Origin of the sequence: Exiguobacterium sp. SH3S1 (assembly GCF_004337105.1) — a bacterium.
In the GTDB taxonomy this organism is placed as follows: Bacteria; Bacillota; Bacilli; order Exiguobacteriales; family Exiguobacteriaceae; genus Exiguobacterium; species Exiguobacterium aurantiacum_A.
Genome location: NZ_SJUW01000006.1, coordinates 1 through 57,671, shown reverse-complemented (window position 1 = coordinate 57,671; position 57,671 = coordinate 1). Strand labels below are relative to the sequence as shown.

General features: G+C 53.2%; 54 protein-coding genes (1 of these 54 running past the window's edge). 28 read left to right on the top strand and 26 right to left on the bottom strand.

Annotated features, from left to right (window positions below; all coding sequences use genetic code 11):
- Both EVJ26_RS08205 and nagE read left to right on the top strand, forming a co-directional pair.
- Positions 1–379: the end of a PRD domain-containing protein gene (locus EVJ26_RS08205; protein WP_131470231.1), read on the top strand. Its footprint begins 470 nt before the window's first position; 379 of the gene's 849 nt are visible here — the last part of the coding sequence; its start codon lies off the left edge, out of view; its stop codon occupies positions 377–379.
- Positions 376–1,863: an N-acetylglucosamine-specific PTS transporter subunit IIBC gene (gene nagE / locus EVJ26_RS08200; RefSeq protein ID WP_131457842.1), complete on the top strand. Its 1,488-nt coding sequence runs from the start codon at positions 376–378 to the stop codon at positions 1,861–1,863. The genes EVJ26_RS08205 and nagE overlap by 4 nt, the downstream gene beginning before the upstream one ends.
- 36 nt (positions 1,864–1,899) lie before the next feature.
- Here nagE and htpX read toward each other — a convergent pair whose 3' ends face one another.
- Positions 1,900–2,781: a zinc metalloprotease HtpX gene (htpX, locus tag EVJ26_RS08195; protein ID WP_236634042.1), complete on the bottom strand. Its 882-nt coding sequence runs from the start codon at positions 2,779–2,781 to the stop codon at positions 1,900–1,902.
- 21 nt (positions 2,782–2,802) lie between these two features.
- On the bottom strand, positions 2,803–3,351 hold the full coding sequence (locus EVJ26_RS08190; protein ID WP_131470230.1) for a LemA family protein: 549 nt from the start codon (positions 3,349–3,351) through the stop codon (positions 2,803–2,805).
- Positions 3,352–3,554: 203 nt separating this feature from the next.
- On the opposite strand from EVJ26_RS08190, the gene EVJ26_RS08185 reads away from it, so the two are divergent.
- Complete coding sequence (locus EVJ26_RS08185) at positions 3,555–4,739, top strand: M20 metallopeptidase family protein (protein ID WP_131470229.1); 1,185 nt, start codon at positions 3,555–3,557, stop codon at positions 4,737–4,739.
- 12 nt (positions 4,740–4,751) lie between these two features.
- Here the strand turns inward: EVJ26_RS08185 and EVJ26_RS08180 are convergent, their stop codons facing one another.
- The 5 genes from EVJ26_RS08180 to EVJ26_RS08160 all read right to left on the bottom strand — a co-directional run bounded on the left by EVJ26_RS08180 (position 4,752) and on the right by EVJ26_RS08160 (position 8,533).
- Positions 4,752–6,041 (bottom strand): hemolysin family protein, encoded by a 1,290-nt coding sequence (locus tag EVJ26_RS08180; RefSeq protein WP_236635534.1) that lies wholly within the window; start codon positions 6,039–6,041, stop codon positions 4,752–4,754.
- 126 nt (positions 6,042–6,167) lie between these two features.
- Positions 6,168–6,644: a DMT family transporter gene (locus EVJ26_RS08175; protein WP_131470227.1), complete on the bottom strand. Its 477-nt coding sequence runs from the start codon at positions 6,642–6,644 to the stop codon at positions 6,168–6,170.
- An 11-nt stretch (positions 6,645–6,655) separates the two neighbouring features.
- Positions 6,656–7,327, bottom strand: coding sequence for a Crp/Fnr family transcriptional regulator (locus EVJ26_RS08170; protein WP_083274036.1), 672 nt, complete (start codon positions 7,325–7,327; stop codon positions 6,656–6,658).
- Positions 7,328–7,338: 11 nt separating this feature from the next.
- Positions 7,339–7,764 carry a DMT family transporter gene (locus EVJ26_RS08165; RefSeq protein WP_070328066.1) on the bottom strand — a complete coding sequence of 142 codons (426 nt, stop codon included), beginning with the start codon at positions 7,762–7,764 and terminating at the stop codon, positions 7,339–7,341.
- A gap of 109 nt (positions 7,765–7,873) precedes the next feature.
- Positions 7,874–8,533: a type 1 glutamine amidotransferase domain-containing protein gene (locus EVJ26_RS08160; RefSeq protein WP_070328065.1), complete on the bottom strand. Its 660-nt coding sequence runs from the start codon at positions 8,531–8,533 to the stop codon at positions 7,874–7,876.
- 382 nt (positions 8,534–8,915) lie between these two features.
- Between EVJ26_RS08160 and EVJ26_RS08155 the strand changes: the two genes are divergently transcribed.
- Positions 8,916–10,022, top strand: coding sequence for a glycerol dehydrogenase (locus EVJ26_RS08155; protein ID WP_131470226.1), 1,107 nt, complete (start codon positions 8,916–8,918; stop codon positions 10,020–10,022).
- Positions 10,023–10,037: 15 nt separating this feature from the next.
- Here EVJ26_RS08155 and EVJ26_RS08150 read toward each other — a convergent pair whose 3' ends face one another.
- Both EVJ26_RS08150 and EVJ26_RS08145 read right to left on the bottom strand, forming a co-directional pair.
- Positions 10,038–10,505, bottom strand: a complete 468-nt coding sequence (locus EVJ26_RS08150) for a hypothetical protein (protein ID WP_131457849.1) — start codon at positions 10,503–10,505, stop codon at positions 10,038–10,040.
- Between the two features lie 59 nt (positions 10,506–10,564).
- Entirely contained in the window at positions 10,565–10,783 is a 219-nt protein-coding gene (locus tag EVJ26_RS08145; RefSeq protein ID WP_131457850.1) for a hypothetical protein, read from the bottom strand.
- 206 nt (positions 10,784–10,989) lie between these two features.
- On the opposite strand from EVJ26_RS08145, the gene EVJ26_RS08140 reads away from it, so the two are divergent.
- Positions 10,990–11,829 carry a M15 family metallopeptidase gene (locus EVJ26_RS08140; RefSeq protein ID WP_070328062.1) on the top strand — a complete coding sequence of 280 codons (840 nt, stop codon included), beginning with the start codon at positions 10,990–10,992 and terminating at the stop codon, positions 11,827–11,829.
- Between the two features lie 79 nt (positions 11,830–11,908).
- The gene (locus EVJ26_RS08135) at positions 11,909–12,244 is read left to right on the top strand and encodes an antibiotic biosynthesis monooxygenase (protein WP_070328061.1); all 336 of its coding nucleotides are present in this window, start codon (positions 11,909–11,911) and stop codon (positions 12,242–12,244) included.
- On the opposite strand, the gene EVJ26_RS08130 is transcribed toward EVJ26_RS08135, so the two are convergent.
- Positions 12,227–12,928: a CBS domain-containing protein gene (locus EVJ26_RS08130; protein ID WP_131457851.1), complete on the bottom strand. Its 702-nt coding sequence runs from the start codon at positions 12,926–12,928 to the stop codon at positions 12,227–12,229. The two genes, EVJ26_RS08135 and EVJ26_RS08130, sit on opposite strands and share 18 nt — an antisense overlap.
- Positions 12,929–13,041: 113 nt before the next feature.
- Between EVJ26_RS08130 and EVJ26_RS08125 the strand changes: the two genes are divergently transcribed.
- Together EVJ26_RS08125 and EVJ26_RS08120 are read left to right on the top strand one after the other, a co-directional pair.
- Positions 13,042–13,773 (top strand): AzlC family ABC transporter permease, encoded by a 732-nt coding sequence (locus tag EVJ26_RS08125; RefSeq protein WP_131457852.1) that lies wholly within the window; start codon positions 13,042–13,044, stop codon positions 13,771–13,773.
- The gene (locus tag EVJ26_RS08120) at positions 13,770–14,072 is read left to right on the top strand and encodes an AzlD domain-containing protein (protein ID WP_131457853.1); all 303 of its coding nucleotides are present in this window, start codon (positions 13,770–13,772) and stop codon (positions 14,070–14,072) included. The genes EVJ26_RS08125 and EVJ26_RS08120 overlap by 4 nt, the downstream gene beginning before the upstream one ends.
- A gap of 39 nt (positions 14,073–14,111) precedes the next feature.
- Here the strand turns inward: EVJ26_RS08120 and EVJ26_RS08115 are convergent, their stop codons facing one another.
- Both EVJ26_RS08115 and EVJ26_RS08110 read right to left on the bottom strand, forming a co-directional pair.
- The gene (locus tag EVJ26_RS08115; protein WP_131470225.1) at positions 14,112–15,590 is read right to left on the bottom strand and encodes an HD domain-containing phosphohydrolase; all 1,479 of its coding nucleotides are present in this window, start codon (positions 15,588–15,590) and stop codon (positions 14,112–14,114) included.
- A 120-nt stretch (positions 15,591–15,710) separates the two neighbouring features.
- Complete coding sequence (locus EVJ26_RS08110) at positions 15,711–17,483, bottom strand: mechanosensitive ion channel (protein ID WP_131457855.1); 1,773 nt, start codon at positions 17,481–17,483, stop codon at positions 15,711–15,713.
- Positions 17,484–17,707: 224 nt separating this feature from the next.
- Between EVJ26_RS08110 and EVJ26_RS08105 the strand changes: the two genes are divergently transcribed.
- From EVJ26_RS08105 to EVJ26_RS08090, 4 genes are all read left to right on the top strand, one after another.
- Positions 17,708–18,121, top strand: a complete 414-nt coding sequence (locus tag EVJ26_RS08105; RefSeq protein WP_016507946.1) for a methylglyoxal synthase — start codon at positions 17,708–17,710, stop codon at positions 18,119–18,121.
- A gap of 79 nt (positions 18,122–18,200) precedes the next feature.
- Positions 18,201–19,022 carry a hypothetical protein gene (locus tag EVJ26_RS08100; protein WP_131470224.1) on the top strand — a complete coding sequence of 274 codons (822 nt, stop codon included), beginning with the start codon at positions 18,201–18,203 and terminating at the stop codon, positions 19,020–19,022.
- 114 nt (positions 19,023–19,136) lie between these two features.
- Entirely contained in the window at positions 19,137–19,652 is a 516-nt protein-coding gene (locus tag EVJ26_RS08095; protein ID WP_131457857.1) for a YflT domain-containing protein, read from the top strand.
- A 13-nt stretch (positions 19,653–19,665) separates the two neighbouring features.
- Positions 19,666–20,277 carry a YflT domain-containing protein gene (locus tag EVJ26_RS08090; RefSeq protein WP_131470223.1) on the top strand — a complete coding sequence of 204 codons (612 nt, stop codon included), beginning with the start codon at positions 19,666–19,668 and terminating at the stop codon, positions 20,275–20,277.
- Positions 20,278–20,324: 47 nt separating this feature from the next.
- On the opposite strand, the gene EVJ26_RS08085 is transcribed toward EVJ26_RS08090, so the two are convergent.
- Genes EVJ26_RS08085 through EVJ26_RS08075 form a run of 3 tightly spaced genes read right to left on the bottom strand, consistent with a single transcriptional unit; the run spans position 20,325 to position 23,602 of the window.
- Positions 20,325–21,287: a 2-hydroxyacid dehydrogenase gene (locus EVJ26_RS08085; protein ID WP_131457859.1), complete on the bottom strand. Its 963-nt coding sequence runs from the start codon at positions 21,285–21,287 to the stop codon at positions 20,325–20,327.
- Between the two features lie 41 nt (positions 21,288–21,328).
- Positions 21,329–22,471 carry a YcjF family protein gene (locus EVJ26_RS08080; RefSeq protein WP_070328051.1) on the bottom strand — a complete coding sequence of 381 codons (1,143 nt, stop codon included), beginning with the start codon at positions 22,469–22,471 and terminating at the stop codon, positions 21,329–21,331.
- A gap of 12 nt (positions 22,472–22,483) precedes the next feature.
- Positions 22,484–23,602, bottom strand: coding sequence for a GTPase (locus EVJ26_RS08075; protein WP_131470222.1), 1,119 nt, complete (start codon positions 23,600–23,602; stop codon positions 22,484–22,486).
- 80 nt (positions 23,603–23,682) lie between these two features.
- On the opposite strand from EVJ26_RS08075, the gene EVJ26_RS08070 reads away from it, so the two are divergent.
- Complete coding sequence (locus EVJ26_RS08070) at positions 23,683–24,069, top strand: VOC family protein (protein WP_131470221.1); 387 nt, start codon at positions 23,683–23,685, stop codon at positions 24,067–24,069.
- 96 nt (positions 24,070–24,165) lie between these two features.
- Positions 24,166–24,966, top strand: a complete 801-nt coding sequence (locus EVJ26_RS08065; protein WP_131470220.1) for a formate/nitrite transporter family protein — start codon at positions 24,166–24,168, stop codon at positions 24,964–24,966.
- A gap of 45 nt (positions 24,967–25,011) precedes the next feature.
- Here the strand turns inward: EVJ26_RS08065 and EVJ26_RS08060 are convergent, their stop codons facing one another.
- From EVJ26_RS08060 to EVJ26_RS08040, 6 genes are all read right to left on the bottom strand, one after another.
- On the bottom strand, positions 25,012–26,472 hold the full coding sequence (locus EVJ26_RS08060) for an alanine/glycine:cation symporter family protein (RefSeq protein ID WP_131470219.1): 1,461 nt from the start codon (positions 26,470–26,472) through the stop codon (positions 25,012–25,014).
- Between the two features lie 347 nt (positions 26,473–26,819).
- The gene (locus EVJ26_RS14475; RefSeq protein ID WP_016507944.1) at positions 26,820–26,987 is read right to left on the bottom strand and encodes a hypothetical protein; all 168 of its coding nucleotides are present in this window, start codon (positions 26,985–26,987) and stop codon (positions 26,820–26,822) included.
- 1 nt (position 26,988) lies between these two features.
- Positions 26,989–27,192, bottom strand: coding sequence for a YwbE family protein (locus tag EVJ26_RS08055; RefSeq protein WP_016508010.1), 204 nt, complete (start codon positions 27,190–27,192; stop codon positions 26,989–26,991).
- Between the two features lie 64 nt (positions 27,193–27,256).
- Entirely contained in the window at positions 27,257–27,589 is a 333-nt protein-coding gene (locus tag EVJ26_RS08050; protein ID WP_131470218.1) for a hypothetical protein, read from the bottom strand.
- A gap of 48 nt (positions 27,590–27,637) precedes the next feature.
- On the bottom strand, positions 27,638–29,293 hold the full coding sequence (locus EVJ26_RS08045; RefSeq protein ID WP_131470281.1) for a glycoside hydrolase family 13 protein: 1,656 nt from the start codon (positions 29,291–29,293) through the stop codon (positions 27,638–27,640).
- A gap of 168 nt (positions 29,294–29,461) precedes the next feature.
- Positions 29,462–30,217: an alpha/beta hydrolase gene (locus tag EVJ26_RS08040; RefSeq protein ID WP_131470217.1), complete on the bottom strand. Its 756-nt coding sequence runs from the start codon at positions 30,215–30,217 to the stop codon at positions 29,462–29,464.
- Positions 30,218–30,604: 387 nt separating this feature from the next.
- Here EVJ26_RS08040 and EVJ26_RS08035 point away from each other — a divergent pair, with 387 nt between their 5' ends.
- The 9 genes from EVJ26_RS08035 (at position 30,605) to guaC (ending at position 46,479) form a co-directional block, all read left to right on the top strand.
- Positions 30,605–34,111: a chitobiase/beta-hexosaminidase C-terminal domain-containing protein gene (locus EVJ26_RS08035; RefSeq protein ID WP_131470216.1), complete on the top strand. Its 3,507-nt coding sequence runs from the start codon at positions 30,605–30,607 to the stop codon at positions 34,109–34,111.
- A 98-nt stretch (positions 34,112–34,209) separates the two neighbouring features.
- Positions 34,210–35,415 carry an NAD(P)/FAD-dependent oxidoreductase gene (locus tag EVJ26_RS08030; protein ID WP_131470215.1) on the top strand — a complete coding sequence of 402 codons (1,206 nt, stop codon included), beginning with the start codon at positions 34,210–34,212 and terminating at the stop codon, positions 35,413–35,415.
- Between the two features lie 51 nt (positions 35,416–35,466).
- Positions 35,467–36,117, top strand: coding sequence for a hypothetical protein (locus tag EVJ26_RS08025; RefSeq protein ID WP_131457867.1), 651 nt, complete (start codon positions 35,467–35,469; stop codon positions 36,115–36,117).
- 102 nt (positions 36,118–36,219) lie between these two features.
- Entirely contained in the window at positions 36,220–38,304 is a 2,085-nt protein-coding gene (locus EVJ26_RS08020; protein WP_131457868.1) for a heparinase II/III family protein, read from the top strand.
- Positions 38,305–38,414: 110 nt separating this feature from the next.
- Entirely contained in the window at positions 38,415–40,424 is a 2,010-nt protein-coding gene (locus tag EVJ26_RS08015) for a catalase (RefSeq protein ID WP_131470214.1), read from the top strand.
- A 126-nt stretch (positions 40,425–40,550) separates the two neighbouring features.
- Positions 40,551–41,807, top strand: coding sequence for an MFS transporter (locus EVJ26_RS08010; protein WP_131470213.1), 1,257 nt, complete (start codon positions 40,551–40,553; stop codon positions 41,805–41,807).
- A 140-nt stretch (positions 41,808–41,947) separates the two neighbouring features.
- Positions 41,948–43,132, top strand: coding sequence for an MFS transporter (locus tag EVJ26_RS08005; protein WP_131470212.1), 1,185 nt, complete (start codon positions 41,948–41,950; stop codon positions 43,130–43,132).
- Positions 43,133–43,237: 105 nt separating this feature from the next.
- Entirely contained in the window at positions 43,238–45,292 is a 2,055-nt protein-coding gene (locus tag EVJ26_RS08000) for a PAS domain S-box protein (protein ID WP_131457871.1), read from the top strand.
- Between the two features lie 203 nt (positions 45,293–45,495).
- Positions 45,496–46,479, top strand: a complete 984-nt coding sequence (gene guaC / locus EVJ26_RS07995) for a GMP reductase (protein ID WP_131470211.1) — start codon at positions 45,496–45,498, stop codon at positions 46,477–46,479.
- A gap of 28 nt (positions 46,480–46,507) precedes the next feature.
- On the opposite strand, the gene EVJ26_RS07990 is transcribed toward guaC, so the two are convergent.
- The 4 genes from EVJ26_RS07990 to EVJ26_RS07975 form a co-directional block, all read right to left on the bottom strand.
- A complete protein-coding gene (locus tag EVJ26_RS07990) occupies positions 46,508–46,945 on the bottom strand; it encodes a GNAT family N-acetyltransferase (protein WP_236635533.1) in 438 nt (145 codons plus the stop codon).
- Positions 46,945–47,805: an MBL fold metallo-hydrolase gene (locus tag EVJ26_RS07985; protein WP_131470209.1), complete on the bottom strand. Its 861-nt coding sequence runs from the start codon at positions 47,803–47,805 to the stop codon at positions 46,945–46,947. The genes EVJ26_RS07990 and EVJ26_RS07985 overlap by 1 nt, the downstream gene beginning before the upstream one ends.
- Before the next feature lie 17 nt (positions 47,806–47,822).
- Entirely contained in the window at positions 47,823–51,014 is a 3,192-nt protein-coding gene (locus EVJ26_RS07980; protein ID WP_131470208.1) for an EAL domain-containing protein, read from the bottom strand.
- Between the two features lie 207 nt (positions 51,015–51,221).
- A complete protein-coding gene (locus tag EVJ26_RS07975) occupies positions 51,222–52,214 on the bottom strand; it encodes an MsnO8 family LLM class oxidoreductase (RefSeq protein WP_131470207.1) in 993 nt (330 codons plus the stop codon).
- A gap of 275 nt (positions 52,215–52,489) precedes the next feature.
- Between EVJ26_RS07975 and EVJ26_RS07970 the strand changes: the two genes are divergently transcribed.
- The 4 genes from EVJ26_RS07970 to EVJ26_RS07955 all read left to right on the top strand — a co-directional run bounded on the left by EVJ26_RS07970 (position 52,490) and on the right by EVJ26_RS07955 (position 55,854).
- Positions 52,490–53,866: a YjiH family protein gene (locus tag EVJ26_RS07970; protein ID WP_131470206.1), complete on the top strand. Its 1,377-nt coding sequence runs from the start codon at positions 52,490–52,492 to the stop codon at positions 53,864–53,866.
- 75 nt (positions 53,867–53,941) lie between these two features.
- A complete protein-coding gene (locus EVJ26_RS07965; RefSeq protein WP_131470205.1) occupies positions 53,942–54,589 on the top strand; it encodes a C39 family peptidase in 648 nt (215 codons plus the stop codon).
- 59 nt (positions 54,590–54,648) lie between these two features.
- Complete coding sequence (rluF, locus tag EVJ26_RS07960) at positions 54,649–55,359, top strand: 23S rRNA pseudouridine(2604) synthase RluF (protein WP_071398733.1); 711 nt, start codon at positions 54,649–54,651, stop codon at positions 55,357–55,359.
- Positions 55,360–55,539: 180 nt separating this feature from the next.
- Positions 55,540–55,854 carry a hypothetical protein gene (locus EVJ26_RS07955; RefSeq protein WP_131470204.1) on the top strand — a complete coding sequence of 105 codons (315 nt, stop codon included), beginning with the start codon at positions 55,540–55,542 and terminating at the stop codon, positions 55,852–55,854.
- Between the two features lie 33 nt (positions 55,855–55,887).
- Here the strand turns inward: EVJ26_RS07955 and EVJ26_RS07950 are convergent, their stop codons facing one another.
- Positions 55,888–56,637 (bottom strand): SDR family NAD(P)-dependent oxidoreductase, encoded by a 750-nt coding sequence (locus tag EVJ26_RS07950; RefSeq protein ID WP_131470203.1) that lies wholly within the window; start codon positions 56,635–56,637, stop codon positions 55,888–55,890.
- Between the two features lie 122 nt (positions 56,638–56,759).
- Between EVJ26_RS07950 and EVJ26_RS07945 the strand changes: the two genes are divergently transcribed.
- On the top strand, positions 56,760–57,386 hold the full coding sequence (locus EVJ26_RS07945; protein WP_131470202.1) for a TetR/AcrR family transcriptional regulator: 627 nt from the start codon (positions 56,760–56,762) through the stop codon (positions 57,384–57,386).
- The last annotated feature ends 285 nt before the right edge of the window (positions 57,387–57,671 follow it).

Sequence of the window (57,671 nt, the reverse complement as noted above, 5' to 3'; positions counted from 1 at the left end):
CCATACACTCAAAGTGAAAGGAGGTGATTTGCGCAAGACGGTCAAACAGACGACGATCGTAAGAGACATGATTCAATCGATTTCACGACGACTCGACCTATCTATCGAAGAAGATGACTTATCCTATCAACGCTTATTAACCCATTTACGATTCGTCATGGATCGGGTCAACCATTACGATCATCACACGATCGACGAGGACATGCTTCAGATGATTCAAACAAAATTCTCGTCCGCTTACGCGTGTGCGTCTGACGTCGCAACTGAAATGGAAAACTTATACGGCATCGTCTTGCCCGAGTCAGAGCTTGGTTACATCACGCTCCACATTCAACGCCTGCAAGATCAACACCATCAAAAAGGAGGACATTTACAATGATGAACTTTTTACAACGTCTCGGACGTTCGCTCATGTTGCCGGTTGCGGTACTTCCTGCAGCGGCCATCCTCATGGGCATCGGTTACTGGATCGACCCAGTCGGCTGGGGTTCTGAAAACATCGCCGCCGCCTTCCTCATTAAAGCCGGTGCAGCCATCATCGATAACATTCCAATTCTCTTCGCTGTCGGGGTCGCCCTCGGTATGGCGAAAAACCGTGACGGCTCGGCCGCTCTCAGTGGTCTCGTCGCTTTCCTCACGGTCACGACATTGTTGTCTTCCGCGACAGTCGCCCTGTTCCAAGGAATCGACGTCACTGAAGTCAACCCAGCATTCGGTCGGATCGCCAACGCGTTCGTCGGTATCTTGTCAGGTATCGTCGCTGCTCAAATGTATAACCGCTTCAGCCATGTGAAGCTCCCGGACGCGCTCGCCTTCTTCAGCGGCAAACGTCTCGTGCCAATCATGACGGCGTTCGCCATGATTGTCGTCTCGGTCGCACTTTACTTCGTCTGGCCGGTCGTCTACACAGGACTCGTCGGATTCGGTGAAACAATTTCGAAAATGGGGGCGATCGGGGCTGGACTTTACGGATTCTTCAACCGTCTATTGATCCCGACAGGTCTTCACCACGCCCTCAACTCGGTATTTTGGTTTGACGTTGCCGGCATCAACGATATCGGTAACTTCTGGTCCGGTGAAGGTGAGAAAGGGATCACTGGACGCTATCAAGCTGGATTCTTCCCGATCATGATGTTCGGTCTCCCGGCAGCAGCACTCGCGATGTATCACACTGCGAAAACGAAACGTAAAAAACAAGCGGCCTCGCTCCTTCTCGCCGCAGCGTTCGCTTCATTCTTCACAGGTGTCACGGAACCGCTCGAGTTCTCGTTCATGTTCCTCGCACCAGTTCTTTACCTTGTCCATGCTGTGTTGACAGGCGTGTCACTCTTTATCGCTGCCACGTTCCAATGGACGGCCGGGTTCGGCTTCAGTGCCGGTCTCGTCGACTTCGTCCTCAGCTCACGGCTACCGCTTGCGAACCAGCCGTACATGTTGCTCGTCCAAGGCCTCGTCTTCGGTGCCATCTACTACACGATCTTCCGCTTTATGATCGTCAAACTTAACTTGGCAACGCCAGGTCGCGAGTCGGACGAAGCAGTTGATGCGGTCGCGACAGAAACAGCGCCTGAAGGTGACACGAAAACGGCACCAGTCGCAGCAGGTGGTCAGTACTCTGCGATGGCAGCCATGATTTATGACGGTCTCGGTGGTGACCAAAACGTCACCGGTATCGAATCGTGTGTCACACGTCTCCGTGTCGACGTCAAAGACATGGAGACGGTCGATCAAACGCAAATTAAGAAAGCGGGCATCCCAGGAATTAAAGTCGTCAGCCCGAACCATATTCAAGTCATCGTCGGGACGAACGTTCAATTCGTCCTCGAAGAGATTGAAAAACTCCGGAGCAACCGCGCCGGATGACGAACGAAAGCCACCTCCATAGCGAGGTGGCTTTTTTTACATGCTTCGCAGTCTGGCAATCCGTTCAGCCGGATTCGGGTGTGTCGAGAACAGCCCACTCAGCTTTTTCTTCATAGGGTCCGAAAAATAAAGTGATGCCGACGCCCGTGACGCCTCTTTCACTGGCGTTTTGACGTTAGCGATTTTCTCGAGCGCCGAAGCGAGTGCGTCCGGGTTCCGCGTCAACTCGGCCCCGCTCGCATCAGCCAAAAACTCACGATTTCGCGAGATAGCAAGGTTGACGAGCGTCGCGATGATCGGGGCTAAAATCAACAGGACGAGCCCGACGATCATAAAGATCGGATTTTGGTTGTTGTCGCGCCGTCCACCGATACTTCGGAAAAACAGCATCCGTGAGCCGATGTCACTCATGATGGCGATGACGGAGACGAGGGCGAGCGTCACCGTCGCCAGGCGGACGTCATAATTTTTAATATGCGCAACTTCGTGGGCGATGACACCTTCGAGTTCTTCACGGGTCAACTGGTCCATTAAACCGGTTGTCACGGCGACCGCGGCCTTCTCGGGTTTGAGCCCGGTCGCGAACGCGTTCGGTGACGCGTCATTGATGATGAAGATCCGTGGCATCGGGACACGGGCGACCATCGCCATGTTCTCGACCGTGTGCCATAAGAAACGATGTTGTTCGACCGATGTGATCTCTTGGGCGTGATTCATCTTCATGACGATATTCGTGCTCGACATGATGACGATCCCGATGTAAAACAACGAGAACACCGGAGTAAAGATGAGCCCTGGGAGCGGATCGCCATAGTTCAAATACGAGATGACAACCCCGACGGCTAAGACGAGGAGGACGAATCCGGCCACGATGAACACGGTTTTAATCTTATTCTTGCGGATTTGTTCATACAGAATCATCGTCGCCACTCCAATCCATTAGAATGAGACGCGAACGTTCTCGCGTTCTTCTTCTCGCGCCTCGAGCATGTCGCGTTTTTCGAACTTATGGACGGAAGCGATGATGTTCGTCGGGACCGATTCGATTTTCGTATTGTATTTCATGACCGTATTGTTATACAGCTGTCGCGAGTAAGCGACTTTGTTCTCTGTCTGCGTCAGCTCTTCTTGAAGCATCATAAAGTTCTCGTTCGCTTTCAAGTCCGGATACGCCTCGCGCAGCGCGAACAAGTTTTTGAGCGCACCGCTCAGTTGATCGTTCACTTCCATCTGTTCTTGACGGCTCGTCTTCGAGCCAAGCTGGTTTCGTAGCTCGACGACTTTCGTGAGCGTCTCTTGTTCATGCTTCGCATACCCTTTCACCGTCTCGACCAAGTTCGGGATCAAGTCGTAGCGGCGTTTCAGCTGAACGTCGATCTGTGCCCACGACTCGTCGACCCAGTTTCGATATTTGACAAGTCCGTTGTACATCGAAAAATAGATGACCGCCAAGACGGCGATGATACCAATTGCGATAATCCAACCCATTTCAACACCTCATTTCATGATTTACTTCTGTATTAATTCCCTTTTGTCGTATACCATAAGCATAACTTAGAAAAATGTAACCAATGACTCATGGCGATCATGGGAAACACCGCTCAGGCGATTAGAAACTCTTACCTCTTAGATACGTATAATCTATGGAGCTGGTTTCAAACAAAAATGATTAACTGACAGGAGTGCAAATCATGCTTGTGACTGACCTCGATTCACGATTGGCGGAACTGTACGACGAGATGGTGTCGCTTCGACGCCATTTTCACCAATATCCCGAACTGTCGTTTGAAGAACAGGAGACACCAAAAACGATCGCCACTTATTTGCGCAAGCTCGGCCTCGAAGTCCGCGAAAGCGTCGGCGGCAACGGCGTCGTCGGACGCATTCGAGGCGGCAACGGACCAACCATCGCCTTCCGGGCCGACTTTGACGCTTTGCCGATCCAAGACTTGAAAGACGTGCCGTACCGCTCAAAAGTGAACGGTTCGATGCATGCGTGCGGCCATGACGCCCATACGGCGACACTGCTCGTGCTCGCCAAAGCCTTGAGTGAGACCGACCTGCCGGGAGACGTCGTTCTCATCCATCAGTTTGCGGAAGAACTCGCGCCCGGAGGAGCCAAGCCGATGATCGAAGACGGCTGCTTGGACGGCGTCGACTACATCTTCGGCGCTCACATCTGGACGCCGCTCCCGTACGGCACGATCGGAGTAAAAGCAGGTCCGATCATGGCCGCAGCCGACCGCTTCGAGCTGACGATCAAAGGGAAAGGCGGCCACGGCGCGATTCCGCAACATACGGTCGATGCCGTCATGGTCGGGGCGAACGTCGTCGGTCAGTTGCAACAAGTCATCAGCCGTCGCACCGATCCGCTCGAACCGGCCGTCTTAAGCGTCGGCACGTTCACCGCGGGCCAGGCGTTCAACGTGATCGCTGACGAAGCGAAGTTATCGGGGACAGTCCGAACGTTCACGCTAGAAACACAAGAACGGATCATCACAGAGATGGAGCGCACCATTTCCCACGTCTGCGCGGCGAGCGAGGCGACGTATGAGCTCGAATATATCCGCGGCTATCCTCCAGTCATCAATCATTACGCCGAGACGGAGCATGTTCGCCAAAGTGCAGCTCGCGTCGTCGGTGAAGCCGGCGTCATCGAGATGTCTCCGCTCATGGTCGGAGAAGATTTCGCCTACTACATGCAACATGTTCCCGGCAGCTTCTTTTTCGCCGGGGCCGGCAATCCTGAAGTCGGCGCCGTCTTCCCTCACCACCATCCTCGCTTTGATGTGGACGAACGGGCCATGCTAAACACCGCCCGCGTCCTCATGCGCGCAGCGTTCGAAACATGGAACACACAAAAAAACGAAGACTGACGCCCTGAGGCATCAGTCTTCGTTTGGCGTTTCTGACAACATCGACACGAGAACTTGGTCGACACGTTTCCCGTCCATATCGACGACTTCGAAACGTAACCCGTACGCCTCGACGATGTCTCCGCGTTTCGGGAAGTCACCGAGCGAGTAAATGACGAGCCCTGCTAGCGTGTGGTACAAATTACGGCCCTCATCGAAACGGTTATCTCGAATCCCGAACGTTCGTTTCAAATCTTCAATCCCGAGCAAGCCATCCGCCAAGTACGTCCCGTCCGCGCGGCGGACCACTTCCGGCGTCTCTTCTTCAATCATCACTTCCCCGACAATCTCTTCTAGTATGTCGAACAACGTGACCATACCGAGGAAGCCACCGTATTCATCGAGCACGAACGCAATCTCGACGCCGTTCTTTTGCATCATCTGCAGCACTTGGCTGGCCTCACGTTGCTTCGGCACGATGAGCGGCTGCTTGATGCGTTTTAAAATCTGTGACGGCTCACGCAACGTCGCGAGCGTTAAAATATCACGGACATCGATGTAGCCGACGAAGTCGTCGAGCGAATCGCGTCCGACTGGAAGCTTGTTGTGTTTACTCTCATAAATCGATTTTTTAATATCGTCCATGTCATCCTCGAGGTCGACCCATTCGAGCGTCGTTCGCGGCTGCATCAGTTCATAGATCAACTGGTCATGGAAAGCGAAGACGCGCTCGACTTGTTGCACTTCTTCATGGGCGAACGCCCCTTGCTGCGCCCCTTCGAACAACAACTGTTTAATTTCGAGTTCGGTCTCCCCACTCGACTGCTCTGCTTTCAAGCCGAGCAATTTGAACAAGAACAGTGTCGATTTCGATAAGATCCAAATGAACGGTCGCATGACTTTGCTGAACAAATCAAGCGCCGGAATGATCGACATCGTCACCTGTTCAGGTGACACGAGCGCAATCCGTTTCGGGACAAGTTCTCCGATGATGAGCGACAAATACGTGATGATCGTGACGACGACGACATAACCGACCGTCGGCGCGTACTGCGCGCTCATTCCGAGCTGTGCAAATAGTTCAGCGAGCGGTGTTGAAAAACGCGCGCCCCCGTAAGCCCCGTTGATGATCCCGATCAATGTGATCCCGACTTGGACGGTCGACAACAGGTCTGTCGGGTCTTTTGAATGTCTGAGCGCAATCTTGGCGCTGCGTTTGCCTCGATTCGCCTCAACTTCAAGTTTTGCCGGTTTCGACGAGATGAGCGCAATCTCAGTCATCGCGAACACCCCGTTCAACACGATCAAAAATATGACGATCATTAAATCAATTACTATGGAAGAATCCACTTGTTTCATCACCTCTACGTATATTTCGTACTACTCCATCTCATCATATCAGAGATTCATTATCTACCTGTACCCGTTTTGCTCACAAAAAAAGCCACTTCATTGTGAAGTAGCCTGTTCCGTCGCTTGATGTTCGATTGCTGCCGCCTGAGCTTGTTTGAATACAATCACGCCTAGTAGCAAGATCATCAACCCGATGACTTGGCCTGGTGACAGTGATAACCGCGGCATTCCGAACGCTCCGAAGAGATCGACGCCGAGTGCCCAAATCAACTGGGACACGAGAATGATCGAGACGGATAATGTCGGGCCGAGTAGTTGGATGCTGCGCATCACACAAAATACGACACCGACACCTAGCAAACCACCGAGCGCATAAATCGGTGAAATGTCGAACACGCCGCGGATGTTTCCGCCGAAAAGTGCAAGCGGGACGAGCGAGCCGATGAATCCGACGATAAAGACGAGCACGGTCGTCGCCCAAGCTCCTAAATACACGTTCATTTTGGCATTGACCGCCGCTTGTACACTGATGAACGCGCCAGCCACCGCTGAACAAATGATTCCTACTAACATGAACTGCCTCCTTATTCATACACCATGCCATTGGCACGTTCGTTTAATCGTTTCGCATCGAGAATCGTCACTTTCGTCCGACTCCGTTCGACGAGTCCCTCGTCCGCGAACGCTTGCAGCGTCCGATTCAAGTGGCGATAGCTCGTCCCGAGCCATTCGGCGACTTCCTTCCGTTTCAACTGACTCATCTCTTGTTGGAACAACTCATTTCCTGACGCACTGAGTGAGACGAGATAGCCTGCTAACCGCTCTTCAAGCGTCGACATCAGATGATTCGAGGAGGCGTTCGCCTCAATAAATAACTTTTCCGACACCCCGCGGAGCAGATGTTCCGTGAACTCGATCGTCCGGTTATGCGTCCGCAGCGCTTCAAACGGGATGCGCAGACACGTGACCGCCCCGACCGCTTCGACCGTATGCAGGACGTCCCGGCCGCTGGCGTACTCAATATCGCCAATCAAAGACGGCGCCGTCTTCAACCGCAAGAGTCTCAGTTTCCCTTCCTCGCTCAACGTATAAATTTTGACGCGTCCCTCTAAAACGACGAACAACGACTCAATCGTTTGATCGTTCGCGCACAACATCGCACCGGTGGGAAATGTCACGATCGACGACGCCGCGAGTGTCTCCGTCGAAAAAAGATGGTGCCAGTTAAGGCGTGTTAACGCAGCTTCAACCCCCATGTCACCCCTCCTCACGTGAATGTGTAAATCCCGATACCGACAACCATCAAGGCGAGTCCCATGATCTGACCTTGATTGACAGGCTTCTTCTTCACCCCGAACCAACCGTTCAAATCGATAAGGAACGCCCCGATCAATTGGGCGACGAGCAACACGCAGATTGCCCACGTCACACCGAGTCGCTGGATGGCCGTCAGCTCTCCAAAGACGACGAAGACGCCAAACAACCCACCTAAACTGTAATACCATGGCACACGCCGGAACGCCGTCATGTCTGCATCACGTTTGAACGCATAAATGCCCAAAGCGAGTATGAGTCCGACAAAGTGGACGATCGTGACGGACAACCAGGCCCCGACTGCGTAACCAAGCTTTGCGTTAAAGATGCCTTGTAACGCGATGAACGTGCCCGAGAGTACTGCAAAAATGATTCCCATACTTACCTCCTATTCTCCTCGTCTGACTGTACGCGAGAATAAAATGCTTGAAAAGGACATATGTCCAAAAAAAGAACAACCTAGGTCAAGACCTAGGTCGTTCGCATCATTATCCTAAAATTTTCACGATTTCTTCCGCGACTTGCTCAGAAGACTGCGGGTTTTGTCCCGTGACAAGGCGATCATCGACGGCGACGTTGACAGCCCAATTGTCGGCTTTATCAAAATCTCCGCCCTTCTCACGAAGTGCCGTCTCTAACAAGAACGGTACAGCTGAATCGAGTTGCATCTCGACTTCTTCAGCATCCGTGAATCCAGTCACGCGCTTACCTTTCACGAGTGGTTCGCCGTTGCTCAACTTGACGTTGACGAGGCCGATCGGGCCGTGACAGACAGCTGCAACGATATTGCCGCTCTCGTATACGTCTCGAACGACACGCTGTAACGTCTCGCTTCCTGGGAAGTCGACGACTGTCCCGTGTCCGCCTGGAAGGAAGACAGCATCATATGTCTCATCCGCTACTTGATCAAGACGGACCGTATCTTTCAACAAGGTTTTCGTATTTAAGATTTCTTCCGGTAATCCGTCTTCTAGACTGTTCGCATCGATTGGCACGTCTCCACCTTCGATACTAGCAATCGTTACTTTGTAGCCTTTCTTCTCGAACAAAAGGTACGGTTCAGCGAACTCCCCGAGCCATAACCCTGTTTCGTGGCCGTTCTCTAGTTTATTGGCAGATGTCGTGACGATCAGTACGTGTTTAGACATGTGATTTCCTCCTTCTGAAATAAGCATACGAATTAAATGTTCCCGTTGTGGTCTCATTCAAACCATCGAACGCTCGACACGACGAGACGTCATTCTTTTTTTGACCTGGTCATTTTTTTGAAACAGGAACGGCGCCTGAACTCGTTATACTCGGATTATCAGTCATCAGGAGGGAACCATCGTGACCAAATCGATACTTGAATGGGGATTTCTTGCCGTTGCCGCTTTAATTGTCGTCCTCGTATTGCTCGGCGGAATGTGGACGAACATGTGACCTCGCTTCGCTGAGATGTCACATGATTGTTCGTTTGAAACACGCCTTAAATTGGGAACAGACACATGTTGTCCTATCGCCACATTCATTTGAGAAAGGATGTTGAATATGTCAGAACGCGTTTTCATCAGTCCCGCAAAGTATGTGCAAGGCAAGAATACAATTGACCGGATCGGGGATTATGTCGGGCATTTCGGCTCACAGGCACTTCTCATCGCCGACGATATCGTCTGGCGCTTGATCGGGGAACGGGTGACCGCCTCGTTGACGTCGAGCGGTGTGAACGCCGAGAAAGCCGACTTTGTCGGGGAAGCGTCGCGCCACGAAATCGAGCGGATCACCAAGGCGGCAGAAGCGAACGAGACGTCGTTCGTCATCGGTATGGGCGGCGGGAAAACGCTCGACACGGCCAAAGCCGTCGCCGATGCGCTTAATGCCCGCATCGTCATCGTGCCGACCATCGCCTCGACTGACGCCCCGACGAGTGCCCTCTCGGTCATCTATACGGATGAAGGTAATTTTGAGAGTTACCGGTTTTATAAGAAGAATCCCGATTTGGTCCTCGTTGACACGAAACTGATCGCCGAGGCCCCGGCCCGCTTCCTCGCCTCAGGGATCGCCGACGCGCTCGCGACGTGGGTCGAGGTCCGGAGTGTCCTCGCGTTCGGTGGCAAGACGATGGCAGGCGGCGTCCCGACGATCGCCGCCGAAGCGATCGCCAAACGCTGTGAAGAAGTGTTGTTCGATTATGGGATTCCGGCCTATGAATCGGTAAAAGCAAAAGTCGTCACGCCAGCGCTTGAAGATGTCGTTGAAGCGAACACGCTATTGAGCGGTCTCGGTTTCGAGAGCGGTGGATTAGCGGCAGCCCACGCCATCCATAATGGCTTCACCGCCTTAGACGGGGAGATCCATCATTTGACGCACGGTGAGAAAGTCGCGTTCGGGACACTCGTCCAGCTCGCGCTTGAAGGACGGACGCAAGCCGAGTTCGAACGGTACGTCGCCCTTTACATGGCGCTCGATTTGCCGGTCACACTCGAAGACGTGAAACTAAAAGACGCGTCACGAGAAGATATCTTGAAAGTCGGTCAAGCAGCGACCGCTGAAGGGGAAACGATTCATAGCGGTTTCGACGTGTCGCCTGAAGATGTGGCCGACGCCATCATCGCCGCCGACCGTTACGCCCGCCTCTACCAAAGCAAACTGACCTAAAAAGACGAGGAACGGCTACTTGAGCTGTTCCTCGTCTTTAGTTGAAGTTACGAATGAGACGACGATGCCGAGCGCCATACAGCTGACTGTCAGCACGAAAAACGTCAGTTGATTCGCGTAAATGATGTTCGTGAACTGGTTCCAACCCGACGCGTACGCCGCATTTTCAGAAGCTCGTATCCCGTCCCGCAACGAACTTGCCTGCCCGAAGTTCACGTATAGCCCGATCCCCGCCATCAATATGCTCCCGGCGAAGAGACCGACCCGCGCGAGACCATTCACCGACGCGACCGTTCGTCTGGCGAGCCGGACGGTGATCCAAATGAACAACAAGACGAACGGCCAGCCGGAGAGCAAGACGAGTACGTACGGGTTTCCTTCGCCCGCTGGCTCCGTATAGGCGGACGTCATCGTCTCACCGAGCTTGAATAACATAAATGTGATGAGCGTGATGATGAACCACGCCTTGATCAATTTCTCCATGACAACACCTCGTCCCCAGTATACCAAAAACACCATGCGCTTTCGCACAAGGTGTCAAGTCACTCTTTCGGACGAACGGCGTAGTAGATCAAAATGACGAGCCATGTCCAAACCCCGGTAAAGATTCCGAGGATCGCGATGATGAAAAAACCGAGCGGGATCATCGATTTCGTCCGGTTGTAGTCTTTCCACATATTCGATAACCCTTTGATGTTGAAATACAAAAAGGCAAAGAATAGGACGAGCAATAACAACGGTAAGCCAAAAACAAGTTCCATATGCGTCCACTCCTCTCTTCTAGTTCACAGTTCTTCCCTATATAATCAGTTTACTTTGTCTTCGCCCCCGGCACATCGGGCTTGGGCTGTACATCTATCGGGTCACGAGACGGAGACTGTCGTTTGAGTATTCCCTAATCACTCGTCTTTTCATCATTTCAAAAAAAGGGAAAGGAAAACTATCCATGCATAAGGGGGTCGTCCTAATGAAACTCATCCGCCTGCTGCTCATCCTCGTACTCGTCTTCACCGCCTCGTCTACTTATGCCGCCACCCCGTCACCTCAGCCCGGCTACACGATCAAGACGACGAAACTATACTGGCGGGCCATGCAATCGTCCCCGGTCGCCAAGACACTCCTCACCAACACACCCGTCCGTTACACAACGTACAATCGAAGCTGGTCGAACGTCTACATCGGGAGCACCCGCTACTTCACACCATCGAGCAATCTAAAGGCCGGTATCCCGAAACTCACGTCAACGGAGCGGTTGCGGCTCGTCAACAAGCAACATGGCCTGTCCGCGTCCTATCGGTCCCGTCAACTCGTCACGCTCACCATCCCGACCGTCTATGCAAAAGGAAGCGAACGGACGCTCATGGCTGCCGAGGCGGCGCACGCGCTCGCTCGTCTCTACTATGACGGCCGAAAACAAGGACACACGCTTTACGCATTGAGCGCGTACCGGTCCTACGCCACGCAAAAATCACTCTACAATTATTGGGTCAACGCTCGCGGCACGGCCTATGCCTCGATGTATGTCGCTCGTCCCGGCCACAGTGAGCACCAAACCGGGCTTGCCGTCGATATGACGAGTCAACAGATGCGGATGGGACTATACGCCTCGTTCGATCAGACACCTGAAGGCAAATGGATGATCCAGAACGCGCACCGCTATGGTTACATCGTTCGCTATCCAAAAGGGAAAGAAAAGATCACCGGCTACAACTATGAGCCGTGGCATCTCCGCTACGTCGGTGTGAAGGAAGCGACGACGATGAAGCAAAACAACTGGACGTTCGAAGACTGGTGGGCCAAACGCTAAGTCCGAGCATCTAGTCGCTAGGAAGCGAGGTGCCCCATGTATACTAGACGTGTATGAATTTGCAGAGGAGGACATCTCGATGTGGATTGTGATGAACAAACTAGATGTTGAAAAAGGGAAAGTCGATGCGGTCAAAGCCCGGTTCCAAACGACAAAAGGAATCGAGACGATGGACGGATTTATCCGCATGCAAGTGTTGACCGATACGTCTGACGAAACGAAAGATCAAGTCGTGATCATGACGACGTGGCGCGACGCTGCGAGCTTTGAAAATTGGCGCGACAGCGGTGCCTATAAACACGCCCATAAAAAACGGGACGACGGCACGTCTGAAGTGAAGCCCGTCGTCCTCGGAAATACCGTCACCCAATACGAGGTCGCGATCGAGCACATGGCCTCAACCGATCACGTATAAAATATCTTGCGGTCGGATGATACCGAGAAGCGGTTCACTCTCTTCCCCGGTCTCGGTGATCAAGAGCGCGTCGAGGCGCACACCGTCTTTCATGTTGATGAAATGTTGATGCGCCTCGATGACAGACGTCTCCTTCGCAACGAAACGGTAACGACGAAGATGCGGATCATGATGAAGTACGTCTTTAACTTGAACGCCCTCGAGTGACACGTGCGGGCCGTCGATTGTCTCGGCGAGCCAGCTGGTCACTCCTTTTTTTGTCAATAAACCGCGCCACGAGCCGTCAGTGTTATAGACCGGGAACTGGGAATAGTTTTTATCCCGAATCTCACCGAGCACCTCGACTAACGCGTCATCGGCATTAAACGTCGTCACGAGTTTACGAAACAGCGGGATGACTTGACGCGGGTGCAACAGCTCCCGCTCCACTTCGAGCATCAACTCGACGATCGAGTCGTGTGGTTCGGCGATAATGAAATCAGGCTCTCGCCGCTCGTGGACGATCGCGTTGCGCAACTGGCTCATTTGGTGCAAATCTTCTTTATACCGTTCGATGATCGGATTATGCTTGGCGAGACGGTTGACCATGTTGCTGAAGCTGAAATGTTGTCCGTCCCCCATCTCACGGCTCAAATAATCTTCAATCCGATGGTACGATGCGATAAATTCTTCGGCTCGACTCATATGTTCACTCTCCTTATCGCCTATCTATACCCTATTTTTTAATCATGTGAGCAGGAAACCATTCCTTCGTCTCGAATGAATGGACATCACCTATTTTGAAAGGAGGAGAGCCGATGGCGACTCCGATCCAGCAAGCTACTCCCTTATCCAACCAAGACGCGTTCCGCTCCGGAATGCGCGCCGGTATCCCGGTCGCGGTCGGTTATATTCCGATCGCGATCGCGTTTGGTCTCCTCGCCAAATCGTTCGACATGCCAAACGTCATCACGTTGGCCATGTCGTTATTCATCTTTGCCGGTGCGAGCCAATTCATCGGTATTCAATTGATCATGGCCGGTTCGATGTATTGGGAGATCGTCTTGACGACGTTCATTTTGAACTTGCGCCATTTCCTCATGTCGGCCTCGCTGTCGCAACGGATCGAGACAACCTCGAACCGTTTCCTGGCTGCCATCGCGTTCGGGGTGACCGATGAGACGTTCAGTGTCGCCTCGACTCGGAACGAAGCGACACGTGGCCATTTTGTCCTCGGTTTGAACTTGATCGCCTTTTTCGCTTGGAACGTCGGGACATGGATCGGCGTATTTCTCGCTTTCGGCCTCCCCCAGTCAGTCCAGGCGAGCATGGGCATCGCCTTGTACGCCATGTTCATCGGATTGCTCGTCCCATCGCTTACGCGAAAACCGGTCATCGTCGTCGCGGCGCTTGCCGTCGTGACCCAAGTCGTGCTCTATTGGGGTGTCGCCCCGTTCATTCCGCTATCATCGGGTTTGAGTATCATCATCGCGACAATCGTCGCCGCCGGGGTCGGCGCCCTGCTTTATGAACAGGAGGGCGTAACATGATCAGTCTGTTCCTGCTCGTCCTCGCTATGGCGCTCGTCACGTACGTCCCGCGGCTCGTGCCGCTCCTTTGGCTGCGCGACTTGAAGTTACCGCCGCTCTTGAAGCGCTTCTTGTTGTTCACGCCGTATGCCGTGCTCGCGAGCTTGATTTTCCCGGGTATCCTCTATTCGACGAGCAGCCTGTCGTCAGCCTTGGCCGGAGGCGCCTTCGCGACCGTGCTCGCCTTGCTGCGCGTCAACTTGATGCTCGTCGTGCTCGGTGGCATCCTCGGGGTGTACGTCGTCGAAACGTTCATCTGACAAACAGGTCTGTCTCCGCGGAGACAGACCTGTTATCGTTTAGGCGGACAACGCCTCACGGCGCAGCTGAACGAACACATCGACGAACGCCGCGTCCCATTGGATGCCGCGCCCGCTCTCTAAAATCGACAGCGCCTTCTCGACAGGCATCCCTTGCCGATACGGACGGTCTGACGTCATCGCGTCGTAGGCGTCAGCGATTGCCATGATGCGGCCAAAGAGCGGGATGGCTTCACCGGACAATCCGTCTGGATAGCCGTTCCCGTCGATTCGTTCATGGTGTGACCGTACACCCGTCATGAGTGGCTGAAGTGAGACCGGCAACGTGATCTGATTCAAAATATGAATCCCGATTGTCGGATGCTCTTGAATTTGGGCGAACTCATGATCTGTCAACTTTCCTTCTTTCAACAAAACGTCGTCACGAATCCCGATCTTCCCGATATCATGAAGCAACGCCGATTTACGGAGCAACTCGATCTGCGCCTGCGGTAAACCTAACGCGTATGCCAGTTCGACAGAATAGGCGGCCACTCGTTCCGAATGGCCGGCTGTGTAGGAATCACGGGCGTCGAGTGTAGCCGCGAACAAGACGAACAAGCTGTTCAGCAGTTGCTCGTTTTCGTCCTCGCGTTCATTGACGTTCTTCACCAGCTGATTGAACCCGTTCACCAGCTGCGAAAACTCATCAGCATACGGGTTATCGATCGGTTTCAGCTCGCCGGCATCGAGCTGTTCGACCCCTTGTGTCAACGTGGCAAGCGGACGCTTGATGTTGTCGTATAGGAGCAGACTACTGAACGTCGCGACACCGATGATGACGACTAAAATCAAAGCCGCCCACTGCCAATATGCGTCGACTTGCTCGACGGTCGACAGTTGGACGCCCGAAGCGAGAATGAACAACATGACCGGAAACACCCCGATGACGAGCATACTGATCAAAAGCTTCGTCCGGACGCTAATTGACTGGTACGACGCCTGGAGTGGGGTATCGTACAGCTGCTCACTTTGATCTTGTAAATGAAGCAACAACGGCTCGACCGACCGATACGTCAAAAAGAACTCGATGAGCGCATGTAAAATCGCGATCAATACCGCCCCAAAAGCCGCCATTCCAATCAAACGATACGGCAAATCGATCCAGTTTTGTTGAATCGCCAATGCGGTCAAGCTCATGGACGAAACTGAAAGACCAAATAAATGAGGTCCTAGTATGCGCTTTACCGTCAACGTCGGAAAGTGACTCGTCTGATTGAACGCCTGTTGAAGCGCCTCATAACTAGGCGCCTCACTTCGAAAGACGCTCCGAATCGGCCGGATGTGACGCCGATACATCAGTAATTCGAGACTGATCATGACGACAACTGAGACCGCCATGATCGCAAACAAAGACATCACTTCAGCACGGGACAGTTCGAGCGTTTGGAAGATGAACAGACCCCCGACACCGAACACCGCGATTCCTGAACCGACGATATAATTCATGATTAACGTATTTTGAAAGCGTTCAAACACTTTGACCCCTCCTATTCTTCACCGACTTCTCTCATTCTGTTTATCGACCAAAAATCACCCTTTTTCACAGCGCAAAAAAAAAGCGAGCCTCTCACTAGAGAGACTCGCTCAGTTCACTGATTATGGACGACGTGGACCTTCGTTGTCGTCGGGTGAACGGTTATCTTCTGGCGTGATGTTTTCATGGAACGGGTTCGGCTCTGGACCGTCCACGTTCGTCACATCCGTTGTCCGATTCGTTTCACGTTTCAACTCTTGTTTCGTTTGATCCGCTTCACGTTTCGACTGATCGATACCTTGCTTCGCCTGTTGCTTCGCAGCTTCAGCTTCTTGATTCATTTGTGCTTTCTCTTGTTCGAGACCCTCTTTTGATACTTCCGTCTCATCGATGCTCTTCTCAGCTTTTTTCAAGTAGCGAGCTGCTGTTTCACGTCCACCGAGACCGAAGGCAAGGCCGAACGCAAGGGCGACAGCACCAAGGATAAGCAGGAACGCCGTATTGACGATCATCGGCGCGATGCCGAGCTGGCTGATGGCCATGAAGAAGGCGATCCCGAGAATCGCATACTTCGCGACGTGGCGTAGTACGCTCGGTTGACCTGACGCATCGACGAGCACGCTGCCGACGAGACGCTCTGCCATATTGGCGAGCCAGAAGCCGACCGCCAAGACGATGATGGCTGCAATGACCATCGGCAAGTAAGCAAAGATTGCAGTCGCGAGCGAGGCCATGAAGTCGAGGTTGGCGACTTGCAGAGCTTCCGACACGAACAACAAGATGATGATGATTTGAACGATCGTGCCGATTACTTGAGCAATCGACGTCGATGATGTCGAACGTCCACCGAGACCCATCTTGCTTGCGAGCGAGTTGACGCCCAAATTCTCAAGAAGTGATACGACCACCCCTTTGAGCCATTTGGCAACGAACACACCAGCGAGAATCAAGACGATTGCGACGATGATGTTCGGAATCATGGCCAAGACATTGTTCAACATGGAGATGGCAGGGTCTGAGATGCCTCGAATGTCGAGTGCCTCAAGTGCTGAAATTGTGACCGGGATCATGATCAAGATGAAGACGACCGTACCGACCGCTTTCGCAAGGCTTGACCCTTTCACATAATCTTCCAAGTGAAGTTTCTCGGCAAACTTGTTGAGTCCTGCCGCTTCCAAGAACTTCGTCAAAATATCGCGGACAATTTTCGCGACGATATAACCAATCGCAAAGATGAGTGCCGCTGCGACGAGTTTCGGAATGAAGGCGAGGAAGCTGTTCAACAAGTCTTCAAACGGTCCACTGATGCCTCGGAGACCGAGCGCGTCAAGGACGGCAGGAAGTGCTAGCAACAACACCAAGTAGAAGACGATGTTTGCGACCGTGTCGACCCATTTCGTCTGGTTGACACTTGTCGACTCCTGACCTGTCTTCTCCATCAACTTGCTCAAGTTGAGGCGATGACCAGCCATTTGAATCGCTTTTTTCAAGAGCGTCGCGATAATCCAGGCGACGAGTAGAATGAGACCTGCTTTGACGACTCCGGTAATTAAACCTGAGAAGCCCTCATAGATTTGGCTAAACGGCTGCGTGATCGCTGGCACGTTCATAAATTCGAAGATGATTAAGAATGCGAGAAGTAATACTCCAAAGAAGACGATTTTCGCGATGATCCGTTCAGGTGTCCACCGCTTTTCTTCTTTTCCGGCTTTTTCCGGCTCTCCTTCTTGCTTGACACCAACACGATCGTCGAGGCGCGCTTTACGTAGCGCTTTGCGCGTCACGTTTTCCAGAACTTTCGCCAAAATAAAACCGACGACAAGGACAAGAAGTGCAAGCAAGAGCTCTGGCAACCAAGACATGAACGTGTTGAAATTATACGTTGTATCGTTCATCCGACATCTTCCTCCAATCTCTTTTGAAATGATTATTATTTATTTGACTCCCTTTATAAATACCAACATTTTCATATGCCTAAACATAGACAATTCTTATCCCTGAATAAATATTAACTGGAAAAATATTTTTTAAGGAAAATTTTACCTTGATAAACAAGGCGTGTCTTTCTAGTTCAAATATGATACGAATTAAGAAGAAGTCTTTTTAAGGAGGAGTCAAGATGAACATCGCCCTGATTGCCCACGATAAGAAAAAAGATGATTTAATCGTACTCGTCAAAGCCTATTCTCACGTATTAGAGAAACATCATTTGTTCGCGACGGGAACGACCGGAAAACGTGTCGCCGAAGCGACGGGACTTCCGGTCCATTGCTTTAAGTCGGGACCGCTCGGCGGTGACCAAGAAATCGGCGCCTCGGTCGCCCGTGGAGAGATGGATATGATCATCTTCTTCCGCGACCCGTTGACCGCCCAACCCCACGAGCCGGACGTGAGTGCATTGATGCGCCTCTGTGACGTCTACTCGATCCCGCTCGCCACAAACATGGGCGGAAGTGAAATCTTGATTCGTAGCATCGAACAAGGCGACTTTGAATCGCTCAAACTTTCCCATAACGACGAACCGCCTGTATGACCATTTTATATAGAAGAGAGGAATTGTCCTGAACCCACATGTATCGAACGACCCGACCGTACAGCAATTTTACGAACAAGTGCGAACGCATCTGTCTGAACTGTTAGACGACAACTCAACAGCGGAGCGCTTGCTCAACAGTTTGGCCGGGTATATTCAACAAGCAGAAAGAAGCGGTCAATCCCTCGACGGCCTGACGAGTCAAGACCCACGCGCCTATGCGATGTTCTTGATCGAAAAACCAAAAACGAACGACGAGTATCGTCGCCGTTACCGCTCCATCATCGAGCAGTCAGGCGAACTTAAAATGCATGAGAAGGTGCAAGCGAACCGTGAGTTCGACTGGGCCGTCGAGCGGTTGAACGAGACGCAGCTCGAACTCCAAGACATCGAAAAGCGTGACGTCTCGTTTCTCGCCTACACAAAAATCGAGGCGATCAAATCGTCTCGCCGCATTTGGAACCAGTTCGGCTGGCTGCTCGGCATGATTCTCGCGTTCGCCTACGCCAACCTGCTGCTCGTCATGGACGACTTGTTCAGTCTGCGGCTGTTCAGTGCACCGACGGCCTCGTATCCGCTCGATTACTTCGCCTTCGTGCTGCCGGTCTTACTGACCGGTGCCGTCTTCGGTTTACTGACGCGCTTCCGTCACCACTTTCAGACGATCGGACGCCGCATCTTGTTCGCACTGCTCATCATTCTCGTGTATGTCGGCTTCGTGATCCTGATTCAACCGCTCCTGTTCACGCTCGGATGGTCGTTTTTGATTCAATTGACGCCCGTCTACGCGTTAGTGTTGTTAGCGATCAGCGGCTTCATGGCGCTGTGGACACTCGCCGAGTTTGTCTGGAAGAGCACGCGTTGCCATCTAGGGAACGATACGATGACCATTTACTATTAATGACGCCAGTCTCAGGTGAGATGGCGTTTTTTGTTTGAACATTCGCCAGAACGGAAATTACTAATACCGTGACGTCAATTTAATCGAAAGACGAGATGATAAAGGGGGCAGACCATGTCAGACCGTAAAATGATCGGGTTATTTCATAGCGAGCAAGAAGTGATGGACAAAGTGAACGAACTCAAAAAGGCCGGGGAAGCGGAGAAAAATATGCATGTCGTAGCCAAGCGGAACGGGGAAATTTCCGCATTGCGCGATCACACCGACGTGAACGCCGAGTCTGGGATTCGCGATGTCAATTGGTTAGACCGCGTCAAAGCATTCCTTCACGGCAGCGACCGGATTCGCGATGAGCTGCGTAATATGGGTCTTAGCGATGCCGAGGCAGAGGAATACTATTCAGCCATCGACGACGGTAAACTGTTGCTTTACGTCGATAAACATTCGTACGAGCGCTATCCGAATATGTATAAAAAAGACAGTGAACTCGACCACGATCAAGGGGAAAAGGCAGACGGGATTGCATTCGACGCCAAACCGTTCAATGATCATGATGAAAAACCACGCGGTACGAAAGAAGATCCGATTGTACGGGGACATTCCGGCTTAGAGGACCATCGCCGATTATAAGGAGGAGACAACCATGAGTGAGAAACGATTTATTAGCATGTACGACACGCAAGAATCGGCTCTAGGAAAGATCGAAGAGCTACGTGTCAAAGGATACAAAGACTCAGACATATACGTCGTCTCCAAACATGAGGACAGCGTCTCGATTTTGCGCCGTAAAACGGACGTGCACACCGAGGCCTCACACGATACAAGTTGGTTCGACAAAGTCCGTTCATTCTTGAGCGGCCACGAAGACGTTCACGCCGGGCTCCGCAACATGGGACTGAGCGAAGAAGAAGTCAACCGCCATTACAGCGACGTCGAGGCCGGCAAGATTTTGATCTATGTCGATGAAGACTACGAACGCCGTCACAATGAAAGTTTGACGATCGATTCGACGCCTTACAACGAGTCGAAGCACGATACAGGCCATCAAGGACATCATACCGCTGACGGTTTGGAAGTTGACTCAAAGCCGTTCAACAAATCCGCGCCAGACAACCCGAACCGGGCCGTCGATCAAGAACAAGACACACTTGATGAAAAAGCCAAACTGAACGATAAAGAAGCGAAGCTTCGCGGGCTCGATGACCGAGCGTTACGCAACGATGTCGAAGATCCAGACAACATTCGCCGCTTTTAATGGACAGAAAAGAGGAACCTGACACATGATGTCAGGTTCCTCTTTTTTTACGTCAATCGATTTTTTGGTTCTTTCCCTTCAAGTACGTTGACGATGGCTTCTCGGTTGAGCGCCATCATCGAGAGGCGCGTCTTGATCGTGGCGCTGCCGATATGCGGGAGCGTCGTGACGTTCGGAAGCGTCAAGAGCGGATGGTCCATCGCCACCGGTTCTTTCGCGAACACGTCGAGCCCCGCTGCCCAAATTTGCTTGGCTTTCAACGCCTCGTACAGTGCCGACTCATCAATGATCTCGCCGCGGGCGACATTGATGAAGACGGCCGTGTCTTTCATTTTGGCAAACTGGTCGGCGCCGATCATGCCACGCGTCTGTTCGGTGAGCGGTGCGAGCACGACGACGAAATCCGACTGCTCGAGCAAGTCATCGAGTTCGGCGTAGACGAATCCGTACATCGACTCCGATTCATGACGACGCGTCCGGTTATGGTACAAGACGTCCATGTCAAAGCCGCGGGCCCGGCGTGCGACCGCCTCGCCGATGCGTCCCATCCCGATAATCCCGAGCTTCGCCTGATACAGGTCCATCCCGACGTAGCCCATCGGTGTCCACGATTTCCATTCCCCCGCCCGCAAGTCACGTTCTGCCTCTCCGAGCCGGCGCCCGGTCATCATCATGAGTCCGAACGCGAGGTCCGCTGTCGTCTCGGTCAAGACGTCCGGTGTGTTCGTCACGACGATGCCGTGCTGTTTTGCCGCTTCGATGTCGATGTTGTTATAACCGACGGCCAAGTTCGAGATGACTGCGAGGTCAGGCGCCTGTTCGATCAACTCGCGGTCGATCGTGTCGCTGAGCATCGTCCATAGCGCATGAGCCGATGCTGCTTCTTTCAACAAGACGTCACGCGGTACGCTCACCGCCTCTTCGTCCCACATGCGGACGTCATACTTGTCTCGCAGCGGCGCCACTGCTTCTTCTGGCAGACGTCGTGTGATGTAAATTCGTTTCTTCATATCCATTCCCCCTGTTCTCTCTCATCGTAACAAACTTCGAATCACGATTTGTCTTTCGACATCGGATTCTCTTTTATGAACTGATCGAACAATGAACTAAAGTCACTGTTGAGCAGTTGCTCGATCGTCTTCGAAGAGTCCATCGCATTGCGATACGCGACTTCATTGATAGCAAGGCCGATTGCCCAGGTGATCCCGGATGCCACTGTCGCATTGATCACGCTCGCCGCCGCGTTCGCACCCGGGAAGAACTTCATGACGTTCAACAACAGCGTCTTCGAAAGCGTCCGTCCGATTTGCGGGATGATCGTGCTGCCAATCAACGTTTTCAACATGTCATCGCTCGCTTTGACGCCCCAATAACGGAACAAGTGGACGCTCATCGTCACTTGGATCGGTGTCAACGCGATGGCATCCGCGAACGGGAGTGGCACGGCAGCAGCCGTCCCAGCACTCGCGACATAGCCCGAGATGATCCGGTTCGCCTTCTTACGTTTCAGCTTGAGCATCGCTTCGCTCTCCGCGTGAATCTCCATGAGCAATCCTTCTTGAAGTGACTGGTCGAGCTGGTCGACCGACCATGTGACGAGACGTTCCCAGTCAAGGTGGTCCCGAAGTTCAGCATCGTTCAATAACTCACCGGCGACACTCACCTGAAAAATTGCGTCTTCGGGTACGACTCCAGCTAATTCGTTTCGCAGCGCCGTCAATTCATCCATGTCGACTTGATCGATTTGCGTCAATAAGACTGCGACAGAAGTGACGTCGTTCAACTGTTTGATCAGCGTCCGATCGAGCGGTGTGACCCGTTTCATCGAGGCGTTGATGGCGTACCAGACGAGGTGCATCTGCTCAGCCGCAGGTTTTGTCTGCGCCCGTTCGACGAAGCCGATGACTTCATCGGCATAAGCCTGTTGACGCTCACTTCCGATCTCATACCCTTCGCTATCGTAGAGGACGATCGCGATGTCATCACTCATGAACTGGTGGATTCCACGCGTCACCGGCTCGCCGGCCGCCACTTTCGTCAAATCACGACCGAACACATGGTTGACGACCGAGCTCTTCCCAGAACCGGTCGCACCGGCGATTAATATGTTTGGTTTTTTGACTTCGCCTCGCAGACGACCCAACTCTTCTTTCAAATCGTACGTATCTAAATTAAATGGCGCTTTTTTCTCCATATGACTTCCTCCTCATTGATTGAGCGTACGCCCAAGCTGCTTCATCTCGTTCTCGAATCCACGTTGCACGTCCTGAACGATCGCTTGCCTGACCGTCTCATACTGTTGGTCGATGGCTTTTTTGATGCCTCGCTCCGCCGTCCGACGCTTGAACGCCCAGTAAATGAAATGAATGCCAGGAATCATCCCGAGCACCATCTTTCGAATCGTCCGCTTAAATGAATAATCAAAGCCGAGTTCGACCCGGCGCGTCTTGAAGCCGACGTCCGCCTTTTTGCCGACGAGCGGATAGCGCTCCATCAGTTGAATATAATGCCGGACCCCCTGCGCCATCGCTTCTTCCGTCGTGAGCGCGGCCTGTTCGAGTGTGCTCTCCAAATCTTTTTCGATTTGACGCGCTTTCCAGCTGATCATCGCTTGCGGGGTGATCATCCGAATTTTTTCAGCCGAACGGTAACTGCGGTCGCGCCACGCTTCAAGCTCGTCTAATAAATGCCGGGTCAAGTTGAGCGGCAATTTCCGCTCGACATCCTGCCAGAGGTTCGTTCGGTTCCGCTGCCAGACCGCCTCATAACCGAGCGTCGGTACGACTTGTCCGCTCAATAACTTTTTCTCGACACTGTTCACCCGGATCATGGCGTCACGATTGATGCCAAGTTCACGCATCAAGACGTCTTCCATCGCCTCGGCTTTCTCCACGTTCATCTCGCTGTCCGGATTATAGTTCGTCAAGATGATGGTGACGTTGCTCTCTTTCGCGTAAAGCGGCTTTAAAATCGCTTCAAGCTCGTATGTTTCGACACGACCTGAATTGATCGATAACAAATAATAAATCGTGTGGAACCAGTCGGCGATGTCGATGGCACCTTCCCGCTTATTGACGACGGCGATGACCGCCTCATGCCATTCTTCAGACCGATCGGCTTCAAGCCCCCACGTATCAAAAAAGCGGAACAAGATCCCGCGTTCAAGATCGTAATACTCATATTCATGCAGGCCTTCTGCCGTCACCGGGCTGCCCGCCCGCGACTCGGCCACGTCACGTCCGTAGATGTAGTTCAAGAAGGCGCTCTTGCCGACGCCTGTTTTCCCCGCGATCAATATGTTCGAGACAAGCCCCGTGTTGTCCATATGGTTCCCCCTGCAGTCGTTGTATAATACCATTATACTAAACGGCCGCTTTTGAAACGTCCGACGGAAGGATGAGACGCATGCTTCACCACGTAGAGCTCTATGTTTCTGACTTGAACAAAAGTTTAATCGCTTGGGACTGGCTCCTCATAGAGCTTGGGTATACGGTATACCAACAATGGGAGCAAGGAAAAAGTTATCGCCATGGCGAGACGTACCTCGTCTTCGTTCAAACCGAACCAGCCTACCTCGAACCTCCGTACCATCGAAAGCGAACAGGACTGAACCACCTCGCCTTTCACGCTGGATCGGTGGAGCAACTCGAGTCGTTCCGCAGTCGCTTGTCCCGTTACGGCTTCAACGAGCTGTACGCCGACCGTTTTCCATATGCGGGCGGTCCGAACTACGTCGCGCTCTATTTCGAAGACCCGGACCGCATCAAAGTCGAACTCGTGGCAACGATGTGAACGGATACAAATCCTCTCATCAAAAGTTTGTGAAAACAATTGCAAACTTTTTTAAGACCTCCTAGACTTAAGTTGTCTAAAGGAGGTCTTATTCAAATGGAAAAACAAGTTATCGATTATATGGAAGAAGCCGCCCATAAAAAAGCGACGCTGCTTCGTCACTCGTTCGCTCAATACGCACTTCGTTCAATCGTCGCCGGTTTTTTGATCGGGATCGGGGTCGTCTTCGCATTTACGGTCGGAAACATGTTTATCGATGTACCAGGGACGATTCTGTTTGCCGGCATGAGTTTCTCGGTCGCACTCGTCTTTATCGTCTGGATGGGCGGAGAGCTGTTCACGAGCAACACGATGTACTTGTATACCGGTGCGAAGCGTGGACGTGTCGCATGGAGCGATCTCGTCAAAGTATGGGGCATCAGTTGGGTCGGCAACTTGGTTGGCGCATTGTTGCTCACTGTACTCGTCATCGGCGCCCACAGTATGGGTGAGGTCGGTAGCGACCATCTCTTATCCGTCGTCGCCGCGAAAAAGATGAGCGGTGACGCACTCGCTATTTTCTTAAAAGGAATCCTCTGTAACGTACTCGTCTGTATCGCCATCTTCATGCCGCTTAAGACGCAAAACGACGTCGCCAAAATCATGTTGACGATGCTACCGGTCGTCGTCTTCTTCGCCGCCGGTTTCGAGCACTCGATTGCCAACATGGGTATCTTCGGGCTCGCCCTCTATTATGCGCCGTCTGAAGCCATCAACATCGGGCTCGCACTCTATAATCTACTGTTTGCCACACTCGGCAACATCGTCGGGGGCGCCTTGTTCGTCGCCGGCACGTACCTCCATTTGAACGCAAAACCTGGGACGGCGAACGTGGAAACGCTCCGCCAGAACGCATAAAAAGACAGGGGCCCCGATGCAGGGCCCCTGTTGTTGCGTAAATGATTATTTTGACGAATCGGCAGCGGCGACTTGAACCGTACCTTCTGCGACTTCGTCCTCGTCGACGTCCCAACATTCTGTGTTCTCGATGCCGAGCTTACGGGCCGAGAAGCGTGGGTTGAGACCTTGGGCCCGTTGCTCTTCGTAGTCACGAAGTACTTTGAAGGCAACACCGCCGAGAAGCGAGATGGCGACTAAGTTGATGAGCGTCATACCGGCCATGAACAAGTCGGCGAGACTCCAAACGAAGCCGAGGCTCGCGACCGAACCGAGGAAGACAAAGCCCATTGTGAGAAGGCGGAAACCGAAGACAGCGCCTTTACTCTTCTTGATGAACTCGATGTTCGTCTCACCGTAGTAGTAACTACCGACGATCGAGCTGAATGCGAACAAGAGGACACTGATAGCGATGAAGCCAGGTGCCCAAGCACCGATTTGCTCAGCCAACGCGTTTTGAAGGAGTGCGATCCCTTCACCGTTACCAGCCGCGTAGCTGTCCGAAAGGAGGACGATAGCCGCTGTCGCCGTACAGACGATCAACGTATCCAAGAACACACCGAGTGTCTGCATGAAACCTTGTTTCGCCGGGTGTGACACTTCTGCCGTCGCTGCTGCGTTCGGTGCCGAACCCATACCAGCTTCGTTCGAGAAGAGACCACGACGGACACCCATCATGATGGCCGCTCCGACCGATCCGCCAAACGCTTGCTCGATTCCGAACGCGCTCTTGAAGATCATGCCGAGGACGGCTGGCATTTCTGTGATGTTTACGACGACGACATAAAGAGCGACGATCAAGTAAAGGACAGCCATGATCGGTACGACGATTGCCGAGAAGTTCGCGACACGTCGGACGCCACCGAAGATGACGAGACCTGTCAAGACGACGAGGATAGCGCCACCGACTGCAGCTTCGAGACCGAACGCGTTATCAAACGCTGCTGCGATCGTGTTCGATTGTACCGAGTTGAAGATAAGACCGAACGTGAATGCAATCAATACTGCAAAGATGATACCAAGGACGCGGTTGTTGAGCCCTTTTTCAATGTAGTAAGCTGGACCGCCGCGGTATGCGACGTCGTCTTTTACTTTATACACTTGAGCGAGCGTGCTCTCGATCATCGCGGTAGCGCCACCGACGAGGGCGACGATCCACATCCAGAACACTGCTCCCGGTCCACCGAGTGTGATCGCGACCGTGACCCCGGCCAAGTTACCAGTTCCGATTCGCGTTGCCGCTCCGATGAAGAACGACTTCGCCGAGCTGATGCTCTTACTATCTGTGGCATCTGATTTTTCTGTGACGACACGGAACATCTCTTTTAAGTAGCGGAACTGCATAAACCTTGTCTTGACCGTAAAGTAAATCCCGGCCCCAATCAATCCGACGATAAGCACGTACGACCATAAGATGTTGTTTAAAAAGTCGACGCTTCCTTGTAACAAGTTTTGTACAGCTTCCATGAATAAGTTCCTCCCTGTTGTGGAAATCTAAGTTGAAGATTTTTTTATGATGTCTTAGTTCTGAATTATACAAAGATTCTGACAATTAGCAACAATTTTTTTATAGGTGAGTTCACAAAAAATTCACATGATACACAACAAAAAGACTGAAAAACCAACACTTAAAGCGCTTACATACTATTTTGGAAGAATGAATAAATCATCATTTTTATTTTGTTATTTGATTTAAGGTTTCACTTTTTTAAAAGAAGATTCACCTGCGTAACTTCAACGATCGTCATTTCATTGATGCGTCGCCTGATTGACCCCAACAAAAAAACAGTCGCTCGCATGAGCAACTGCTTGGTTTATACGCCGGTCCGTTTCTTCTGGTTGTTCGGCTTTTTCGTCAACTGGTTCGTCAACGGTTTTTGCTTCGTCCCACGAAGTCCTGTCGGCACTTTCGTTTCGTTCTGTTTCTTCTCGGCGAGTTTTTGCTTCATCGCCTCTTGGAAACTCAATTTCTTTTCACTCATATTATTCACCTCCAGCTTCGATCACTTTTACCCGACCGACCTGTCCATCGTTTAAGCGTACTTTAATGCCGTGCGGGTGACTTGGCGAGTTCGTCAAAATGTCTTTGACGACGCCTTTCGTCAACTTCCCGCTCCGCTGATCTTGTTTCAGGACGATCTGGACGTGGAGTCCTGGGCGAATGTCCGCGCGTTTCTTACCATCCATACCCGACACCCCTTTCCGTATAGTCAACCTCTATCATATGCTCTTTTCCCGCATTTGTCACAGTCTATTCAAACGGACCGATCTGACCAAGCGTTTTCGTCAAATAACTTTGATCGGTCGCAAACGTCATCACGCCTTGTCCCCACGCGATTGAGACATCGACCCGTCCCCTGTTGAACGCAATCCTTAAAATCGTCCGGCCGCTCTCATTTTGAAGTTGGGCCTTACCACTCAATTGCTCATACGCCTCGGTAAGGTCTCGTCCAAACGAGACATAGTCAGCTGTCCGGACCATTTCTGCGTCTCGAGCGAGGACGAGTTTTAACGTCGTACGATTAGCCTCAGCAATGATGAATCGAACCGTGACGTCGTCGTTCCCGAGTTCGATCTGATGCATACTGATCCCCTCCTAAAAGACACCTCCCGAATGGAAGGTGTCTCGTCATTATAAGCGATATAACCGGGCTTCAAACGGCTTCAGCATGAACGTGTCTTGCTCGATCGGTTCCGGGTCCACCTCATTCGTCAAGACGAGTGTCGCCTCGTCAAGACCAGGAAGCGTCGTCTCGGCCGGATTCGCCGTCAAGTTGACGAGCACATAAAAGCATTGTTGCTCGAACTTGCGCTCATACGCGAATACTTGCAGATGTTCCGGCAAGAGATCGCGGTAACTTCCATACGTGAACGTCTCCTCGGCTCGGCGCAGTCGGATCATCGCCTTGTAGAACGACAGAATCGAGTTCACGTCTTTAGACTGTGCTTCCACGTTCAACGTCTCGTACTCGGCATGGATCGGCATCCACGGGGTGGCTGACGAGAAGCCGCCGTGCAGCGAGGCGTCCCATTGTAACGGCGTCCGGACGTTGTCGCGCGACGTCCCCCAAACGTGTTGCATCGAGTCGATTTCACTCATCCCGTTCGCGATCCGTTCGAAGTACTCGTTCTTTGTCGCGACGTCATCGTAGTCGTGAATCGATGGCAACGGCACGTTCTTCATACCGATTTCTTGCCCTTGATAGATGAACGGCGTCCCGTGCATGAAGAAGTACATCATCCCGAGCGCGGTCGCACTCTCACGCCAATAGTGGTTCTCATCCCCGACGAGCGAGACGGCACGCACCATGTCATGGTTCTCGATATAGAGGGCGTTCCACCCTGTTTCAAGCAACCCTTGTTGCCACTTGTCAAAAATACGCTTCAGTTCGACGACGTCAAGCGGGGCGAGCCGGGACTTGCGCATAATATCGACGTGGTCGAAATGGAACGCCATGTTCATCGCCCCGTTTCCAGGTCCCATCCACAGGTCGGCCGCTTTCGGCTCGATCCCGTTCGTCTCCCCGACCGTCATGATATCGTACTTGGCGAACGTCTCTCGCTTCATCTCTTGGAGATACTCGTGGATCCCCTCGATATTTGAATACATCGAGAACGCCGTGACGTGACGTTTGCCATCCGGGGAAGGCAACGTCGTCTCGGTCGGCATCTTTTTAATGTGGCTGATCGCATCGACCCGGAACCCATCGATTCCTTTATCGAGCCACCAGTTGATCATATCGTAGACTGCACCGCGCACTTCTTCATTCTCCCAATTCAAGTCAGGCTGTTTTTTAGAGAACACGTGAAGGTAGTGCTGCTCGGTCGCCGCGTCATATTCCCAGGCCGAGCCGCCGAAAATGCTGGCCCAGTTGTTCGGTGGCTCGTCTTCTGATCCGTCTCGCCATATATACCAATCCCGCTTCGGGTTGTCTTTCGAACTTTTCGATTCGACGAACCATGGATGTTCGTCTGACGTATGGTTGACGACGAGGTCTAGCAATAGCTTCATCCCTCGCGCATGGACCGCGCTCAGCAACGCATCGAAATCTTCCATCGTCCCGAACTCTTCCATAATGTCTTCGTAATCACTGATGTCATAGCCGTTGTCATCGTTCGGTGATTTATACATCGGACAGAGCCAGATCACATCGATGCCGAGGTCTTCCAAGTAATCAAGCTTTTCGATAATGCCACGGAGGTCGCCGATACCGTCCCCGTTCGAATCTTTGAAACTGCGTGGGTATATTTGATAGGCGATGGCTTCTTTCCACCATGCCCGGGCGATGCCTTGCTTCTCACTTTGTCTGAACGCCGTCTCCATACGCCAAATTCCTCCTAAGCCTACGATTAGTATCAATGAAGGTACATACCACTGTTTGGGTAAATCTAATCTTACAATATCATTAGTGCAAGCGTTTGCAAAGAAGTGCAAATAAAAATGCAGTCTTAGAGACTACATTTGTTCAACCGTCGTCACTTGTTCACAGAACGTACCGATCGCGTCGGCTAACCGACCGCGATCATGGTCCATCGTCGCCACATGGTACGATTGCTCCAAAACGATACGCTGCTTCGGCGCCTGAATCTTGTCATACAACCACATCGAATCTTCCGGCGGGACGACGTGGTCGACAGCGGAATGGATGACGCACGTCGGAACGTCCACGTCCGACGCACGAGGCCGAACTTCCTCGATTAAAGCGAGCAATTCGCGAATGGCCGACGTCGGTACTTTGTCGTAGACGATCTCATACACGTCATTTGCCTTGATATCCGGCTCGTCCTCGTCGATGAAGCGACAGACGTCGTCAGCCGCATGACACGCGTAGCCCGGTACAGACAACGCCGCGTTGATCGTGATGACGGCGTCGGCAAGGCCAGCGAGCGCGGCTTTCAAGGCGAGCGTCCCGCCCATCGATTGTCCGACGACGATGACGTGGCGACATCGCTCGCGCAAGAAGCGGATACCTGCTTCCATGCTCTCATACCAGCACTTGTTCGTCGAACATCTAAAGTCCTCGGGGTCGGTCCCGTGCCCCGTCAAGCGAGGTGCATACACCGTGAAGCCCTTTTCCATCAAGTCGATCCCGACATCGCGCACGCTTTGTGGCGTCCCATTAAAACCGTGACATAATAATATCCCGGTTTGATTCCCTTCATAATAAAAGGTCCCCGCTCCCGGGATGACCGGATAAGTAGTCGTCGTCATTCGTTTCCTCCCTATTAATTCACAGTTAACCGATACACTTAATTTGTATTAATGAATTGTAAGAGTTCATGGCCTTGTCGTCAACCTAAAAGGGAAAAATCCAAAAACTCATTACCTTGTCATTAAAATGTAATATGAACTTCGTGAAAAGAAGATTGAGTTCTGACGTCTGCTTGGTTATGTTTAACATGTAGTTGCAAAGTTGGTAAATGATAGTCAAATACACCAATCGATGGAGTCGTAACGAGCCATTTTCGTAGACACCAGTCGAATAATGTAAGCGCTATCATTTCTCGTATTGACTAGGAGGGGGCTAAACGCTCAACAAGTGACCAAACGAATCGGGAAATCGTATCGGCCATCTAAATACCAAAGGGAGACTACAACATGGGGAAACCAAAAGCACGTTCACTCAAACAAATGACCGGCCTCGCTTTATCAGCCGGACTGATCGTCAGCAGCATGACGCCGATCGCGGCAAACGTACAAGCCGAAACGTTGAACGCAGCAGACTTATTCATCTCGGAGTATATTGAAGGATCAAGCAACAACAAAGCGATTGAATTGTTCAACGGAACCGATTCAGCCATCGACCTCTCTGCCTACAAGCTCGAACTGTATTCAAACGGCGGGACGGCTCCTGGAACGACGCTCAACTTGACGGGGACCCTGCAACCGGGTGGCACGTATGTCATCGTCAACGGCAGTGCGAGTGAGGCGCTCAAGGCAAAATCAAATGCGACGAGCGGTGTGACGAATTTTAACGGTGATGACACGCTCGTCTTGAAAAAAGGTGACACTGTGCTCGACGTCTTCGGTCAAATCGGTGTCGACCCGGGCACAAAATGGGGAACAAGCGTCGCAACCGCTGACCAGACGTTGATTCGTAAAGATACGGTCACGACCGGAGATGCTAACGGTACGGATGCGTTCGATCCGGCCACCGAATGGACCTCGCTCCCGACCGATTCGTTCACGGATCTCGGTAAGCACACGTTCCAAGGTGTCGAGTATGGGGATGGCGGGTCGGAAGAACCACCGGCACCAGTGACACCAATCTCGATCAATGATGCCCGCACGAAAGCTGAAGGCGAGACGGTCACGATTAAAGGTGTCGTCACGGCAAAACTCGCCAATACGATTTCAATCCAAGACGCGACTGGCGGCCTATCGGTCCGACCGACTTCGCTCGCCGTCAACGTCGGTGACGAAGTCGTCGTCACGGGTGTCGTCGGTTCATATCGTGAACTCCTTCAATTGAACAGCGCCGTCGTCGTCTCGAAACAAACGTCAAACGTACCGACCGCACAAGTCGTCACGGGCGATCAAGTCAACGAAGACGTCGAGTCTGAACTCGTCACCGTGAACAACGTCACACTCTCAGGCAGCGGCCAAAACTTGACGGCGACAGACGGGACGAAAGAGTTTATCATCCGCGACGAGCGCGGCAGTCTCGACTTACAGACAGACGTCAATTACTCATCAATCACCGGGATCGTTCAACAGTTCGATGATGCCTATCAAATCATTCCGCGCGACACGTCTGACACGGTCATTGACGCATCTGTCCTCCGCCCTGCGACAGCGAAGCCAGGCGCCGGCACGTTCGTCGGACCTCAAGACGTGACGCTTTCGACGACGACTGCGGGCGCTGAGATCTATTACACGCTCGACGGGTCAGACCCGAAAGTGAACGGGACACGTTATACAAATCCAGTCCGTGTCGAAACGACGAAGACGCTCAAAGTCGCCGTCAAGTCAGGCGATGCGTTCAGCGCCGTGACGACGTACGACTATAAGATCACGGATAAGATCCGCATCCACGACATCCAAGGCGCGAGCCATACGTCACCGATGAACGGCCAAACGGTCGAAGGCGTCGAAGGAATCGTCACGTACACGTTCGTCTCGATGGGAACGACGTATTACTACATTCAAACACCGGACATGGAAGCAGACCAAGACGCACGCACGTCAGAAGGCATCATCTTGTATGGCGGCCGTTCGATCGCCGGCATTCAAGTCGGAGACCTCGTCAGCGTGAAAGGTGTCGTCAGCGAGTATGCGATCGAAGGCTATAGCGATCGCCAACGGACAGATATGTTGATGACACAAATCGATACACGCAACGGACAAGTCGATGTCGTGAAGAGTGGCGTCACACTCCCGACGCCAGTGAAGATTGACGAGTCGAACTTACCGAACGAGTTTATCGACAGCGACGCCCTCGCCGTCTTCAATCCAGACAAAGACGCCATCGATTTCTGGGAAAGCTTGGAAGGGATGCGCGTCGAGACCGGAAATCTCAAATCGGTGTCGCCGCAGCAGTACGGCGATCTCGTGACCGTTCTCGAAGGGACACCGACCGAGACGTTCAACGGCGGCGTGCTCCTCAAAAAAGACGACGCCAACCCGGAACGGATCCAGTTCCGTCTCGAACCGAACGCAGAAGCGCGTGAGTTCGATGTCGCGACCGGTGACCGTTTCAACGGACCGATCGTCGGTGTCGTCGGTTATTCATATGGAAACTACAAAATTCAAGCAGGTCTCGATGAGATGAAAGCTGCCTTCGTCAAAGGTGATGCCAAGCGTGAGACGACATTCATCGAGGCAGAAGAAGACAAGTTGACGATCGCTTCTTACAACCTCGAGAACTTCTCGAACAACGTGAAGGAGACGTCGGACGAGAAGGCGCTCAAACTGGCGAAAGCGTTCGTCGAAGAGTTGAACAACCCGGACATCATCGGCGTGACCGAAGTTCAAGACAACAACGGTCAAAGCACAGGAGATGCTGCAGCTGACCAAAGCTATCAACGCTTGATCGATGATATCGTCTCAATCGGAGGCAAGTCGTACAAGTACGTCAACATCGATCCGGAGAACAATCAAGATGGCGGCGCACCGAACGCCAACATTCGTGTCGGCTTCTTGTACAATCCGGAGCGCGTCTCGCTCACGGAAGGCATCCCTGCCGGTGACGCGACAACGGCTGTCGGTTACGAAAACGGAAAATTGACACATAACCCGGGCCGAATCGCGCCACTCGACCCAGCATTCAACAGCTCACGTAAGCCGCTCGCGGCCCAGTTCGACTTCCAAGGCGAGAACGTCGTCGTCATCGCCAACCACTGGAATTCAAAAGGCGGCGACACCGGCTTCTTCGGTTCACAACAGCCGGTCGTGCTCGGCAGTGAAGTGCAACGGAAAAAAATCGCACAACTCGTCCACAACTTCGTAGCGGACGTGAAAGCCGATAACCCGGATGCGAACGTCGTCGCCCTCGGTGACTTCAACGACTTCGAGTTCTCGGACGCGCTTCAAATCTTCAAAGGTGACTTGATGACGAACATGGTCGAGAAAGTCCCTGCCGTCGACCGTTACTCTTACGTCTACCAAGGGAACTCGCAAGTGCTCGACCACATCCTCGTGTCGAACCGTTTAGCGGCAACGACCGAGATCGATATGATCCACGTCAACGCCGACTTCACAGAGATGTCGGGCCGGGCCAGTGACCACGATCCGGTCCTCGCGCAAATCGACCTCACACCGGAACCCGTTGTCGACGTGAAACGCTACACGGTCGAGAACAATAAGGCTGCCCGTCTTGTCCTTCAAGACGACTTCATCGGCGTGACGATCGGTAAAGGGACGAACTTCAAGAACGGCATCTTCGTGCGTGGCGTTTACACGGAATTGACGGGTGACCCGCTCAAAAACGTCGTCGTTCAAGTGAAGCCGAAACAAGCCGGTGCCATCATCGACTTTAAAGGCGCGACCGTCAAAGAAGTCATCGTCGACGGGACGAACCTTGCAGAAATTCGTGGTGCCGAGAACGTCAAACGCATCACGTATACGAAAGGCGCGTCTACTAAAACAGTTGTCGTCAAAAAATAACGAACGCTACCGCAGACATCTCGTCTGCGGTTTTTTGCGTTTTCAATCTCAAAATTCGGGCATTAAGAAGAAGATGCTGATTATCGGAGGATGACGTCATGGAAATGCACAACGGGAACTTATATTGGCCGATCACTGAGTCGGAACAGATCGTCTTACAAAAGCCGATCCAAAAAGAACAGTACGACGTGCTCGTCATCGGAGCCGGCATGTCCGGCACATTGACGGCTTACACGCTTTATAAGGACGGCATCGACTTCGCCGTCCTCGACAAAGGGAAAGTCGGAGCCGGAAGTACGGCGGCGAACACTGGGCTCATCCAATATTCAAACGACATCATGTTGCATGAGCTCGCTGACCAGATCGGGGAAGTCGATGCCGTCCGCTTCTATAAATTATGTAGGAAGGCGGTCGATGCGCTCGACGAGGTCGCCGAGACCGTCGACGCAAAAGACGTCTACATCCGACGCGACAGTCTTTGCTTCGCGAGCGAGGAGGCAGATGTCCCCAAACTGAAACGTGAATATGAGATGCTCACCAAGCACGGGTTTGACGCTGAATGGCTTGATCAAACGGCACTCCAAGACCGGTTCCCATTCGATAAACCGGCCGCACTGATCACAAAAGGCGATGCTGAAGTCAACCCGCTCACGCTCAGCCGCCAAGTCGTTCGCCACCTATCGATGAACGACGTTCCGATTTTCGAGGAGACGGACGTGACGGAGGTCGTACCTGACGGAGACGTCTGGCTCGTCTTGACGCCAGACGGGACGTTCAAAGCTGGACACGTCATCTTCGCGACCGGTTACGGGCCGGCACCACTGCTCGACACCCATCGCATCGAGCTCAACCGTTCCTACGCCATCGCGACGAATCCAATCAAGGATTTCAAGGATTGGGACGGACAGGCGCTCATTTGGGAGACGAAGCGTCCTTACCTCTACTTGCGGACGACGGTCGATGGCCGGATCATCGCTGGTGGCCTCGACGAGGAAAAACCAGAGACACCTCATAGTGACGCGCTCATCCGTAATCGGGCCGAGCGGATTCGCCAAGAAGTCGCGGCGCTGTTCCCGATGTACGATTTGACAGTCGAATACGCTTGGGCAGCTCTGTTCGGTGAATCAATCGACCACCTGCCCTTCATCGGGGAACACCCGGACCGGAAAAACCTGTTCTACCTGCTCGGGTATGGCGGTAACGGTACGGTTTACAGCATGTTAGGTTCTAAAATCTTGAGTGATTTAGTGCGCGGCATCGACAATTCGGATGCACGGCTCGTACGATTAGATCGGACGCGTTAATCCCCTGGCGATCAGGGGATTTTTTCATACATAAGATTGGAAGTGATAACCATGAAATCGAAACGAAAACCGAAGTGGGTATATCGTCTGAGACGAGCGCTGCTGCTCGTCCCTGCCATCGCGTTCACCGCTTACGTGTGGCCGAATGACCCGCCGAAACAGAAAGACAAAACCGAGCAGATGTCTCAGCACGAAGCAACTTATACGATTGAAGCGAGCAAACCGATACATGAAGATGACGCGGTCCGCTATGAATACGATGTCGTCGTCCACGGACGTCCTGACGTCGAGACGCTCCAGTCCATCAGCCATGACGTCATGCGTGACGTGACCGAACGAGACACGTTCCAAGCCGCGTTGATCCGTTTTTATGATCACGAGGCGTATATTGGCACGGACTCTCCCCTCGGTCAGGCCGTCTACGCGCCAGGAGGCGACTGGTCGCTCGCCGAGACGGTCGAGGCCGGCGACTACGACGACATGGTGTTCGGTTGGCAACTTCGCGAGAAGGAATGGACCGGCCAACTATCTGAAGGCGAGGTACGTGTCTGGGAAGAGTGGAACAAGATTTACGAGGCGAAACAATCCAACGACCCTGATTTGAAAGCAAAAGTGACCCGGACCATCTCGACGAAATACGATCTCGAGCCTGAAAAAGTGCAGCATATCGTCTTGAAGCAGAGCGTTTGGGCAGCGTTGTGACACCTTTCGTTCACTAAACAAGCAGGACTTCCCTCCCCCAACGGCTAACTGTATGGGGCAGGGATTTTTTGCTGAATCGTGCTCCAGAAAGGACGACACTTTATGAGACGCTCCGTTATCGTCTTGGTTTTATTGCTCCTGATCAACATTAGTATTTCACCCGAAAACGTCGAAGCTGCGACGCCAGCCCCATATCAAGTAAGCGTCTCCGCCGGCACCATACTTTATCAATTTTCAGGCAAGACACTCATCCCGAAGACGACGCTAAAAAGCACGAAAATATTTCGAGCCGTCACGACATCGGGTGCCTACTATCGCCTCGTTGACGGAAGAACGACCTGGTACGTAAGGAAGCAAGATGGAAAACTGATTTCGACGAACCTATCGTTAACCGCGATTGCGGACTCGGCAAACACACGGCTTATTCACGAATACATGAGGACGCTGACGCGCGGACACATCCCCTACTATTACGACAAGCTGAAAGACTCGACTGCCATCGCCCGAGCCAACGCCGCCATAAAGGGGAATTGGTATATCCCATCACCACCCTATCAGTTGCGCGTCCCAAATATTGATACATATCGATTCGACAAGTACGTCCCAAACGTCGATTCAAACTCATTCAAGTTTCAAATTCACTATTTCACGACACTTAACCAACTGACGCAAGCTTACGCCGCCACCGGACAAGATGAGTATCTCCGTTACGGGAAGCGAATCATCTCGAGCTGGACGAAGCAATATCCGATTTCAGCCTATACGCGCCACCCATGGCCTTACCATGACCACGGTACCGCGATCCGTACGTTCCATTTGCTCAATTTTTGGAACGTATTCCGGACATCGCGTGTCAATACTGACCCAGCGTTCTCACAACTGTTTGCGAAAACACTTTATGAACACGCGACGCTCTTGGCGAAGACGAGCTTTTATAAACCGAATAACAACCACGGTATCTTTCAAGACATGGCGCTCTCGGCCGTTGCCGAGACGCATCGATCCTTTGACCGCTCTGCGGCTTGGCGAGGGCTTGCCACGACCCGACTGACGAGACAACTGAACCATAGTTTGAGTGCGGACGGCGTCCATCTCGAACACTCACCCTACTATCAAATCTATCTATATGACACACTCGCCCGCTTCAATGATTGGGCGTCGGCGAACCGCTTTGCGCTGTCGAGTCGAATGCGTGACGTGAAAGACATGCCGGTGGCGCTCACGTATATGCTCAAACCGAACGGCACGTTGCCGATGTTCGGCGACACACCGTCCATCACCCACCGAACGGACGCCATCCCTTACATTGAACGGTATCCCCACCTCCTCTATGCGATGACGGGAGGTAAGGCCGGAGTGCAGCCTACGGTCAAGGCAGGCCGACTGTCCAATCAATACGCATTCTTCAGGCAACATTGGGGAGGACGCTCCGGACCGTTCCAAGACGCCGTCCAAGTGACGATGACGGCTGGTTACCATAGCAACATCCATAAACATGCTGACGACCTGTCCATCGACTTGTACGGTTACGGCCGCGATTTCCTAGTCGAGAGCGGACGTTATGCGTACACGAAGCGTCCTGAACGGAACGTCGTGCTCCAAGCCGCTGCTCACAATACGGTTCACGTTGCCGGGCAAAGCTTCCGATTGATCCCGAGCAACTTGCGACGAAGCCAGATCACGTCGGTCGGGACCTCCTCGATTCAGTGGACGGCTTCCGCGACGAGCCAATTGATCGGGAACGGCATGTCGCACACTCGGCGTCTCGCCTATGACCGTGACGGGACGGTGCTCGTCTATGACCGGGTCACGAGTCCGGTGACCGAATCGTTCGTCCAGCGGTTCCATCTCGGTGTCGGATTGCACCGGGTGGCGAGTGGCAGTCGATACGCTTACTTCAAAGACGCGACTGGCCGCTCGCTCCATCTCCTGCAACTTGAGGTCGGCTCGATTCCAAAACTCGCCGTCGGGTCGAGTCACGTCTCGTACCGCGATTACGATTGGCAACAACGAAATCAAGTCGCGACAACAAAGCGCGGGAAAGGTGTGACGTACTTGACACTCCTTCACATCGGGGAAAAACCGACGAAAATCAGTTCCTACAAAATGGAGACGACCTCCCGCCACTATATCGTCCGATACACCTTATCAGATGGAACGACGAAGACGTTGTCGATGCTGCGCTAACCGACCCCCATTTTAAAATGGGGGTTTCTTCTCGTAGCGTTAGGGAAAAACCGTACAGTAGGTCAATCACGGCTTACGTCGGGAGAGCATACTTATGGGGAGGCAACATGATGGGGAATAAAAAAGAAGAACAGTTGAAACAACATACGATCGACAATGAACAAGCAGCAGGACTGACGACGAACCAAGGACTGAAGATGGCGGAGGATGAGTTCTCGCTCAAAGCGGGACTTCGGGGACCAACGCTCATCGAAGATTTCCACTTCCGTGAAAAAATGACGCACTTTGACCATGAACGGATTCCGGAACGGATCGTTCACGCGCGCGGCGTCGGTGCCCACGGTGAATTCCAAGTATACGAATCGCTCGCCGACTATACGAAAGCGGATTTCCTGAACGATCCTGCGAAAGTGACGCCTGTCTTCGTCCGCTTCTCGACGGTGCAAGGTTCGCGCGGATCCGGCGACACGGTCCGTGACGTCCGTGGATTTGCGACGAAGTTTTATACGGACGAAGGCAACTACGACCTCGTCGGGAACAACATTCCGGTCTTCTTCATCCAAGACGCGATCAAGTTCCCCGACCTCGTCCATGCCGTGAAACCGGAACCGCATACAGAAGTCCCGCAAGGCGGGAGTGCCCACGATACGTTTTGGGACTTCGTCGGGCAAAACCATGAGACGGCCCATATGGTCATGTGGGCGATGAGCGACCGCGGGATCCCGCGCAGCCTTCGCATGATGGAAGGGTTCGGCGTTCACACGTTCCGACTCGTCAACAAGGAAGGGAAAGCCCATTTCGTCAAGTTCCATTGGAAACCGAAGCTCGGTGTCCACTCGCAAGTGTGGGACGAGGCGCAAAAGGCCGTCGGGAAAAACGCCGACTTCCACCGCGTCGACTTGTATGAGGCGATCGATAAAGGCGACTACCCGGAATGGGAACTCGGTCTGCAGATGATCCCAGTCGAAGACGAGTTCAAGTTCGACTTCGACATCCTCGATCCGACCAAACTGTGGCCGGAAGAAGAGATCCCGGTCAAACTTGTCGGGAAGATGACGCTCAACCGGAACGTCGATAACTTCTTCGCCGAAACCGAACAGGTCGCATTCCATCCAGGGCATATCGTTCCCGGTATCGACTTCTCGAACGACCCGCTCCTGCAAGGGCGCTTGTTCTCCTACACAGATACACAGCTGTCACGTCTCGGCGGACCGAACTTCCATCAGATCCCGATCAACAAACCGGTCTGTCCGTTCCATAACAATCAACGCGACGGCATGCATCAAATGTCGGTCCATAAAGGCCAGACGAGCTACCATAAAAACGCGCTCAACAACAATCAGCCAGCACCGGTGCCGGTCGACCAAGGTGGATTTGAGCATTACCAAGAGAAAGTCGATGGTCACAAAGTCCGTGGCCGCAGCGACAGCTTCCTCGACTTCTACTCACAAGCCAAAATGTTCTACAACAGCATGACCCCGGTCGAACAGAAGCACATTCAAGACGCCTGCAGCTTTGAGCTCGGCAAGTGTGAATCGGACATGGTGAAAGAAAACGCCGTCGACTTGTTGAACCGGATCGACCGTCACCTCGCCTCGGTCGTCGCCGACAACTTAGGCGTCGCACTGCCTGCCGAGAACAACGAAGTCGTCTCGGACAAAACATCGCCTGCCCTCAGCATGGCGAACACGATCTCGAAACCGGATACGAAGAGCGTCGCCGTCCTTCTCGCCGGTGATGTCGATGCCGCGCAAGTGAAGGCGTGGGTCCAAGCGCTCGCCGACAAAAAAGTGAACTATAGCCTCGTCGGGAAGAAATCGTACACGCTCGGTGACCTCAAAGTGAAAGAGACGTACGATACGGTCGACTCGAGCCTGTTCGACGCCGCTTTCCTCATCAGCGCCGCGAGTTCGGTCGAAGACGACGTCCTCGAGTTTATCGAGAACACGTATAAACACTTCAAGCCGCTCGCTTTGCACTTACACGATGATTCAGTGCTCGATCAGTGCCGCGTCAAGACGGACCAACCTGGCGTCTACACGTTCAAACAGCACAGTCTCGACGGATTCGACACGTTCATCGACGGGATTGCCAAAGCCCGGTTCTGGGACCGCGCTTGACGATTCACGAACGGAAGGACTCAACTCGGTATTTTCGAGTCGAGTCCTTTTTTGTCCACCCTTCTTTTCCACGCCTGCAAACGTTATACTAGGTGGGGTATAAGTTGATGGAGGAGGAATCGTGTCATGCGAAATAAGATTGATTCATATGTGACCGACACCGAGCAACAACGCCGTCTGTATAAACGGACGTTGTTCGTCGTCGTGCTGTCTCAAATTTTCGGGGGTGCCGGCCTCGCCGCAGGCATAACCGTCGGGGCGCTCCTCGCCCGCGACCTGCTCGGGACCGATGCGTATGCGGGTGTCCCGACGGCGCTGTTCACGCTCGGCTCTGCCGGCGCCGCGTTTCTGATCGGGATGATATCGCAACGGGTCGGACGCCGGGTCGGACTCGCGACCGGGTTCTTGACGGGATCCCTCGGTGCGTTCGGTGTCATCTTTGCCGCCGCGTTCGAGAGCGTACCGCTCTTGTTCGTGTCGCTCCTTATTTACGGAGCCGGGACGGCGAGTAACCTCCAGGCCCGTTACGCCGGAACGGATTTGGCGAATGCGACCGAACGGGCGACCGCGGTCAGTATCGCCATGGTATCGACGACGTTCGGTGCCGTCGCCGGACCGAACTTGGTCGAACCGATGGGGCGGGTTGCTGACGCCATCGGCATCCCGACGCTTTCTGGTCCGTTTTTACTCGCGGGAGCCGCCTACTTCGTGGCCGGTCTCATCTTGATCGTGTTTTTGAACCCTGACCCGCTCCTCGTCGCCCGAGCCATCGAATCGAAACGGAAGCAATCGACAGACGCGACGCAACGTCAACCCGAAGAAGTCCACTCTCGTCTTGGCGTGTACGTCGGTGCTTTCGTCATGGTGCTCAGCCAAATCGTCATGGTCGCCATCATGACGATGACACCTGTCCACATGCGGCAGCACGGCCATGAACTGAGCGCGGTCGGTCTCGTCATCGGCTTCCATATCGGTGCGATGTATTTACCCTCGCTCGTGACCGGCGTGCTCGTCGACAAAGTCGGCCGTGAAATCATGGCCATCGCTTCCGGGGTGACGTTATTCTTCGCAGGCGTCGTCGCGGCGTTCGCACCGGCCGACTCGCTGTTCTTGTTGATCATCGGTCTCGTCTTGCTCGGTGTCGGTTGGAACTTTGGTCTCATCAGTGGGACGGCCATCTTGGTCGATGCGACGACACCCGAGACGAGAGCGAAGACGCAAGGATCGGTCGACGTCTGGATCGCCTTGTCCGGCGCCTCGGGCGGCATGCTGTCCGGTATCATCGCCTCCCAGTCGAGCTATTTGACGCTATCACTGCTCGGTGGGATCGTTTCACTCGTTCTCGTACCGATCGTCCTCTGGTACCGCCGCCACTTGATCTAATGAAAAACCGATCCGCTCACGCGAATCGGTTTTTCGTGCACAATGCGTCGTCTCTGACAAGCTCTCATCAATTTGCTATACTCCTTTAGTTATGTTTACTAACTATTTAGGTTCAAACAAATAAGGAGGCCTCATCGCCGATGCAATTGACCGCACAAAAATTATGGACGAAAGACTTCCTCATCATCTCGCTCGTCAACTTCTTCTTGACGCTCATCTTTTTCCTGCTCATGGTAACGATCGGTGTCCACGCCGTTTCGACGTACGGCGCGACGACAAGTGAGGCCGGTCTCGTGACCGGGATCTTCATCATCGGTACGCTCGTCGGCCGGCTGTTCATCGGACGATTGATCGATTCGATCGGACGGCGCAAGACGCTGTTGATCGGGCTGACCTTCTTCACGGCCACGATCCTGCTCTATTTCGTCGACCTCGGCGTCGGCTTCCTACTGTTCAGCCGCTTCGTGCACGGTCTCGGCATGGGTTTATCGAGCACAGCGACCGGCACGATCGTCGCACAGATCATTCCCGGAGCGAGAAAAGGTGAAGGTATCGGGTACTACAGCATGAGCTCGACGCTCGCCACCGCCATCGGCCCGTTCGTCGGCTTGCTGATGAGCCAATATACGAGTTTCTCGACCATCTTTATCGCTTGTCTCGTCGTCGGCGTCGTCAGTTTAGTGAGCGCCTTGTTCGTCACCGTTCCCGAGGCCGACAATCCGGAAATCGTTCGCGGGTTGTCACTTAAGGCGTTCGTCGAGCCGAAGGCGTTACCGATCGCGCTCATCATCGTGATCGCCGCGCTCAGCTTTTCGAGCGTCTTGTCTTACATCAACTTTTACGCGACCGAACTCGACCTCGTCGAAGCGGCGAGCGTCTTCTTCCTCGTCTATTCGATTTCCGTCCTGTTGTCGCGCCCGATCACGGGACGGCTCATGGACGCGCGTGGCGCCAACGTCGTCATGTATCCGGCCATCTTCATCTTCGCGGTCGGGCTGCTCGTCCTTAGCCAAGCGACGAGCGCTTTGGGCCTTTTACTCGCCGGCGCGTTGATCGGGCTCGGCTTCGGCAATATCCAGTCCGGTACACAGGCCATCGCCGTCAAGGCGGCCTCACCTGGACGGATGGGGATGGCGACGTCGACGTTCTTCATCGCCCTCGACGCCGGGCTCGGTTTCGGTCCCTACTTCATCGGGCTACTCATCCCGCTGACCGGTTTCTCTACCATCTATCTGTTGCTCGCCGGGGTCGTCGCCTTCACGATTTTCTTGTATTACGTGATGAACGGCCGCCAAGAACGGGACCGTCTCAAACAAGCTGCCTGACAGGACTTTCACAGTCCTGTCTTTTTTGGAATGTTCACACATCTTTTTATGAATGTTGTAATATAAGAATGACGTGTCAAAAATTCGACTGAAATGAGGGACATTATGCGCGCCGACCAGACGATCCAACACCATTCTTCCATCCTGCTCCAGACGTTCGACAAAATCTCGGATTTTGTGTTCTTCATGGAAGTGGACGGTTCCACCTATCGCTATGTATTTGTGAACGAGCCGGGGAAGCAGGCCATCGGTTGGACAGACGCTGACGTCGGAAAGTGTGTCGGCGACATGGTTCCGGCCGAGACAGCCGCACTCATCACCCACCATTATGACGAGGCGATTCGCGCACGAAAGAGCATCGTCTATGAAGACTGCCGCCTCGCTGATTCGTTCTACTCAGAAACACTCGAGTACCAAGATGTGATCTTGTTGCCGCTTCATTATTTCGAGTCGGAAGTGACGCCGGTATTTGACGAATCCGGTGCCTGCACCCACGTCATCTCGGTCGTTCGGGAAGTGACGGAGCGGAAACGGCGTGAGCTCGAGCTATCGATTTTACGTGACCAGCATGAGTCGTTGCGCCGCTACTCGCCCCACGGCATTTTCGTGCTCGACCCCGAACTTCGGGTCAAGTCGATCAATCCTGCCGTCACAAACATCACCGGCTATTGCGAGGCCGACTTCATCAACCGTTCGTTCCTCGACTGGCTGCCGGACTCGGAACAACCGCTCGTCTGCGAAGGACTCCAGTTCGCCTTATCCGGAAAGCCCCACAAGTACGGGGTCACGGCGCATCAAAAGACGGGTGAAGCGCTCGACCTCGCCGTCTTGAACATCCCGATCGAGATCGGCGGCAACATCACCGGCCTGTTCGCCATCATCATCGACCATACGCCGGAGAAGACCGCCGAACGAGCTTTACAAGAGAGCGAACGACGCTATCGCCAGCTCATCGAGACGATTCCAGAAGGGATCATCGTCCATAAAGACGGCCTGATTTTATATGCGAACGCCGTGGCGTTAGAGACGATCGGGGAGACGTATATCGAGAGCGAATCCATCTTTACATATATCGCTGCCGAATACCATGAGGCGACGAGGAAACGCCTTTCTGCCTTGCAGCTCGGTGATCCTGTCCAAGACACGGAAATCGTCCTTGTCACGCCGTCCGGTCAGCACTTACACATAGATATCGGCAGTCTATTGATTGATTATGAAGGGGCGACCGCTGTGATGACCGTCCTGCGTGATATGACCGAGAAACGAGAGATGGAACGGGCGTTACGCCAAAGTGAGACCCAGTACCGGCTGATCACGGAAAACATGAGTGACCTCGTCTGTATCCTCGAGCGCGACGGCCGTGTCCGCTACGCCTCGCCGTCCCACCAGAGCGTCCTCGGCTATGCGCCTGCGGTTTACGAAGGTAAGAATACGCTCGACTTCATCCACCCGGAAGACGTCACGCCGACGAGACAACAGCTCAAAGCGATGATGGCTGGCAGTGAGCCGCTCACTCTCGAGTTTCGTCACCTCCACCACGATGGCAGATGGATTTGGCTCGAGACGAAAATTCAGGCTATCTATGAAGAAGCGACGTTGCTGCACTATTTAACGGTCACCCGTGAGATCATGCAGCGTAAAGTACTCGAGAAACAACTAAAACACTTAGCCTACCACGATACGCTGACCGAGCTCCCGAACCGCCGTTACTTCTTGGCTTACTTAGAAGAGGCACTCTCGAGGGTCGAAGAGGACGGCGAGGAGCTGGCCATCCTCTCGCTCGATATCGATCATTTCAAACAGATCAACGACACGCTCGGACATGACGTCGGTGACGAGCTGCTGCGACAGTTCTCACTCCGTCTCACCCAGGCGCTACGGAAACAAGACGTGATCGCCCGCTTCGGCGGCGACGAGTTCTCTGTATTGATCCGCTATACCGATTTGTCAGCACCTGACCGGGTCGCCGACAAGCTGATCGCTTCGCTCCAGCACCCGTGGCAGATCGAAGGCCACACGTTCGTCACGACGTCGAGTGTCGGTGTCGCTCGTTACCAATCAGGCATGACAAAGAAACGATTGCTCAAGCAAGCCGATCTCGCACTTTATGAAGCCAAGTCGAACGGCCGCAACCGATATGTGATGTTTCAAGACCGCTGACTAGCGGTCTTTTTTCACGTGAAACATTAACACTCTTAACCTAAACACGAACATTAAGACTATAAATAACGTTATTGTATTGAAAATATACATTTTTTTCGCTACATCCCTTTGACTTTCATCAAAAAATGCGTTACATTACCGAATGGGCGAAGTATTTCTAGACAACTCAATTAAAATGTTCGTAAATAGGGGTGCAAACGATGGATAAAGTGTTTGATTATGAAGATATTCAATTGATTCCGGCAAAATGTGTCGTCGATAGTCGGTCAGAATGTGACGCGAGCGTCACGCTCGGCGGCCTCACGTTCCGCCTTCCGGTCGTCCCGGCGAACATGCAGACGATCATCGATGAGAAGGTGGCGCTCTCGCTCGCTGAGAACGGCTACTTCTACATCATGCATCGGTTCAATCCGGAAACGCGGCTACGATTCATCGAAGACATGCACGGACGTGGCCTGTACGCGTCAATCAGTGTCGGCGTGAAAGAAGACGAGTATCGGTTCGTCGAACAGCTCGCCGAAGCGGGACATACACCAGAATTCATCACGATCGACATCGCACACGGTCATTCGAACGCGGTCATCCGGATGATCCAACACATCAAACAGCATCTTCCGGGCTCGTTCGTCATCGCCGGGAACGTCGGGACACCGGAAGCGGTCCGTGAGCTCGAGCATGCCGGGGCGGACGCGACGAAAGTCGGCATCGGACCGGGCAAAGTGTGCATCACGAAAATCAAGACCGGCTTCGGGACAGGCGGTTGGCAACTCGCCGCGCTCCGCTGGTGTGCCAAGGCGGCGACGAAACCGACCATCGCGGATGGGGGCATCCGCACGCACGGCGACATCGCCAAATCGGTCCGTTTCGGGGCGTCGATGGTCATGATCGGCTCACTGTTCGCCGGTCACGACGAGTCTCCGGGGGAGACGTTCGAGCAGGACGGGAAACTGCTCAAAGAATACTTCGGGTCGGCTTCTGAATTCCAAAAAGGGGAACGGAAAAACGTCGAAGGCAAGAAAGTGTTCGTCGAGCACAAAGGGGCGCTTCAAGACACGTTGACCGAGATGGAGCAAGACCTCCAGTCGGCCATCTCATACTCGGGTGGGAACAATCTCGACGCGTTACGTACCGTCGATTACGTCATGGTGAAAAACTCAATCTTCAACGGGGATAAAGTGTACTGAAAAAGGCGACTCGCGCGAGTCGCCTTTTTCATGCATCGGTCAAACGTTTCGTCATCATGTAGTAGTCAGAGCCCGGGGGATAGTCGCGGAGGACACCGGCCACCTCGTAGCCGAAACGTTCATAAAACGCTTTCGCCTGAAACGAAAATGTCGTCAGCTTTACTTGCGTGGCTCCGAGTGCGCGGGCATGGCGCTCACCTTCCTCAAGGAGTCGTGTCCCAATCCGCTCACCGGCATGGTTGGAGTCGACCCATAACCGGTCAAGGTCGAACCAGCCCCAGTAGACGCTACCGAACAGTCCGGCTATCACTTGACCGTCACGCTCCACTTTCAACTGGACGACCGGGACGTCGGCATTGCGGATCGCCCGGTGATGCGCTGAATGAACATCGTTGAACGCACGCAACCGACTCGTCAAAAACTGTTGGAACGCCTCGTCGTCTTCACTGATGTGGATGATGTCCATCACGCTTCACCACCTGACCCGTTCACAAAAAACGTGATCAGTTCTTGCTCTTCTTCGTCAACCAGACGACCGGTCAATCGTTCGTATTGAGCCGTTATCAACTCTTTATTTCCCGGGAAATCGAGACTGATTTGCGCTAGAATCCGTAACGTATCACGGTCTTTCTCATACTCTGCCCGCGTCGCCACTTGACCGTGCGACCAGACGTACGCCCCGGCCTCGAACGTGTCGAGGACGCTCAACAACCGTAGCGTCTCCCCGGCCGTCATCCGCCAAGACGGGGCATACAAGTTCGCATATAGCGCGTCCCCTAAAAACAGCACTTTCTCTTCCGGGATATAGGCGACGACCGCGTCGGCCGTATGATCGCCCCCGACGTGTTTCAACAAGACGTGGACGCCACCGAGGTCGAGCGTCAATGTGTCGTCGAACGTCACGGTCGGTAGGACGACTTGCATCGAGCGAGTGTCCCCGAACTCGAGCCGGATCGCCTCCGCACAAAAGGCGATCTCGATGCCGCTCTCGACGCGTTCATCGAGCGACTCGTCGTCCCAGTTGTATGGCATGAGACGCTCCATCCGCGCTTTCGTCGCCCTACTTGCGACCGAGACGGTATCTGGTAACGCCGACAGACCGAAGATGTGGTCCCAGTGCCAGTGCGTCAACGCGACGAGCGAGGGACGGCTGATCCCCCGCTCGGCCAAGGCGTCTAAAAATAAGTTCGCGTGGGCCTCGGAATTGCCCGCATCGATCATGAGCGTATGGGTGTCCCCGACGACCGCGCCGATGATCGGCCGGTCCGTCTCACTAACGGGCGTCATATACCAAAAGCGTTCTGAGTAGCGTTTTAACGTCTGCATGAGCCCCCTCCTTTCTTTCACTTGTTTTCTTGATACGAATCATAAATATAGTAGCCGTCCCCGCCACCGTTTTTAGCGATATACATCGCCGCATCCGAGTGATGGATGAGCGTGTCGAGGGAAGACAAACTAGCATCAGAATATGCGACACCAATACTGGCCGAGAGATGTAGTGCCAATCCGTCCCCGACCATGATTTCCCGGGAAATCACGGTCGATAGTTGGTCAAAAACGGCTTCTTCAAGCGATTCCGGACCTGTCTCGATGACAATCAAAAACTCATCCCCGGCAAACCGGTACGCTTTCCCTGCATGCATGTGACTGAACGATCCGATACGTTTCGCCACTTCGACGAGCACTTCATCGCCGACGAGATGACCGTGCGTATCGTTGATTCGCTTGAAATCATCCAAATCGATGAACAGGAGCGCCACCGGCCGTTTCCGATTCATCGTCTGTCTCAAGTCCGTCATGAGCGAGTGACGGTTCGGCAATTTAGTCAGCCCGTCTTTTGTGATGAGCTCGATCACTTCCTGATGTTTACGTTCTCGGCGAATCTCGTTCTCCATCCAACGGGTCACGAGTAAGATCGTGTCCGTCATCTCGTGGATTGCCACCGCATCGGCGACATCGTTTAAACTGCCCTGCTCCGCCAGGAAGACGACCCATCCGAACGTCTTGCCTTCGTTTGATAACGGCAAGCTGATCATCGATGCGAATTCGACCCCTTCGAGGACGAGCTCCGAACGTTTCAATTTTTGATGCCCGACCGTCGTCAGCGCATGAACGTGCTGCAGGCGCTCGTCCGTCCAATCGATCCAGGCATCCCCATCGGCGGACAGGACGCGCTGGCGTGATTCTGTCGAGAAGATGACGGCATGCGAATAACCGATCCACTCCCTGAGCACTTCTTGGATTCGCTTCAGCTTGTCAGCAAACGGGGCTTGGATGGCCGTCACCTCGTACAGCGACTCGAGTGTCTGTTGACGCCGCTCTTGAGCACGTGCCTGTTCGGTCAATTCGATTTCGGCCATCACCCAACGCGCAAAATCTTCAAGCGTCTGCACCGCCTCATGCTCGAACGAGCGGGGCACTCCGTCGGTGACGCAGAGCGTTCCGATGACGTGTCCGCTTCTCGTCATAAGCGGCACACCCGCATAAAAGCCGATCCCTTCGAGCAACGGATTTTCACTCAACGCCTCCGCGGTTTTGACGTCTTCGATCACGAGTGGTCCCCGGCCGGTCACGACGCGGTCACATAGCGTCCATTTCCGATCGATGTGGGGACTTTCGAGATCGGTGCCTTGGCACGATTTGATCCACTGCCGGTCCGTTGTCAGGATCGAGATGAGCGCGATCGGCATCCCGAGCGTCTTCGCGACGAGTCGGCTGATGCGATCGTACCGTTCTTCCCGCGGGGTATCTAAAATTTCGAGCCGAAGGATTGTTTTCAATCGCTCGGCCTCCGTCTCATCGAACCGCACCTCTAACTTGGACCGGTCCGAGCCGTCTAACCGCAGCGCCTCGTATTGACAGACGAGTGTCTCAAGTGCCGGCTCGAGGTTAGAGAGCGAGAGCGGCCGGCTGAAGAAATAGCCTTGCACGTCGTCGCATCCGAGCCGCTGGATCGCGCGGTACTGCGCTTCCGTCTCGACGCCTTCCGCCGTGACTGCTAAGTTCAATTTTTTAGCGAGTGCGACGATCAGTTTGACGATCTCATATTCTTTTAATCCGTTGTCTTTATCGAGCTGACTGATGAACGACCGGTCGATCTTGATGCCGTCGATGTCGAACATCTTCAAATAGTTGAGTGACGAATAGCTGACGCCGAAGTCATCAATCAAGATGCGGAATCCCACCGCCTTCAAGTAGTCGACTGTCTGGATCCCGATGAGCGGTTCCTGCATGAGCGTATGTTCCGTGATCTCGAACTCGAACTGATCAGCTGAGAGACCATACGTTTTAAGAAGCGGGATCAGGTTGCTTTGGACGTAGTCTTGACGGAACAAGACCGGGGACAAGTTGACCGCGACACGGCGGCCGTTGAACAGCCCGGGTCGATCGCTCAAATCGCGGCAGACGCGTTCGAACACGAACTCAGTGATGTCCTCGATCAACAGTGACTGCTCCGCAATTTTGATGAATGTTTCAGGTGAAATGTTTCCGAGCACGGTGTTCTTCCAGCGGACGAGCGCCTCGAAATGGACGGCGCCATTCCGACAGTCTACTTTCGGCTGATAGACGACGCCGAGTTCGCCTGCCTTCAATCCTTTGTGAAGTTCCATCTCAATCGTCATCTCGTCGATGTAATGCTGCATATAATCGTCTTTCTCATACACTTTAATCATCTGTTTACCGGCTTGCCTTGCTTCGAGCAACGCCGTCGACGCGTTCATGATCACTTGGTCGGCGTCTTCACTGCCAGAACTGATACCGAGACAGCCGGACAGGGTGAACTCGGTCTCGGCGACATGGTATGTGTAATCCGCGATCGTCGCCAGTAAACGTTCCCCGTGCATGTATGCCGTCTCGATCGAGGTATGCGGCAGTACGGCGATGAAATCTTCCCCGTCGACGCGACCGATGATTGAGCCTTTCGGCAGCAAGTCAGATAAGTGACGGGTCATCTCTTTGATTAAACGTTGCGATCGCTCCACCCCTTGGAGCGACAGGATGATCTTAAAACGGTTGATATGGAAGCGCATGACGCTCGTCGCTTCCTCACGCTCTCGTTTGGCGAACAGTTTTTCAAGCTCGAGCTTCACTTTCATCAAGTTCGGCATGCCCGTCAAATAATCGATGTTCTCGATGCTGCTGAGTAGCTTCATCTCCGCATCTTCCGACAAATCGGTCGTCAAACCGAGAACGTAGCGCACTTCTCCAGTGTCGTCCTCGAGCGGCATGAGCATGGATGAGGCGAAGCGTGCGGTGTTGGCTTCTATGTTCATCTTTGACATGAAATAGACTGGCTCACGAGACGAAACGACCACATCATAGTGCAAAATCAACTCGTTCGCGACGTCCGGGGCATACATCTCGTGCAAATAGCGACCGCTCACATCGTCCGGAAGCGACGACGCGCGCTTCCCTTGCTCACTGACACGGACGTAACGATACCCTTTCGGCGTCACTTCCATCAAAAAGACCATTCGATACAAGCGAACGAATACATCAAACAAATAATGTGGATCGGCCTTCATCTGTTGCATACTTTACCTCCATACAATCTCCATTTCTTTTAGTTTAGAACTTTTACGCCGACTTGTTCATAAAACCGTTCAAAAAAAGGGAAAGTATTTTTGGAAATAGCTAAAAAAATCGGGTATAGGTAAATGAGTTTAGATGAAAAGTGAGGTGAACCGTACAGTTGCTTGGATCCCAACATGCTCCTTCCCGTCACGAGAAGGAGCATTTAGTCAGAGGAGTTCTTTCGCGAGCAGACGGTAGACGTTCAACCGCTGTGCTTGCGTATGTTGGATACTGCAAATCATCGCCTCGCCAAATCCGTACTGCACGGACTCGTCCTGCAATTGCGCCGCGATCTGTTTTGGCGTCCCGACGAGATGGATGGCACGGTTGTTGGCGATGTGGATCTTGTCGACTTCGGTGAGCGGGTAATCGTTGGCCGCTTCCGGGCTGAGCAATTGACGCAGCTGCCCTCTCATCAGGAATAGGCGTGACAAGTCGGACGGACGCGCCAAATATTCCGCCTCTTCCTCCGTTTCGGCCGTCGTCACGAGATACGTGACATTGATTTCAGGCTTCTCCATGAACGCGGACGGTGTGAAGTGATGCCGGTACGTGTCGAGCGTGTCTTTGCTCAGTTCCCCGTTAAAAAATTGGGCGAACGAGTAGCCGACGCCCATGCGCCCGGCTTGGACGGCGCTGTTGCCGCTCGAGCCGAGCAGCCAAGCCTCAGGGAGCGTCACCCCGGTCGGTGCGGCCGGCGTCGTTTTGTACCACCGTTCTTCCGGCGTCTCATCGTTGATCAACTGGAGTGTCGTCTGTAATTTCTCATACAGTCCGTCCATCATCGGCTTCTGTCCTTGCGACATCGCGTAAATGGCGTTGGCGTCGCCGCCCGGGGCCCGGCCGACCCCAAAGTCGATTCGACCTGGTGCAAGTGCGCTCAGCGTCTTGAACACTTCAGCCATCTTGAGCGGCGAATAGTGCATCATCATGATGCCACCCGACCCGAGACGAATTCGTTCCGTCTTCGCGGCGATATAGGCCGCGATGACTTCCGGGGCCGAACTCGCGAACGACATGCCGCCGTGATGTTCAGCCATCCACATCCGGTAATACCCTAGCTCCTCTGCCACTTGGGCGAGTTCGACGGCGCTCTGTAATGCATGTTCTGACGTATGACCGGACGTCACCGGCGCTTGATCGAGGACGCTTAATCTCATCGTTATCATCCACTCCTTATAGTATATATGTTGAACATCTCGAATTTGTAAGACTCGCCGTCATCATACTAAAGTCGACTTGACAATACGAATAGTCCGCTCATCGTGACGCTGTCTTTTTTCAGAAAATTACAACGGATTGTTGCTAGGCACGTAACCCCTTCTTTATAATGAACGAGAAGATGCGATTCCTTCATAGCAAATCACGAAACGCATGATGGGGACATGCGGGTGATATGCGCCAACTACTATTTCGGGGAAATGGGGTAACTAACATGAATCAAACACCAAACAAGCCTGGCCAAGACGGAACGTCGTTCACGACCAACGATTTTTTGAAGTTTTTGATTCCATCTTTAATCGGACTCATGTTTTTCATCGTGCCGATTCCGACCGATGACGGATTCACGATCCCAGTCGCCTTCTTGTCGAACCAATTGATCGGTTTGATCGGCGGTGTCGTCCCGACACTCGCCGTCATCATGATGGGCATCTCGGTGCTCGGGTCACTTTGGACATATCTAGCCAAACCGGCGTTCGTCCTTGAGCGGCCACACTTCAATTCACTGTTCAACGTCACACCGTTCTGGTTCGGGATGCGGGTCGTCGGTCTGATCGCCGGGGTGATGACGTTGCTCGTGATCGGGCCGGAGATGATCACATCCGAGTTTACGGGTGGCCTATTGCTGTATGATTTGATTCCGATTTTGTTCGCGACGTTCTTATTTGCCGGCATGTTGCTACCGCTCCTGTTGAACTTCGGACTGCTCGAGTTCGTCGGGACGATGCTCACCAAAGTGATGCGCCCGCTCTTCAAACTGCCGGGCCGGGCCTCGCTCGACTCGCTCGCATCTTGGGTCGGTGACGCGACGATCGGGATTCTGTTGACGACGAAACAATATGAGAACGGCTACTACACAAAACGAGAGGCCGCCGTCATCGCCACGACGTTCTCGGTCGTCTCGATCACGTTCACAATCGTCATCTTGTCGTATATGGAGCTCGATGCTTACTTCTTACAATATTATGGCGCCATCGTCGTGTCAGGTATCGTCGCAGCGCTCATCATGCCACGGATTTATCCGTTGTCGAAAAAAGCCGACACCCCATATGAAGAGACCGAGTTGAAACCGGAAGAGCCGGTACCGGCCAACGTCTCGATGCCGAAATGGGCACTCCGTCAAGCGTTGCTCAAGTCACGCTCAAGCAAGAGCTTCGTTGCCACGTTGAAAGACGGTTTCCAAAACGTGCTCGACATGTGGCTCGGTATTTTGCCGATCGTCATGGCCGTCGGGACGATCGCGCTCATCACTGCTGAGTACACGCCGCTATTTACGATTCTCGGTAAACCGTTTGAACCGATTTTGATGCTGTTGCAAGTGCCGGAGGCGGAAGCCGCCGCTCAGACGATGGTCGTCGGTTTCGCCGACATGTTCTTGCCGGCCGTGCTCGGCAGCGGTATCGAGAGCGAGATGACACGGTTCATCATCGCCACTGTATCGGTCACGCAGCTCATCTTCATGTCGGAAGTCGGGGGACTGCTCCTCGGGTCGAAACTTCCGATTTCATTCTTCGACCTCGTCCTCATCTTCTTGCTCCGGACGTTCATCACGCTCCCGATCGTCGTCGGGATCGCCCACTTGGTATTTTGACGACAGAACGCCTCTTCTCATATTTCCCTGAGAAGAGGCGTTGTTTGTATAATGGAGAAAAGGGAGGGGTGCGCCATGGAACATCATTACGAAGGACAGCTCGAGATTGCGAAAAAAAGCTATGCCGGCATCATCGACCCGGAAGCGTATGTGAACGACCGCTATCATGGACATTGGACGGTGAAATCTAAGCAACGGGTCGACGGGGTCCCGGCGTTGCTTCAAAAAGCGTTCAACGGTGGGAAGAATAATTGTACCCTCACATCGATGACGGCCATTTTCCGTTATTACCATGACCACGGCTATCCCAACATCCCTGACGACGTGTTTCAACTCCAACAAGACGCGCGCGAGATCGCCCTCGCCCATCAGTTCAAAGACGAGAAAGGGACACCGCCGACACGAATCAGTGCGATCATCACAAAACTCTGGTCCCGTTATGGCTATGCTGGGCACGGGAGTTCCCGCTATTTATGGAAGTGGTCGACGTTCGAACGGGAACTGGCCGCCGGTCGACCGTTCATTTTGAACATGGCGAACGGATTTTATAAAAATCATTCCGTTACGGGAATCGGCTATATGATCTTTAAAAAGCCCGGCTTCCCGGACGTCGTCTTGCTCGAGGTGCTCGATAATCGCTCACAGAATATCCGTTATATCGACTTCAACGAGTTCAACTTTTGGGGCAGCATCACCCGCGTCCTTCCTCCTAGCGGACAGTAATTGTGATCCCCCCTCTAAATGCGGTATAGTGAAGTATCATTTCATAAGGACGTGTAACCATGCGTATTAACAAATTTATTAGTGAATCCGGCAAGGCGTCCCGCCGCCAAGCCGATCGTCTCGTCGAAGAAGGGCGGGTCACGATCAACGGGAAGAAAGCGAAAATCGGGGACCAAGTAAACCCAGGTGACGAAGTACTCGTCAACGGTTCAGCCGCCCGCGTCGCCCGCAACAACGTCTACATCGCTGTTCACAAGCCGGTCGGCGTCACGAGCACGACGGAGAAGAAAGTCAAAGGCAACCTCGTCGACCTCGTCAACCACCCGCTCCGCATCTTCAACATCGGCCGGCTCGATAAAGACTCAGAAGGGCTCATCTTGATGACGAACGATGGCGACATCGTCAACGAAATTCTTCGCGCCGAGGGCGAGCACGAGAAGGAATACATTGTCTCGGTCGACAAGCCGATCACACCAGAGTTCGTCGAACAGATGGAAGCGGGCGTCAAAATCCTCGGCCAGAAGACGTTACCGTGTAAAGTTCATCCGCTGTCGAAGTTCGACTTCAACATCACGCTCACGCAAGGACTGAACCGCCAGATCCGCCGTATGTGTGAGACGCTCGGTTACGAGGTATACCGCCTTCAACGCGTGCGCGTCATGAACATCACGCTCGGCAAGCTCCCGCCCGGACAATGGCGCGACCTATCGAAAAAAGAGCGCGAGCAGTTGTTCCGCGAATTGAATTACGAACCGAAAGAGTGGTACTAAAACAAGCCCAGACGCTTTTGTCTGGGCTTGTAAGCGTTCATAGAGAAAGACAATCGTTTCTCTAGTTCCGACGATCTCATGTCGTTTAGGCGAAAAATAGTCAAACGTTCACCAAAACGGGAATAGTTCTATACAGATGATTTTGTAACGGAAAAGAGGTGAATCGTCATCAATGGCGCCTTGTTCCCCCGCACCTCGGTCGGCAAGTGGTCGATCATTCTCATTGGCTTGTTCCTCGCCATGTACGTGCCGTTCTTGTTGCTCGACAACTTCGACACGACGTTCACGTCAACGCTATGGAATGACAATGCCGCACACATGCTTCGGCTAAGCTACATGACCACGTTCTCCGCGCTTGGACTCGGGGCGTTCGTGACCGGCTGGTGGGCCATCTTGAAACAAAAAGAGTACGCCGTCCTCGTCTTCTTCGCGGCCGTTCTCGGTTCAGGATTGTTCGTCCTGCTCGTCATGGAACTTGTCGGGATTTTGGAGTAGCGAAAAAGTAGGGCCTCAGATGAGACCCTACTTTTATTTAGCCGTGACGCCCCCATCGACCGGGAGCTCGATGCCGGTGATATGGTTCGCCTCGTCTGACGCGAGGAACAAGACGGCTGCCGCCACCTCATGCGCCGTCCCTAAGTTCGGCAAGGCGACTTGATTCAAGAAATGCTGTTTATAGTCCGGATGCTCCATATGCGGCGCGCTCATCGGCGTGACGATATAGCCCGGGTGGACCGAGTTGACGCGAATGTTATGTTTGCCGTAATCGACGGCTGCTGCTTTCGTGAGCGAGCGGACCGCACCTTTCGATGCCGTATACGCTCCTGCTCCGGCCATACCGGTCAACGCCGAAATTGATGAGATGTTGACGATCGAGCCGCCGTAATTTTTCTCCATGAGCGGGATCGCATATTGTGTTCCGAGCATGACGCCATCGATGTTGATGCGATACGTCCGCGCCCAGTCGTCTTCTGTTTGCTGTAAAAATGGTTTAGCGAGCGCGATGCCAGCGTTGTTGACGAGAATGTCGAGCTTGCCGCACGTTGCTTGGACTTCTGCGTAAACCTTCTCCCAATCTGTACGTGATGTCACATCGTGTTGAATCGACAGCGCCTCCCCGTCCTGCGCTCGAATCGCCTCGACAACGCTCGTTACTGCTTCAAGATTGATGTCGGTCGCGACGACCGTCGCCCCTTCTTTTGCGAACAATTTCGCCGTCGCTTCTCCCATCCCACTGCCTGCACCTGTGATGACCGCAACTTTCCCCTTTAATCGCATTAAATTCTCTCCATTCTTAAATTATGATAGTCTAACTATCATAATAATAGACGAGGCACATTTGATTCTCAACGAAACTGCCTGAACACGTTATAATGACGAGACAACAAAGAGGTGATTAGATGAACAAACGACAACAAAATAAAGAAGATCGCTTGAATCACATCATCGATCAAGCTGAGACACTTTTTTTGAAAGACGGGTTTGAGCGCGTCCAAATGCAAGACATCGCCGACGCTGCAAACATCGGGGTGGCGACGCTGTTCCGCTATTTCCCGAAAAAAGACCAACTGATCGTCGCGGCCGCCGTCCATAACTTGACACCGACGCTGCATGTCTTCAAGGAATTGACGGCGCATCCCGGAGACGCCTATTCAAGACTAGAAGCAATACTCGATTATTTGCTTGGGCAACAACTGCGTCAGACGAGCCACTCCCGATTCCGTGAGGCGTTCGAGAGCTATGCCTCGTTCGTCGCCTCCCCGCTGCCGGGAATCGACGGCTATATCGAACTACAGCGCCAAATCATGGCGACGCTCGAGCCGCTCATCCAAGACGGGCGGACGGACGGGTCGTTCCGTCACGATATCGACGTGAAAGAGACGGTCATCACAGTCATCAACGCGTTCGGCACGTTCGGCAACAACATCATCTTGAAGTCGCACATCAGCTATTTAGAGAAAGATATCGACCCAATGATCCAACAACGTGTCTTGAAAGAGATGCTGCTCGCTTACGTGCGGGCATGACAAAAGCCCCTTCGCAGTTGAAGGAGGGCACTGAAAAACTTCAAATAATTTTGAGCAGAGGAGCGTCATCCCGGATGGGATGGCGCTCCTCTGCTTTCATTGCCCTTCGAGCCGCCCTGTCCGGCACGCCGCTTTCCTGGGGGCGGTCAGCGAGCCGCATCGCGACGATGTCGCTGCTGGGTCTCGCCTTGCCCGCTGTTCCCCCGGGAGTCGGCGTGCCCTCGGGGCGACGCTGTACGTCCTTGCCGTTTCGGACTAAACTGGCTATAACTACACATCCTGGAG

What these genes read in the sequence shown, in the direction of transcription:
- EVJ26_RS07980 (WP_131470208.1), bottom strand. Translation starts at nt 51,014, where the DNA reads ATGCAACAGATGAAGGCCGATCCACATTATTTGTTTGATGTATTCGTT.
- EVJ26_RS08095 (WP_131457857.1), top strand. Translation starts at nt 19,137, where the DNA reads ATGTCAGACCGTAAAATGATCGGGTTATTTCATAGCGAGCAAGAAGTG.
- EVJ26_RS08150 (WP_131457849.1), bottom strand. Translation starts at nt 10,505, where the DNA reads ATGGAGAAATTGATCAAGGCGTGGTTCATCATCACGCTCATCACATTT.
- EVJ26_RS08065 (WP_131470220.1), top strand. Translation starts at nt 24,166, where the DNA reads ATGGAAAAACAAGTTATCGATTATATGGAAGAAGCCGCCCATAAAAAA.
- EVJ26_RS07970 (WP_131470206.1), top strand. Translation starts at nt 52,490, where the DNA reads ATGAATCAAACACCAAACAAGCCTGGCCAAGACGGAACGTCGTTCACG.
- EVJ26_RS08005 (WP_131470212.1), top strand. Translation starts at nt 41,948, where the DNA reads ATGCAATTGACCGCACAAAAATTATGGACGAAAGACTTCCTCATCATC.
- guaC (WP_131470211.1), top strand. Translation starts at nt 45,496, where the DNA reads ATGGATAAAGTGTTTGATTATGAAGATATTCAATTGATTCCGGCAAAA.
- EVJ26_RS08070 (WP_131470221.1), top strand. Translation starts at nt 23,683, where the DNA reads ATGCTTCACCACGTAGAGCTCTATGTTTCTGACTTGAACAAAAGTTTA.
- EVJ26_RS08010 (WP_131470213.1), top strand. Translation starts at nt 40,551, where the DNA reads ATGCGAAATAAGATTGATTCATATGTGACCGACACCGAGCAACAACGC.
- EVJ26_RS07985 (WP_131470209.1), bottom strand. Translation starts at nt 47,805, where the DNA reads ATGCAGACGTTAAAACGCTACTCAGAACGCTTTTGGTATATGACGCCC.
- EVJ26_RS08090 (WP_131470223.1), top strand. Translation starts at nt 19,666, where the DNA reads ATGAGTGAGAAACGATTTATTAGCATGTACGACACGCAAGAATCGGCT.
- EVJ26_RS14475 (WP_016507944.1), bottom strand. Translation starts at nt 26,987, where the DNA reads ATGAGTGAAAAGAAATTGAGTTTCCAAGAGGCGATGAAGCAAAAACTC.
- EVJ26_RS08000 (WP_131457871.1), top strand. Translation starts at nt 43,238, where the DNA reads ATGCGCGCCGACCAGACGATCCAACACCATTCTTCCATCCTGCTCCAG.
- EVJ26_RS08175 (WP_131470227.1), bottom strand. Translation starts at nt 6,644, where the DNA reads ATGTTAGTAGGAATCATTTGTTCAGCGGTGGCTGGCGCGTTCATCAGT.
- EVJ26_RS08140 (WP_070328062.1), top strand. Translation starts at nt 10,990, where the DNA reads ATGAAACTCATCCGCCTGCTGCTCATCCTCGTACTCGTCTTCACCGCC.
- EVJ26_RS08170 (WP_083274036.1), bottom strand. Translation starts at nt 7,327, where the DNA reads ATGGGGGTTGAAGCTGCGTTAACACGCCTTAACTGGCACCATCTTTTT.
- EVJ26_RS07990 (WP_236635533.1), bottom strand. Translation starts at nt 46,945, where the DNA reads ATGGACATCATCCACATCAGTGAAGACGACGAGGCGTTCCAACAGTTT.
- EVJ26_RS08160 (WP_070328065.1), bottom strand. Translation starts at nt 8,533, where the DNA reads ATGTCTAAACACGTACTGATCGTCACGACATCTGCCAATAAACTAGAG.
- EVJ26_RS08035 (WP_131470216.1), top strand. Translation starts at nt 30,605, where the DNA reads ATGGGGAAACCAAAAGCACGTTCACTCAAACAAATGACCGGCCTCGCT.
- EVJ26_RS08130 (WP_131457851.1), bottom strand. Translation starts at nt 12,928, where the DNA reads ATGAGTCGAGCCGAAGAATTTATCGCATCGTACCATCGGATTGAAGAT.
- EVJ26_RS08075 (WP_131470222.1), bottom strand. Translation starts at nt 23,602, where the DNA reads ATGGACAACACGGGGCTTGTCTCGAACATATTGATCGCGGGGAAAACA.
- EVJ26_RS08025 (WP_131457867.1), top strand. Translation starts at nt 35,467, where the DNA reads ATGAAATCGAAACGAAAACCGAAGTGGGTATATCGTCTGAGACGAGCG.
- EVJ26_RS08165 (WP_070328066.1), bottom strand. Translation starts at nt 7,764, where the DNA reads ATGGGAATCATTTTTGCAGTACTCTCGGGCACGTTCATCGCGTTACAA.
- EVJ26_RS08020 (WP_131457868.1), top strand. Translation starts at nt 36,220, where the DNA reads ATGAGACGCTCCGTTATCGTCTTGGTTTTATTGCTCCTGATCAACATT.
- EVJ26_RS07950 (WP_131470203.1), bottom strand. Translation starts at nt 56,637, where the DNA reads ATGCGATTAAAGGGGAAAGTTGCGGTCATCACAGGTGCAGGCAGTGGG.
- EVJ26_RS07975 (WP_131470207.1), bottom strand. Translation starts at nt 52,214, where the DNA reads ATGAGATTAAGCGTCCTCGATCAAGCGCCGGTGACGTCCGGTCATACG.
- EVJ26_RS08180 (WP_236635534.1), bottom strand. Translation starts at nt 6,041, where the DNA reads ATGATCGTCATATTTTTGATCGTGTTGAACGGGGTGTTCGCGATGACT.
- EVJ26_RS08125 (WP_131457852.1), top strand. Translation starts at nt 13,042, where the DNA reads ATGGCGACTCCGATCCAGCAAGCTACTCCCTTATCCAACCAAGACGCG.
- EVJ26_RS08085 (WP_131457859.1), bottom strand. Translation starts at nt 21,287, where the DNA reads ATGAAGAAACGAATTTACATCACACGACGTCTGCCAGAAGAAGCAGTG.
- EVJ26_RS08030 (WP_131470215.1), top strand. Translation starts at nt 34,210, where the DNA reads ATGGAAATGCACAACGGGAACTTATATTGGCCGATCACTGAGTCGGAA.
- rluF (WP_071398733.1), top strand. Translation starts at nt 54,649, where the DNA reads ATGCGTATTAACAAATTTATTAGTGAATCCGGCAAGGCGTCCCGCCGC.
- EVJ26_RS08050 (WP_131470218.1), bottom strand. Translation starts at nt 27,589, where the DNA reads ATGCATCAGATCGAACTCGGGAACGACGACGTCACGGTTCGATTCATC.
- EVJ26_RS08060 (WP_131470219.1), bottom strand. Translation starts at nt 26,472, where the DNA reads ATGGAAGCTGTACAAAACTTGTTACAAGGAAGCGTCGACTTTTTAAAC.
- EVJ26_RS08110 (WP_131457855.1), bottom strand. Translation starts at nt 17,483, where the DNA reads ATGAACGATACAACGTATAATTTCAACACGTTCATGTCTTGGTTGCCA.
- EVJ26_RS08120 (WP_131457853.1), top strand. Translation starts at nt 13,770, where the DNA reads ATGATCAGTCTGTTCCTGCTCGTCCTCGCTATGGCGCTCGTCACGTAC.
- EVJ26_RS08155 (WP_131470226.1), top strand. Translation starts at nt 8,916, where the DNA reads ATGTCAGAACGCGTTTTCATCAGTCCCGCAAAGTATGTGCAAGGCAAG.
- EVJ26_RS08040 (WP_131470217.1), bottom strand. Translation starts at nt 30,217, where the DNA reads ATGACGACGACTACTTATCCGGTCATCCCGGGAGCGGGGACCTTTTAT.
- nagE (WP_131457842.1), top strand. Translation starts at nt 376, where the DNA reads ATGATGAACTTTTTACAACGTCTCGGACGTTCGCTCATGTTGCCGGTT.
- EVJ26_RS08105 (WP_016507946.1), top strand. Translation starts at nt 17,708, where the DNA reads ATGAACATCGCCCTGATTGCCCACGATAAGAAAAAAGATGATTTAATC.
- EVJ26_RS07945 (WP_131470202.1), top strand. Translation starts at nt 56,760, where the DNA reads ATGAACAAACGACAACAAAATAAAGAAGATCGCTTGAATCACATCATC.
- EVJ26_RS08135 (WP_070328061.1), top strand. Translation starts at nt 11,909, where the DNA reads ATGTGGATTGTGATGAACAAACTAGATGTTGAAAAAGGGAAAGTCGAT.
- EVJ26_RS08015 (WP_131470214.1), top strand. Translation starts at nt 38,415, where the DNA reads ATGGGGAATAAAAAAGAAGAACAGTTGAAACAACATACGATCGACAAT.
- EVJ26_RS08190 (WP_131470230.1), bottom strand. Translation starts at nt 3,351, where the DNA reads ATGGGTTGGATTATCGCAATTGGTATCATCGCCGTCTTGGCGGTCATC.
- EVJ26_RS07965 (WP_131470205.1), top strand. Translation starts at nt 53,942, where the DNA reads ATGGAACATCATTACGAAGGACAGCTCGAGATTGCGAAAAAAAGCTAT.
- EVJ26_RS08080 (WP_070328051.1), bottom strand. Translation starts at nt 22,471, where the DNA reads ATGGAGAAAAAAGCGCCATTTAATTTAGATACGTACGATTTGAAAGAA.
- EVJ26_RS08055 (WP_016508010.1), bottom strand. Translation starts at nt 27,192, where the DNA reads ATGGATGGTAAGAAACGCGCGGACATTCGCCCAGGACTCCACGTCCAG.
- EVJ26_RS08145 (WP_131457850.1), bottom strand. Translation starts at nt 10,783, where the DNA reads ATGGAACTTGTTTTTGGCTTACCGTTGTTATTGCTCGTCCTATTCTTT.
- EVJ26_RS08185 (WP_131470229.1), top strand. Translation starts at nt 3,555, where the DNA reads ATGCTTGTGACTGACCTCGATTCACGATTGGCGGAACTGTACGACGAG.